The 57,671-nt window shown below is 69.1% G+C and carries 50 protein-coding genes and 2 tRNA genes (2 of these 52 only partly in view); 23 read left to right on the top strand and 29 right to left on the bottom strand.

Annotated elements, in window-relative coordinates:
* Positions 1-1,857: the 5' portion of a tetratricopeptide repeat protein gene (locus AB5J73_RS06315; RefSeq protein WP_370968765.1), read on the bottom strand. Its footprint begins 459 nt before the window's first position; the window shows 1,857 of its 2,316 coding nt (coding positions 1-1,857); it begins with the start codon at positions 1,855-1,857; the stop codon falls past the left edge of the window.
* 183 nt (positions 1,858-2,040) lie between these two features.
* On the opposite strand from AB5J73_RS06315, the gene AB5J73_RS06320 reads away from it, so the two are divergent.
* Complete coding sequence (locus tag AB5J73_RS06320; RefSeq protein WP_370968766.1) at positions 2,041-3,732, top strand: hypothetical protein; 1,692 nt, start codon at positions 2,041-2,043, stop codon at positions 3,730-3,732.
* Between the two features lie 86 nt (positions 3,733-3,818).
* Positions 3,819-4,736, top strand: a complete 918-nt coding sequence (locus AB5J73_RS06325) for a DMT family transporter (protein ID WP_370968767.1) — start codon at positions 3,819-3,821, stop codon at positions 4,734-4,736.
* Here the strand turns inward: AB5J73_RS06325 and AB5J73_RS06330 are convergent.
* Together AB5J73_RS06330 and AB5J73_RS06335 are read right to left on the bottom strand one after the other, a co-directional pair.
* Positions 4,679-6,796, bottom strand: a complete 2,118-nt coding sequence (locus AB5J73_RS06330) for a putative bifunctional diguanylate cyclase/phosphodiesterase (protein WP_370968768.1) — start codon at positions 6,794-6,796, stop codon at positions 4,679-4,681. The two genes, AB5J73_RS06325 and AB5J73_RS06330, sit on opposite strands and share 58 nt — an antisense overlap.
* A 19-nt stretch (positions 6,797-6,815) precedes the next feature.
* The gene (locus tag AB5J73_RS06335) at positions 6,816-7,634 is read right to left on the bottom strand and encodes an SAM-dependent methyltransferase (RefSeq protein ID WP_370972964.1); all 819 of its coding nucleotides are present in this window, start codon (positions 7,632-7,634) and stop codon (positions 6,816-6,818) included.
* 179 nt (positions 7,635-7,813) lie between these two features.
* Here AB5J73_RS06335 and AB5J73_RS06340 point away from each other — a divergent pair, with 179 nt between their 5' ends.
* Entirely contained in the window at positions 7,814-9,115 is a 1,302-nt protein-coding gene (locus tag AB5J73_RS06340) for a cytochrome P450 (protein WP_370968769.1), read from the top strand.
* A 62-nt stretch (positions 9,116-9,177) separates the two neighbouring features.
* A complete protein-coding gene (locus AB5J73_RS06345; RefSeq protein ID WP_370968770.1) occupies positions 9,178-10,110 on the top strand; it encodes an alpha/beta hydrolase in 933 nt (310 codons plus the stop codon).
* Positions 10,111-10,197: 87 nt separating this feature from the next.
* Here the strand turns inward: AB5J73_RS06345 and AB5J73_RS06350 are convergent, their stop codons facing one another.
* Positions 10,198-10,545, bottom strand: a complete 348-nt coding sequence (locus tag AB5J73_RS06350) for a hypothetical protein (protein ID WP_370968771.1) — start codon at positions 10,543-10,545, stop codon at positions 10,198-10,200.
* A 133-nt stretch (positions 10,546-10,678) separates the two neighbouring features.
* Here AB5J73_RS06350 and AB5J73_RS06355 point away from each other — a divergent pair, with 133 nt between their 5' ends.
* The 4 genes from AB5J73_RS06355 to AB5J73_RS06370 all read left to right on the top strand — a co-directional run bounded on the left by AB5J73_RS06355 (position 10,679) and on the right by AB5J73_RS06370 (position 14,598).
* Positions 10,679-11,662 (top strand): LuxR C-terminal-related transcriptional regulator, encoded by a 984-nt coding sequence (locus AB5J73_RS06355; RefSeq protein ID WP_370968772.1) that lies wholly within the window; start codon positions 10,679-10,681, stop codon positions 11,660-11,662.
* A gap of 109 nt (positions 11,663-11,771) precedes the next feature.
* On the top strand, positions 11,772-12,716 hold the full coding sequence (locus AB5J73_RS06360; RefSeq protein WP_370968773.1) for a ParA family protein: 945 nt from the start codon (positions 11,772-11,774) through the stop codon (positions 12,714-12,716).
* On the top strand, positions 12,713-13,267 hold the full coding sequence (locus AB5J73_RS06365; RefSeq protein WP_370968774.1) for a hypothetical protein: 555 nt from the start codon (positions 12,713-12,715) through the stop codon (positions 13,265-13,267). The genes AB5J73_RS06360 and AB5J73_RS06365 overlap by 4 nt, the downstream gene beginning before the upstream one ends.
* Positions 13,261-14,598, top strand: a complete 1,338-nt coding sequence (locus AB5J73_RS06370; RefSeq protein ID WP_370968775.1) for a hypothetical protein — start codon at positions 13,261-13,263, stop codon at positions 14,596-14,598. The genes AB5J73_RS06365 and AB5J73_RS06370 overlap by 7 nt, the downstream gene beginning before the upstream one ends.
* A gap of 51 nt (positions 14,599-14,649) precedes the next feature.
* On the opposite strand, the gene AB5J73_RS06375 is transcribed toward AB5J73_RS06370, so the two are convergent.
* From AB5J73_RS06375 to AB5J73_RS06395, 5 genes are all read right to left on the bottom strand, one after another.
* Positions 14,650-14,722: transfer RNA gene (locus AB5J73_RS06375), tRNA-Ala, on the bottom strand.
* Between the two features lie 54 nt (positions 14,723-14,776).
* Entirely contained in the window at positions 14,777-15,610 is an 834-nt protein-coding gene (gene glpR, locus AB5J73_RS06380; RefSeq protein ID WP_370968776.1) for a gephyrin-like molybdotransferase receptor GlpR, read from the bottom strand.
* A gap of 162 nt (positions 15,611-15,772) precedes the next feature.
* Positions 15,773-16,441 carry a GNAT family N-acetyltransferase gene (locus tag AB5J73_RS06385; protein WP_370968777.1) on the bottom strand — a complete coding sequence of 223 codons (669 nt, stop codon included), beginning with the start codon at positions 16,439-16,441 and terminating at the stop codon, positions 15,773-15,775.
* The gene (gene glp / locus AB5J73_RS06390) at positions 16,441-17,718 is read right to left on the bottom strand and encodes a gephyrin-like molybdotransferase Glp (protein WP_370968778.1); all 1,278 of its coding nucleotides are present in this window, start codon (positions 17,716-17,718) and stop codon (positions 16,441-16,443) included. The genes AB5J73_RS06385 and glp overlap by 1 nt, the downstream gene beginning before the upstream one ends.
* The gene (locus AB5J73_RS06395) at positions 17,715-18,620 is read right to left on the bottom strand and encodes a UTP--glucose-1-phosphate uridylyltransferase (RefSeq protein ID WP_370968779.1); all 906 of its coding nucleotides are present in this window, start codon (positions 18,618-18,620) and stop codon (positions 17,715-17,717) included. Before AB5J73_RS06395 ends, glp begins: the two co-directional genes overlap by 4 nt.
* Positions 18,621-18,644: 24 nt before the next feature.
* Between AB5J73_RS06395 and AB5J73_RS06400 the strand changes: the two genes are divergently transcribed.
* From AB5J73_RS06400 to mscL, 4 genes are all read left to right on the top strand, one after another.
* Positions 18,645-19,235 carry a 5-formyltetrahydrofolate cyclo-ligase gene (locus AB5J73_RS06400; protein ID WP_370968780.1) on the top strand — a complete coding sequence of 197 codons (591 nt, stop codon included), beginning with the start codon at positions 18,645-18,647 and terminating at the stop codon, positions 19,233-19,235.
* A gap of 86 nt (positions 19,236-19,321) precedes the next feature.
* Positions 19,322-19,621, top strand: a complete 300-nt coding sequence (locus tag AB5J73_RS06405) for an FmdB family zinc ribbon protein (RefSeq protein ID WP_370968781.1) — start codon at positions 19,322-19,324, stop codon at positions 19,619-19,621.
* Between the two features lie 130 nt (positions 19,622-19,751).
* Positions 19,752-20,378, top strand: coding sequence for an SAF domain-containing protein (locus AB5J73_RS06410; protein ID WP_370968782.1), 627 nt, complete (start codon positions 19,752-19,754; stop codon positions 20,376-20,378).
* Positions 20,379-20,408: 30 nt separating this feature from the next.
* Positions 20,409-20,822 carry a large-conductance mechanosensitive channel protein MscL gene (mscL, locus tag AB5J73_RS06415; RefSeq protein WP_086678717.1) on the top strand — a complete coding sequence of 138 codons (414 nt, stop codon included), beginning with the start codon at positions 20,409-20,411 and terminating at the stop codon, positions 20,820-20,822.
* Positions 20,823-20,828: 6 nt separating this feature from the next.
* Here mscL and AB5J73_RS06420 read toward each other — a convergent pair whose 3' ends face one another.
* A complete protein-coding gene (locus AB5J73_RS06420; RefSeq protein ID WP_086861556.1) occupies positions 20,829-21,002 on the bottom strand; it encodes a hypothetical protein in 174 nt (57 codons plus the stop codon).
* Positions 21,003-21,063: 61 nt separating this feature from the next.
* Positions 21,064-21,564, bottom strand: a complete 501-nt coding sequence (locus AB5J73_RS06425) for a molybdenum cofactor biosynthesis protein B (RefSeq protein ID WP_072476233.1) — start codon at positions 21,562-21,564, stop codon at positions 21,064-21,066.
* Positions 21,565-21,686: 122 nt separating this feature from the next.
* On the opposite strand from AB5J73_RS06425, the gene AB5J73_RS06430 reads away from it, so the two are divergent.
* Positions 21,687-22,787: an NAD-dependent epimerase/dehydratase family protein gene (locus tag AB5J73_RS06430; protein WP_370968783.1), complete on the top strand. Its 1,101-nt coding sequence runs from the start codon at positions 21,687-21,689 to the stop codon at positions 22,785-22,787.
* On the opposite strand, the gene AB5J73_RS06435 is transcribed toward AB5J73_RS06430, so the two are convergent.
* Positions 22,745-23,233, bottom strand: coding sequence for a nuclear transport factor 2 family protein (locus AB5J73_RS06435; protein WP_370968784.1), 489 nt, complete (start codon positions 23,231-23,233; stop codon positions 22,745-22,747). The two genes, AB5J73_RS06430 and AB5J73_RS06435, sit on opposite strands and share 43 nt — an antisense overlap.
* 187 nt (positions 23,234-23,420) lie before the next feature.
* Here AB5J73_RS06435 and AB5J73_RS06440 point away from each other — a divergent pair, with 187 nt between their 5' ends.
* On the top strand, positions 23,421-24,380 hold the full coding sequence (locus AB5J73_RS06440; RefSeq protein WP_370968785.1) for a helix-turn-helix transcriptional regulator: 960 nt from the start codon (positions 23,421-23,423) through the stop codon (positions 24,378-24,380).
* Here the strand turns inward: AB5J73_RS06440 and AB5J73_RS06445 are convergent.
* Genes AB5J73_RS06445 through AB5J73_RS06455 form a run of 3 tightly spaced genes read right to left on the bottom strand, consistent with a single transcriptional unit; the run spans position 24,377 to position 27,529 of the window.
* A complete protein-coding gene (locus tag AB5J73_RS06445) occupies positions 24,377-25,426 on the bottom strand; it encodes a sensor histidine kinase (protein ID WP_370968786.1) in 1,050 nt (349 codons plus the stop codon). The genes AB5J73_RS06440 and AB5J73_RS06445 overlap by 4 nt on opposite strands.
* Positions 25,423-26,124, bottom strand: a complete 702-nt coding sequence (locus AB5J73_RS06450) for a response regulator transcription factor (protein WP_370968787.1) — start codon at positions 26,122-26,124, stop codon at positions 25,423-25,425. Before AB5J73_RS06450 ends, AB5J73_RS06445 begins: the two co-directional genes overlap by 4 nt.
* A 10-nt stretch (positions 26,125-26,134) precedes the next feature.
* On the bottom strand, positions 26,135-27,529 hold the full coding sequence (locus AB5J73_RS06455; protein ID WP_370968788.1) for a hypothetical protein: 1,395 nt from the start codon (positions 27,527-27,529) through the stop codon (positions 26,135-26,137).
* A 160-nt stretch (positions 27,530-27,689) separates the two neighbouring features.
* On the opposite strand from AB5J73_RS06455, the gene AB5J73_RS06460 reads away from it, so the two are divergent.
* Genes AB5J73_RS06460 through AB5J73_RS06480 form a run of 5 tightly spaced genes read left to right on the top strand, consistent with a single transcriptional unit; the run spans position 27,690 to position 31,324 of the window.
* A complete protein-coding gene (locus AB5J73_RS06460) occupies positions 27,690-28,334 on the top strand; it encodes a glycosyltransferase family 2 protein (protein ID WP_370972967.1) in 645 nt (214 codons plus the stop codon).
* A complete protein-coding gene (locus AB5J73_RS06465; protein WP_370968789.1) occupies positions 28,331-29,014 on the top strand; it encodes a DUF2064 domain-containing protein in 684 nt (227 codons plus the stop codon). Before AB5J73_RS06460 ends, AB5J73_RS06465 begins: the two co-directional genes overlap by 4 nt.
* Complete coding sequence (locus tag AB5J73_RS06470; RefSeq protein ID WP_370968790.1) at positions 29,014-29,640, top strand: SAM-dependent methyltransferase; 627 nt, start codon at positions 29,014-29,016, stop codon at positions 29,638-29,640. Before AB5J73_RS06465 ends, AB5J73_RS06470 begins: the two co-directional genes overlap by 1 nt.
* A complete protein-coding gene (locus tag AB5J73_RS06475) occupies positions 29,637-30,752 on the top strand; it encodes a molybdopterin-dependent oxidoreductase (protein WP_370968791.1) in 1,116 nt (371 codons plus the stop codon). Before AB5J73_RS06470 ends, AB5J73_RS06475 begins: the two co-directional genes overlap by 4 nt.
* Positions 30,749-31,324 (top strand): hypothetical protein, encoded by a 576-nt coding sequence (locus tag AB5J73_RS06480; RefSeq protein WP_370968792.1) that lies wholly within the window; start codon positions 30,749-30,751, stop codon positions 31,322-31,324. The genes AB5J73_RS06475 and AB5J73_RS06480 overlap by 4 nt, the downstream gene beginning before the upstream one ends.
* Positions 31,325-31,480: 156 nt before the next feature.
* Here the strand turns inward: AB5J73_RS06480 and AB5J73_RS06485 are convergent, their stop codons facing one another.
* The 9 genes from AB5J73_RS06485 to AB5J73_RS06525 form a co-directional block, all read right to left on the bottom strand.
* Positions 31,481-32,899, bottom strand: a complete 1,419-nt coding sequence (locus AB5J73_RS06485) for a trypsin-like peptidase domain-containing protein (RefSeq protein WP_370968793.1) — start codon at positions 32,897-32,899, stop codon at positions 31,481-31,483.
* Between the two features lie 72 nt (positions 32,900-32,971).
* Positions 32,972-34,054 carry a galactose-1-phosphate uridylyltransferase gene (gene galT, locus AB5J73_RS06490; RefSeq protein WP_370968794.1) on the bottom strand — a complete coding sequence of 361 codons (1,083 nt, stop codon included), beginning with the start codon at positions 34,052-34,054 and terminating at the stop codon, positions 32,972-32,974.
* Complete coding sequence (locus tag AB5J73_RS06495; protein WP_370968795.1) at positions 34,051-34,851, bottom strand: DeoR/GlpR family DNA-binding transcription regulator; 801 nt, start codon at positions 34,849-34,851, stop codon at positions 34,051-34,053. The genes galT and AB5J73_RS06495 overlap by 4 nt, the downstream gene beginning before the upstream one ends.
* 98 nt (positions 34,852-34,949) lie before the next feature.
* Positions 34,950-36,359: an ATP-binding protein gene (locus tag AB5J73_RS06500; protein WP_370968796.1), complete on the bottom strand. Its 1,410-nt coding sequence runs from the start codon at positions 36,357-36,359 to the stop codon at positions 34,950-34,952.
* Positions 36,356-37,048, bottom strand: coding sequence for a response regulator transcription factor (locus tag AB5J73_RS06505; RefSeq protein ID WP_370968797.1), 693 nt, complete (start codon positions 37,046-37,048; stop codon positions 36,356-36,358). The genes AB5J73_RS06500 and AB5J73_RS06505 overlap by 4 nt, the downstream gene beginning before the upstream one ends.
* Before the next feature lie 68 nt (positions 37,049-37,116).
* Entirely contained in the window at positions 37,117-37,725 is a 609-nt protein-coding gene (locus AB5J73_RS06510) for a trimeric intracellular cation channel family protein (protein ID WP_086857059.1), read from the bottom strand.
* Positions 37,726-38,379 carry a response regulator transcription factor gene (locus tag AB5J73_RS06515; protein WP_003087851.1) on the bottom strand — a complete coding sequence of 218 codons (654 nt, stop codon included), beginning with the start codon at positions 38,377-38,379 and terminating at the stop codon, positions 37,726-37,728.
* A 220-nt stretch (positions 38,380-38,599) separates the two neighbouring features.
* Positions 38,600-38,899, bottom strand: a complete 300-nt coding sequence (locus AB5J73_RS06520) for a hypothetical protein (protein ID WP_370968798.1) — start codon at positions 38,897-38,899, stop codon at positions 38,600-38,602.
* Positions 38,900-39,014: 115 nt separating this feature from the next.
* A complete protein-coding gene (locus AB5J73_RS06525; protein WP_370968799.1) occupies positions 39,015-41,033 on the bottom strand; it encodes a hypothetical protein in 2,019 nt (672 codons plus the stop codon).
* 169 nt (positions 41,034-41,202) lie between these two features.
* Between AB5J73_RS06525 and AB5J73_RS06530 the strand changes: the two genes are divergently transcribed.
* Positions 41,203-41,275, top strand: a tRNA-Arg gene (locus AB5J73_RS06530).
* A 97-nt stretch (positions 41,276-41,372) separates the two neighbouring features.
* Here AB5J73_RS06530 and drmB read toward each other — a convergent pair.
* The 4 genes from drmB to AB5J73_RS06550 are packed head-to-tail and all read right to left on the bottom strand — an operon-like array spanning position 41,373 to position 53,227.
* Positions 41,373-43,205 (bottom strand): DrmB family protein, encoded by a 1,833-nt coding sequence (drmB, locus tag AB5J73_RS06535; RefSeq protein ID WP_370968800.1) that lies wholly within the window; start codon positions 43,203-43,205, stop codon positions 41,373-41,375.
* A gap of 10 nt (positions 43,206-43,215) precedes the next feature.
* Entirely contained in the window at positions 43,216-46,443 is a 3,228-nt protein-coding gene (locus tag AB5J73_RS06540; protein ID WP_370968801.1) for a helicase-related protein, read from the bottom strand.
* Complete coding sequence (locus tag AB5J73_RS06545) at positions 46,440-48,326, bottom strand: UvrD-helicase domain-containing protein (RefSeq protein WP_370968802.1); 1,887 nt, start codon at positions 48,324-48,326, stop codon at positions 46,440-46,442. Before AB5J73_RS06545 ends, AB5J73_RS06540 begins: the two co-directional genes overlap by 4 nt.
* Complete coding sequence (locus AB5J73_RS06550) at positions 48,326-53,227, bottom strand: DEAD/DEAH box helicase (protein ID WP_370968803.1); 4,902 nt, start codon at positions 53,225-53,227, stop codon at positions 48,326-48,328. The genes AB5J73_RS06545 and AB5J73_RS06550 overlap by 1 nt, the downstream gene beginning before the upstream one ends.
* A gap of 327 nt (positions 53,228-53,554) precedes the next feature.
* On the opposite strand from AB5J73_RS06550, the gene AB5J73_RS06555 reads away from it, so the two are divergent.
* The 3 genes from AB5J73_RS06555 to AB5J73_RS06565 are packed head-to-tail and all read left to right on the top strand — an operon-like array spanning position 53,555 to position 57,509.
* The gene (locus tag AB5J73_RS06555) at positions 53,555-55,654 is read left to right on the top strand and encodes a helix-turn-helix domain-containing protein (protein WP_370968804.1); all 2,100 of its coding nucleotides are present in this window, start codon (positions 53,555-53,557) and stop codon (positions 55,652-55,654) included.
* Entirely contained in the window at positions 55,651-56,631 is a 981-nt protein-coding gene (locus tag AB5J73_RS06560) for a hypothetical protein (RefSeq protein ID WP_370968805.1), read from the top strand. The genes AB5J73_RS06555 and AB5J73_RS06560 overlap by 4 nt, the downstream gene beginning before the upstream one ends.
* Positions 56,628-57,509: a DUF6339 family protein gene (locus tag AB5J73_RS06565; RefSeq protein ID WP_370968806.1), complete on the top strand. Its 882-nt coding sequence runs from the start codon at positions 56,628-56,630 to the stop codon at positions 57,507-57,509. Before AB5J73_RS06560 ends, AB5J73_RS06565 begins: the two co-directional genes overlap by 4 nt.
* Here the strand turns inward: AB5J73_RS06565 and AB5J73_RS06570 are convergent.
* A protein-coding gene (locus AB5J73_RS06570) for a DNA cytosine methyltransferase (protein ID WP_370968807.1) crosses the window boundary here: on the bottom strand, positions 57,506-57,671 show its 3' end. 953 nt of this gene lie beyond the right edge of the window; the window shows 166 of its 1,119 coding nt (coding positions 954-1,119); its start codon lies beyond the right edge, outside the window; its stop codon occupies positions 57,506-57,508. The two genes, AB5J73_RS06565 and AB5J73_RS06570, sit on opposite strands and share 4 nt — an antisense overlap.

Below are 57,671 nucleotides of genomic sequence, written 5' to 3' on the forward strand. Positions count from 1 at the left end.
CCGTTCAGCCTCGGCCAGTTCACCGGATTCGCTCAGCAGCTTGCCCAGATTACCGGCGGCCGAGGTGATTCCTGCCTCGAAGGCTCGCTCGTACCAGTCCTTCGCGCTGGCGTGGTCTCCGGCCTGCAAGCGCAAAGTTCCGAGGTTGAAGGCCGCATCAGCGGATCCGCGCTCCGACGCCTTGCGGTACCACTCCTCCGCAGCCTCGCGCCGGCCGGCCTCGTGGTGGAACAGCCCGATGTTGTAGGTTGCGAACGGGTCACCCTCTTCTTCGGCCTTGTGGAACCAGGGAAGCGCCTCTTGAACCCGCCCGGTGCTGCTCAACAGCTTCCCCAAGTTGGTGGCGGATCGATGCTCGTCCAACTCGGCCCCACGCCGATACCACTGCTCGGCCTCGTCCAGCTTCCCCTGCTCTTCGAGGTCGAACCCGACGAGGAAGAAAGCCGGCGGATAGTTCGCATCGGCCGCGCGCATCCGCCACTTCCGGGATTTTTCCGGCTTGTCCTCTCGGGAGTAGATCACGGCCAGGTTGAACGCCGCCCTCGGCTCACCGGCTTTCGCAGCTCGTGCAAAGTACGACTTCGACTCCTTGACCCGGCCGTTCTCGCTGCAGAGGACCCCGAGGTTGTAGCACGCCATCGCGCTTCCGACCTCGGCCTCGAGCAGGAACAGCCAGATCGACTCGGCCACGTCAACCGATACCGGGGTGCCCGCCTCCGCTGCTCGAAGCGCGACCTCTAAGAGATCACCACCGGAAGAATTGTGCTTCGCGGCGAGCCAGACCGCGTCCGGCACCGGTTGGGGCGGCAGCATTCGCTCGAGCTGGTCGACCAGGTAGTCGAACACGCGCCATTTGCCACTGGTGGCTTCGAGCAGCGGGCTGGTCACTCCGTGGAATTGCCGGCTTGCCCAAGCCCATGCCTCGTCCAGCGGCTCCGGCCGCAGCAGCAGGCCGCCCTGCCTTTCGAGATACTGTTCGTGCAGCTCGACGATGAGCTCTTCTTCGTATGGTCCGGCCAAGCCCGCCCGCGCCAGGTCGATCGCCGCCTCGACGAGCGCAGCTCCACGAGGCCGACCGTCGACATCCCTGGCAAGTCGCCAGGCGGACCAAATGGCGGGCCCAGCCGCCAAATATTCGGCGACGCCGTGGTGGCGATGGTGTGCGACAGCATCGGCGATCCGGTCGTCGTCGCACTGAACCGCACGTGCAAGCTCATCTTCGCTCCAGATTCGCTGAACCTCCAGAAGGTCGGCCGACTCGAGCACCCGAGCGCCTATCTGCGCGGTCTGCAGGACGACGGCATCCACACCAGCAGGGAGCACATCCTGGAACATCGGGTGGAAGGTCTTGTACTTCCGCATCCGAATGGTCCCCAGCAGCGGTACTTTCCGCTCCCGGAACGCAGCCAACATGGCCACATCCAACGCACCCGGACCGAGGAACAGCTCCAAGTTGTCGAGCCAGACCACGCACTCCACCGACGACTCGACGATCGTCGTGAGCACCTCCGCCAGCTCACTGCCCCGGGACGGTGCCGCTACCCGGCGATCCGGCATGACAGCGCGCATCGCCTCGTAGGCCAGGCGAGTCTTGCCCGCCGCGGAGTGACCGAGCAGGAGAACCAGACCACCCGTCTCCGACGCGGCGCCCAGCCGGTGCCGAAGGTCCGCATCGATGTCACGTTCGACGTACGGCGGTACGCCCTGGTCACCAGCCTGCTGACGCGCGCGGTGCACGCCGGCGGAGACAGGATCCCAGGACGCAACAACCGGCCAATACTGCGTATCCCGCAGGTGCAGTGGCGCGGTTCGGCTGCCCCCCACCTGAGCCGATCCGAAAAGGTTCCCGATCTGCACGACAGGACCATGGAACACACCGCCGGCAACTTCGTTCCGGACAGCATCACGCGGCTCATCGCCACCGCTCGAGTCAGCCACGACCGAACTACCTAAACGCAGATCCGAATGAGAACACGAGAGCTACCATAGCGCCGAAAGGCTCGACTGATCCAGTTCATCCGGCAGGAGGTACCGTCTCCGATGGGCAAGGCAAGCCGTGCAAGGCAAAAACGCCGTAGCACCGGCCAACCCAAGTCCGGCCCGCGGGAGTCCGACTCGATTCCGGAGACGCCACGAGATACGGAAAGCGGCGCCGAAGCGGCGCTGCTGCGGTTGGTCGCCGGCAACCACGGCCCCAGGCATAGCGTGGCTTCGGCCTACGCCTGGGGGGTCGCGGCCCTCCACTGGGCGCAGCAGGACCGGTATCCAGAGTGGCACGACCAGTTGGACCCGCTCGATCTCATCCTCCTCGGCCTCGTCCACCCGAAGAAGTTCGCCGACAGCTTCGAGTTCGGCAACGCGCGGACAGCCTGGCTCCGTGAGTTGCGAACCACCCCGCATTGGCAGTCCGTCAGCAGGTTCGTATCCGAGGCAGTCAGCCTGAGCAACGAAACCGGATATGCAGTTGACGATTCTCGCGTGCTCTTGGAGCTCAATGCACGGCTGGAGAGCGCCGGCCTGGCCCACAGACGGCTTCCGAAGGCCCTCCACCCCGGCATTCTGCTGGCGAATGCCAGGTTCGTCGAAGGACTCAACACGGACAGTCCCGTGCCACCGGCGACGAACGACTCCCGCCGGCGAGCCGAAGACCTCCTGTCGAACCTGGAACCCGGCTTCCCCCAGGACGACTCCTGTGCCGAAATGCTCCGCGATGGCTTGTGTTTGCTGTCACGAGCAGGAATGCCACCCGACTTCGACAGCAATCTACTGACGATCGCACTTTACGTCGCACTCACGGATTCAAACGACGCGCCGATGGACGAGATCCCTGAACGAGCTCATGCCTGGGCGCTCGGACTGGGCGAAAAGTCGAGCTTGATCCCCGTCGTCGACACGATCTCCGCATGCGCAGCTCAGGACCTACCCACTGTTACGACGCTGAGTCACCTGTTCGTGCTTCCGGAGTTCACGCAGCGGGTCGACCAAGAAGATCGACGATGGCACAGCGAACCCGGGACCGACCTCGTACCGCTGGCGTTGGAGTTGGGCCACGACCGGGTGAGCACCCGCGCGAGCCGGGCATTCCGATTGTCTCCCAGCAGCTCGGCGATCCTGGGAAGCGTCCTCAAGGACGATTCACCGGAGGCATCGAACGCCAGCGAGATGCCCGGAGATGAAGTTGTTTTCGACGGGTTCGCGACGATCTTCGACCTGATCGGCTTGCATCCGGCTTGGGCCAAGGCTTTCCTCGATGAGAACGCCCCGCTGCCGCGTCTCGACGGCACTTTCAACGACAAGGCGGGAGAGCGGGATTGGCATGCCGCGATCGAACGCTACCTTCGCGAACATCCGGACGCAGCAGCTCCGGACGTGAGCCAAGAGCTTGACAAGCTTCGTCGGTACGACGGCATCATGGTCATCAAGCAGGCGTTGGCGGATGTCACCTTCGCCAGGCAGCTTGTCGACTTGATCACCCACGACCCGATGGGCGAAGACGACGGGCTGATCGGCGTTCGCGCACTCGTCGAGGGCATTGAGCGGCCGGCAGCGGACTTGCTGAACGAAGATTCCGACTTCGAAGAGCGAACTCTGCAGCTTGCCCTCGACTGGGGCGGGACGGCCTTGCGTGACCGAGTGGTCGGCTACGGTGCAGACGACGAGGAAGACGAGGCGGTCCTCCTGGTCTTGGCCGGGGCTTACCTGCAGCAAGTCAACTCGGAAGCGCGCGATTGATCACAACCACCGCTCGCAATGCTGTAGCTCTGCTTAACGGTGGGTCCAGGACTTTTCACTTGTCCTGACGGGTCCGCTTAGGCACCGTGGACCACGTGACTGGTTGGGTGCGCATCGCGGTACTGGCTCTCCTGTGGGGCTCGGGGTTCCTCTGGATCAAGCTGGCCTTGACGGGGCTGAGCCCCGTCCACCTCACGCTGATCCGCTGCGCGCTCGGCGCGCTTACGTTGCTGGTGCTGGCCTTCGCGGCCCGCCAGCGGCTCCCGCGCGACCGCGGCACGTGGGGGCGGCTGGTCGTCGCCGCGTTCTTCTGCAACGCGCTGCCGTTCGCGCTGTTCGGCATCGGCGAGCGCACGGTGGACTCCGGTGTCGCCGGGGTCATGAACGCCACGACCCCGTTGTGGTCGCTCCTGATCGGGGTCGCGCTCGGCACCGAACGCCGCCTCAACCCGGCACGCCTGCTCGGGCTGGCCCTCGGGTTCGCCGGCATCGTGGTGATCTTCGCGCCGTGGGAACAGGAAGGCCTGCTGAGCACGGGCGCCCTCGCGCTGCTCGCGGCCGGACTCAGCTACGCGATCGCGTTCGCTTACATGGCACGGAAACTTCCCCCGAACGGCGCCCCGCTCGCGCTGTCGGCCGCCCAGCTGACGACCGCGACCGCGTTGACGGCGCTCGCCCTGCCGGTGGCCGGGACCGCACCGCAGGTGAACCTCACCGCGCTCGTCGCGGTGACCGTCCTCGGCGTGTTCGGCACCGGGATCACGTTCTACCTCAACTACCGCGTGATCGCGGACGAAGGCCCGACCGCCGCCGCCACGGTCGGCTACCTCCTGCCGGTGGTGTCGGTCGGCCTCGGCACCCTCTTCCTCGGCGAGCCGCTGAGCCCGCGGGTCGTGGGCGGCATGGTGATCGTCCTCTTCGCCGTCGCCCTCACCCGGTTGCGGCCTCAGGTGCCGGCGAACTGCCCGGCGAGCTCGGCGGCCGGTTCGGCGATCCCGAAGTAGTCGCCGGTGGCCAGCTCGGCGCCCGCCGTGCGCCACCAGCTCGCCTGGTCCTCGGTGTGGATGCCGTCGACCACGAGCGTCGCGCCGACCTGCCGCACCAGCGGCACCAGTGCGCCGAGGAACGTCGAGTCCGACCACGACTGCCATTCGGCGAGCCGCCGGTCGACGCGCACGATGTCGACCGGCAGGTCCTGGACGGCCCGCAGGTCGTCCGGCCCCAGCCCGAACTCGTCGAGCATCACGTGGACGCCGAGGTCGGCCAGCGCGGTGACGTTCTCGATGACCCCGGACACCGGCAGCGCGCCGACCGGCACGCCGAGCAGCAGCTGTTCCGGCGGCAGGCCGGTGTCCGCGAGCAGCCGCGTCACGCGCGTGCCCAGCGCGTCGTCCGACACCTGGTGCCCGGTCAGGCCCGCGACCATCGGGAGGCCGAACCCGGCGCGCTGCCGCCACCACTCGCCTTGCCGGCCCGCCGCGCGCAGCATCCAGTCGCCGAGCGGCAGCACCAGCCCGGTCGACTCGGCGAGTTCCGCGCACTGTTCGTGCGCCGGCGCGGGTTCGTCCGGCCGGGCCCAGTGCAGGCGCGCTTCGACGCCGGCCACCCCGCCGTCGGCCAGCCGCGCCATCGGCCGGTAGCGGACGCTGATCTCGCCGTGCTCCCACGCCCCGGCCATGCCGACGGCGAGCGCCTGCGTCCGCCGGTCGTCGGCGTCGGCCTCGCGGTCGAACATCTTCCACTGGCCGCGCCGCCGCTCCTTGGCCCGCCGCAGCGTCTGGTCGGCCGCGCGCAGCAGCTCCACCGGGTCGATGCCCCTCGACGGCCGGTGCACCACGCCCGCGCTGGCCGAGAGCGCCAGCCCGTGCCCCTCGACGAAGAACGGCTCGGCGAGCTCGTCGTTGATGGCGCGCACGATGGTGCCGATGTCGGGCGTCGTCGCCGTGTTCTCGACCAGGATGCCGAACTCGTCGCTGTGGAACCGCGCGATCATCGCCTTCTCCCCGGCCATCACCGCCTTCAGCCGCTGCGCGAAGTGCATCAGCAGCTGCTCGCCGATCCGGCGGCCGAGGCTGTTGCAGACCATCCCGAAGGCGTCGAGGTCGACGTGGAACAGCGTCACGCCGTACACCGGGTCGGCGCGCCGCAGCGCCGTCTCCAGGTGGGTGCCGAAGTACTGCCGGTTCGGCAGCCCGGTGAGGACGTCGTGGAGGGCCTGGCGGCTCAGTTCCCCTTGCAGCAGCATCAGTTCGGTGCCGTCTTCGACCACGACGACGAAGTGCCCAGGCCGGTCTTCGGCGTCGCGCAGCAGGGACGCGGTGAGCGAGATGCGCGCGACGTCGCCGTCCTTGCGCAGCAGCCGTTGCGACTGCCGGACCCGCTCCTTGCCGCCGTCGAGCAGTGCCGTCATCGCCTCGCGCAGGACACCGACGGTCTCGGGGTGGACGACGTCGTACAGCACGGACCCGGTCAGCCCGCCGGGCTGGTGCCCGAGCATCTCGGCCAGCGCCGCGTTGGCCCGCACGATCCGGCCGTCGAGGGCGACCAGCGCGATGCCGCTCGCCGACGACGTCACCACCTCTTCGAAGCGCGCTTCGCTTTCCTTGAGGTGCCACTGGGCGTCCCGCACCGCCTTCAGCAGCGAGAGGTGCATGATCTCCTGCTGGTCGAGGACGCTCCGCTCGTGCGCGAGCAGGAACCCGCACGAGAGCGCTCCCAGCGTTTGCGCGACGCGTTCCGCCAAGCGGTCCACCGCCTCGAGTTCGGGCAGGGTGGGCAGGCCCTTCGCGAGGACGTCGAGCGTGCACCGCAGGCCCGGCTCGCCGACGTAGCCGAGCGCCACCAGCCGCGCGCCGATCCGCTCGGCGGGCGCGGTGTCCGCGGACGTGCCGCGCAGGCAAGCGCACAACGTGCCGAGCACGCCGCGCAGCTCGACGTCGAGTTCTTCGCGGCTCAGCGAAACGACGGTCACGCCGCTGAGCAGGTAAGCCCACTTCCGGGCGAGCAGGTTCCGCGCGCGTTCCGGGTCGGGGACCGCGGTCCGGTCCGGTCGGGGGTCGGGCATCGACATCCGGGGCGTCCGATCAGTTCTTCCGGCCGATTCCGGCGTAGACCAGCATGTTCATCGCGGCGGCGGCGGAGATGTCCGCCGGCCCGGCCGGCCGCCATTCCCCGCAGCCGACCAATCCGGGTTCGACGATTTCGAAACCGGTGAAGAGCTCGGACACCTGGGCGTGCGTCCGCAGGTTCACTTGATCGGGGCTCCGGCTTTCCTTGATCGCCTCGGTCGCCTCGCCGAGGTTTTCGCCTTGGTGGTCGCCGGTGACGTGGGTGATCGCGAGAAAACTGCCGGGCGCGAGCGCCGCGCCGTAGCGCCCGACGAGTTCGAGCGGACCGGATTCGTCGGGAACCCAGTGCAGCATCAAGAGCATCAGCAACCCGATCGGTTTTTCGAAATCGAGCAAAGCGCGCACCTGTGGTGCATCGAAAATCTTCTCCGGATCTCGCATATCGGCGTGCACTATCGCTGCACGATCGTTGCCGTCGAGCATCAATTCGCTGTGCGCGACCGCCACCGGGTCGCGGTCGACGTACACCACGCGGCAGTCCGGGTCCTGCGCCTGGGCGACTTCGTGCACGTTCGCCACCGTCGGGATGCCCGAGCCGATGTCGAGGAACTGCCGGATCCCCTGCGCCGTCATGAACCGCACCGCGCGCCCGAGGAACGCGCGGTTCACGCGCGCGGCGTCGCGCAGGCCGGGCATCGCGCGTTCGATCTGCTCGCCCACCGCGCGATCGACGGCGAAGTGGTGCCCGCCGCCCAGCATGTAGTCGTAAGTTCGCGCCATGCTCGGTACGGAGATATCGACACCCGGCGGTACCCATTCCGGTGATCGCGTCACGAAGAACACCTTCTCAGTCTGTCGGACCGGAAAGAGCTTAGCGATTTCTCCGGATTCGTCCACTGCGCCATATGCGTGAGCCCACACCACCCGATCGGGCACTGTCCCACTCGCCCGGACGCGCCTACCGTAGGCCGTCTCCTTGGGAAATCCACACAATGGCGCAACGAGGAGTCCACATGACCGCCCCGGTCGCCCCGGGCCGGTGGCCTTTTCTCGGGCACACTCCGGCACTGCTGAAGCAACGCTCCGCATTCACCAGTTCATTGCACGAGCACGGCGAGATCGTGAAACTCTACCTCGGCCCGACACCCACCTACTTCGTCACCAGCCCGCGGCTGGCACACGAAGTGCTGGTCACGGCGGGTCCGAAGTTCCGCAAGGGCGCCATGTTCGACAAGTTCCGGCCGTTCGTCGGAAATGGCTTGGTGCTTTCGAACGGTGACTTCCACCGGCAGCAACGACGGCTGATGCAACCGGCGTTCCACCGCGACCGCTTGATCGCCTACGCGGAGATCATGCGGCGCGCGGCAGCCGACCTCGGCGATTCCTGGCAGGCCGGCGAGGTGCGGCCGCTCGACGAGGACATGCAGCGCCTCGCGGTGACGATCGTCGGCGAGGCGCTGTTCTCCACGGAACTGGGAAAAGAGGCGATCGCCGAAGCGCGGAGATCCATTTACCTGATCATCCAGCAGGGAATGATTCGCGCGTTGTCGCCGAAGTTCGTCGAAAAGCTGCCGATCCCCGGAAACCGGCGGTTCGACGAAGCGATCACGCGGATGCAGGCGATCGTGCTGGCGGTGATCCGGGAGTGGCGGACCGCGGGCACCGACCACGGCGACCTGCTGTCGACGTTGCTGCTGGCCGGCATGACCGACGAGCAGGCGCGGGACGAGGTGCTCACGCTGCTGACCGCGGGCATCGAAACGACCGCGCTGGCGCTGTCCTGGACGTTCCACGAGCTCGGCAGGCACCGCGACGTGGAGGCGCGGGTGCACGCCGAGGTCGACGAGGTGCTGGGCGGCCGCCCGGTCACGGCCGAGAACCTCGGGCAGCTGACCTACGTCCGCCAGGTGGTCGACGAAGTGCTGCGCCGGTACCCGCTGTGGATGTTGATGCGCCGCACCCTCGAGGAGGTCGACCTCGGCGGCGTCCGGCTCCCGGAAGGCGCCGAGGTGATCGTCAGCCCCCACGCACTGCACCACGACCCGGCGTCGTTCCCCGACCCGGCCCGGTTCGATCCCGGCCGCTGGGCCCCGGAACGCGCCGCGGAGACGCCGAAGGGCGCGTTCATCCCGTTCGGCGCGGGCAACCGGCAGTGCATCGGAAACCGCTTCGCCCAGAACGAAATCGTCATCACGGTGGCCACGGTGGCCGCACGCTGGCGGCTGGTCCCGCTCCTGGACCACCCGGTACGCGTGAAGTTCACCTCGGCCGCCTACCCGGACAGCCTGCCGATGACGGCTGTCCCCCGGTCCTAGCTGGAGGTCGTTCCCCCGTGCTCCGCCTACGTGTTTGTGCTGCGGTTTTCCTGTTGCTGACCATGCTCCCGACCCCCGCCCACGCGGCCACGGCGACGTGCGAGGACCTGAACGTCCCGGTGACGGTGGCCCTGCTCCCCCAGACGATGCACGGCCGCCTGTGCACCCCACCGGAAGCGCGCACGGTGGTGGTCCTGATCCCCGGCGGCACGTACAACGCGTCCTATTGGGACATCGGCTACACCCCGCAGACCCGCTCGTTCCGCCTGGCGATGAACAACGCGGGCATCGCCACCCTGGCCTTGGACCGCTTGGGAACAGGAGCGAGCTCGAAGCCGTTGAGCACCCTCCTGAGCGCCTCGGTCCAGGCAACGGCGACCCACCAGGTGATCCAGTCGGTCCGGTCCCGCTTCCCCGAGGTGATCGTCGGCGGCCACTCGATCGGCGCGGCCATGGCCATGATCGAAGCCGGCCGCTACCACGACGTCGACGGCGTGCTGGTGACGGGAATGACCCACCGGATGAACCTGATCACGGTGATCCCGGTCCTGGCCAACATGATCCCGGCCCCATTGGATCCTGCGGTCCCCGGCCGCGACGCGGGCTACCTGACCACGAGCCCGGGCACCCGCTACACGGCGTTCCACACCCCGGGCCCGCTCGACGAAGCGGCGATCGCGTACGACGAGTCCACAAAGGACGTCTTCGCGACGACGGAAGCGGTGGACAGCCTGACGTTGACGACGGTGGTCACCCCGGCGTCCCAGCAGATCACCGTCCCGGTCCTGCTGGTACTGGGCAACGACCCGCACTTCTGCGGAACCCTGGGCAGCGACTGCTCTTCCCCGGAAGCCTTGCGCGTGTCGGAAACCCCGTTCTTCGGCGGCCCCCTGCAGACGTACATCCTCGACGGCTACGGCCACGCGATCAACTACGCCCCCAACGCCCCGACGTACTTCGGCGTGGTGACCAACTGGCTGAAGTCGCTGCAATAACTCATGGGTCACCGGGGAGGCGACATCGACGAGCGTGCCGGGCAGCCCGTTTCTCCACCGGGCTGCCCGGCGACGCCGTGGCGCCGTTCAGCGGGAGCACCGCCAGGAGTAGGGATCGGCGGCGTTCAGCAGGGTCGCGTAGGCACCCCCGCCGTACTGGTCGGCACAGGCGGCGTTGACGTTGATTCCGACCTGGTAACCCCAGGGCGCCCGGCAGCGCCAGCTGTAGGCGTTGTGCGCGTCGGTGACCACCGCGGCCAGGCCCATCCCCGGGTTCTGGACGGTGCAGGCGCGCTGCATGTCCACTCCGCCGATGATGGCCGCGTCGGCCGGCGCCGCGGTCAGGACGGCCACAGCGGCCATGACCGCCAGGCTGAACGCCGTCACGGCCGCACGAGGTGTTTTCCGCACCTCGCTCGACAAATGGGTCTCCATGGGAACTCCTCCCGCTCCTCGCGGCTCCCCGCCGCACCCCGAGCCTCCCAACCCGACCGGCGCGGCTCCATCGCTCGCGGAGTGACGAAGCGAGCCCAGCACCTCATCGCCCAGGCCGCCGGAGGACACCCGGATGCCCCGTGAACTTCCGGCCAGACTGCGGGTCGACGCCGAAACGACCCTCATCCTGCGCGAGGCGTTCCACAAGATCGACGCCAACTACCGCACCGACCACTACGGGCTCTACGACTACGCGCGGGCGGTGATGAGCAAGATCGTTCCCCTGGACCACTTCTACATCGGCTTCTTCCACGGCGCGAACCGCGTTCGCTACCCCTACGGCTACGACGGCGGCATGTACACCGACCCGGCGTCCCACATCTACGGTCCGCACGGTCAGGCCGCCTGGCTCCTGAAGCACCGCCAGACGTACCGCATGCAGTACGACAACGGCGCCGCCCTCAACGCCGGCGTGGCTTCGGGCGACACCAGCCGCGCGTCGGCCGACGCGGTCACCACGCCGCTGTTCCGCCGCGGCCGCGACGGCGAACCGGCGGTGTTCGGCATGATGTCCATGCAGAGCTACGAACCGGACACCTTCGACGACAATTCGGTGCGCGCCTTCGAGTGGCTCGCCGATCTCGTCGCCCGCGTCCTGACCAAGGAGGCGGAGGACCTCGACGCGCTCCGCCGCCTCCCCGCCGACGTCGACGACGCACCCCAGCTGGTCACGGCCGACCACATCGTCGAGTTCCTGTCCTCCCGGGTGGCGGACGTGCGCCAGCGCGCCCAGGATGCGTTGCCGGCGCAGGACATCGATGCGCTGCGCGATGCGCTGCAGCGCATCGTCACGGACTGCCAGCAGCTCCAGTCCGACCTGGTCGAGCTGACGCTCGACATCGACAACGGCCCCGAAGATCGCTTCCGGTCCCTGACCGCGGCCGAACAAGGCGTGGCGGTGCTCCTCGGCAGCAACATGCCGAACGACGAAATCGCCCGTGAACTGGGCGTCAGCCCTCACACGGTGAAGACCCACGTCCGCAACATCCTGGCCAAGTACGCGATGCCCGGCCGCGCGGCGGTGGCGGAAGACGTCCGCAAGCACCTGGCCCGCTGACTGTTGCCACATCCTGGACAGTTACGGGACAGTTCGTCCGCCGTCCTCGTCGGTGCGGCCGCGCGTGTACTACAAACGGCCCTCAGGACGAGACCACCGGGGAGTGCGCATGCGGGTCGTGGCGGTCATGAACTACAAGGGCGGAGTGGGAAAGACGACGCTCACCGCGAACCTCGGCGCGGTAGCCGCCAGCCGCGGTCTGCGCGTCCTCCTCCTCGACCTCGACCCGCAGACCAACCTGACGTTCTCGTTCTACTCGATCGACGACTGGCACCACCAGCTCAAGGACAACAACCGCACGATCAAGCAGTGGTACGAGGACGAAGTGCCGGGCCGGGACACGCCGCTGGCCGGCCTCGTCGTCACCCCGGAGCGGGTCAACAAGGTCCTCGACGGCACCGGCGGGCGCGTCGACCTGATCTCGTCGCACCTCGGTCTCATCGACATCGACCTGGAACTCGCGGCCCGGCTGGGCGGGGCGACCACCATCGAGACGTCGAAGCGGAAGTTCCTCGACCTGCACGGCTGCCTGCGCCACGCGCTGCGCGACGACCACTTCGCCGACTACGACCTGGTCCTCATCGACTGCGCCCCCAACTTCGGCATCGTCACCAAGACCGCGATCGTCGCCAGCGAACAGGTTCTCGTGCCCGCCAAGGCGGACTACCTGTCCACGCTGGGCCTCGACTACCTGGTGGGCAACTGCGCCGAGCTGGTCACGCAGTTCAACGACTTCGTCAACCACCGGGGCGGCACCCAGGGCCACCGCCCGATCGACCCCGGCATCCTCGGCGTGGTCTTCACGATGGTGCAGATCTACTCGCAGCAGGTGACGCTGGCCCAGCACGCCTACATCGAGGAAGTGCGGCTGAATTCCCGGGTTCCGGTGCTGAACAGCAAGATCCGCAACAGCCCCCGTCACTTCGGCGACGCCGGCGAAAGCGGCGTACCGGCGATGCTGCGCGTGGCCGGCCGGGACGAAGTCGTCCGCGAATTCGACCACCTGGCCGACGAAGTCCTCAGCGCGCTTTCCCTCCCGGGCGGCCGCCGGTGAACGACCTGAAGCGGCTGGCCGCCTTGCAGGCGCGCGTGTTCGAGTTCCTGGCCCAGCAGGACGAGGCCACACTGGAGGCGATCGCCGCCGGCGAAGCGCGGCTGGAAATCGCCGGCGCGCAACCGCCACCGGTACAGGAAGAGCAGGCCCCGCTGAGCAACCTGAGCGTGGCACAACTCAAGGCCCTGGCCAAGAACCGCCGGTTGCGCGGGTACAGCAAGCTCACGCGCGACAAGCTCGTGGCCCTCCTGGGCGGCCCCGTCGTGAGCGAACCGGTGGAAGAAACCCGCCGCGAGGCACCACCCGCCGTGGCCGCTAGCCCGGACGTCGAGGCGGCCGCCATCGCTTCGCACCTACGGGAAACGGAAACCGAGGAAGAAGGCGCCGCGTACCTCCAGGCGCAGCACCTCGACCGCGACGGGTTGCTGGCCGTCGCGACCGAGCTGCAGCTCACGCGCGTGGACCGCCTGCACCCGAAGGAGCTCGAGAAGAGAGTCCTCAAGCAAGCCATCGGCGCCCGGCGCAAGTTCGCCGGCCTGCGGAAGTGGTGACGGCCGACGGCCGCTCGATGCACTTGATCGGCGGCCGCCGCGTGACGGTCTCGGACCTGCTGGAAGCGGGCCTGGTCCAGGCCGGGGCGAAGCTCAGGTTCAGCCGCAAGCGCATCGGCGCCACGTTCGAGGCGACGGTGACGGACCAGGGCCGCATCCGCCTGGAGTCCACCGGCGAGGAATTCCGGTCCCCCTCGCGAGCGGCCATGGTGGCGGCCGGCATGCGCGCGGTCGACGGCTGGCGCGCGTGGGTGCTGGTCGAGGAAGACCGCCTGCTGGACTCGGTGCGCCAGGAGTTCCTCGACCGCGCGATTTCCACGGCGACGACGGTGGCCCGGCGTTCCGAGGACACGACCCGCCACGAGCGGCTGAGGCAAGCGCGCACCCGCGCCGACGAACGCGACCCCGAACGCATCTCCGTCCGCGACCTCCTGGCCCTCTGGGGCGCGAAGGACCGCGGCGACCAGGTCAGCCGGATCGAAGCGGACCTCGCCAACCACGGCCTGGTGACGTCCCCGAGCTTCCGCGCGGTCACGCTCAACACGGTGGTGTCGCTGACCACGCCACCCGACGAGGTCGAGGACACCCCGATCACGGAGGACGACGAAGGCGGCGACGACCTCAACGTCCGCCTGACGGTCGGGAACCTGACGCCACTCGAAGGTGTGGCGTCCGTCGGCCCCAACAGCGAGCTGGCCGAAGCGATCACGAAGATGCTCCTCAACGACTTCTCCCAGCTGGCGGTCCTCAGCGGCCCCCGCAACCCCCGCGGCGCGGTCACCTGGCGCTCGATAGCCCAAGCCATGCACCAGAAACCGGCGGCAACGGTCGCCGACGCGATCGTCGCCGCCGAGTCGGTCGCCTACGACCGCGACCTCTTCGAAGTCCTCCCGGCGTTGCAGCAGCACGAGTTCGTGTTCGTGCTGAACGAGAGCAAGGAGGTCAAGGGCATCGTCACGACCGCGGACGTCGCCCACCGATACGGCGAAATGGCCACGCCGTACTTCCTGCTGGGCGAACTGGACCAGACGTTGCGCTGGATCCTGAGCCGCTGCCTGGACCTCCCCGCCGTCCAGCCGCACTGCAGCAGACCGATCAAGACCTTCGACGACCTCGCGTTCGGCGACTACCAGCGAATCCTGGAGAACAAGGAGATCTGGCAGAAGCTGGCCTGGCCCTTGGACCGTCAGACCTTCACGTCCCGTTTGGAGAAGATCCGCCTGATCCGCAACAAGGTGATGCACTTCCACCCGGATCCGGTCTCCGAGGACGCGATCAAGAAGCTCCGCAACTTCGCGAAGCTGCTGCACCAGTACCGCGACCCCGCCTGAAGTCCCATGCGAAAAGGCCCGCACCCTCGCGGGTACGGGCCTTTCTAAATGTGGAGCTGAGGGGAATCGAACCCCTGACCTTCTCGATGCGAACGAGACGCGCTACCAACTGCGCTACAGCCCCTTGGTTGTGCTCGTAGAGCTTAGCAGTGCCCCACGAGCACCCCACGCAGGGGGGTCACTCTCCCACCGCACGCCGATAAGGCCCGGTCCCGGGCTCGTCCAGCTCCTCGAACGCCGGGTCCTCATCGTCCAGATCCACCACGACCGCACTACGCCGGATCCGAGAAGTCGGCGACGGACGACGCTCGACGACCTCCCGCCGAACCGGCTCGACCACCTCGACGTCTTCGACCGGAACCGGCTCCGGCTCCTCTTCCTCCACCGCCGGCGCACGCCGAGGCGCACGAGTGCTGTTGAAGCGAGCGAGCCGGCGCTGCCGGATCTCCTCCTCGATGCGCACCTGCCGGCGCAGGTACACGAGGTACCCGACCAGCACGACGTCGACGATCGCGTGGCCCCACCAGACCAGCGGGACGAGGAAGCCGGCGACCGCGGCCGTCGCGACCGCGATCACGAGCAGGATGACGACGACCCGCTGCCGGAAGCTGTACTTCGCGCGCGCAGCGATCTCCGCCGCTTCGGGGTCGAAGCCGCCTCGGCCCGGGCGGTACCCCGGTCGGTCGCGTTCGGCTCGCGACGCGCGCGACTCGCGCTTGGGCTGCGGGAGCGGTTCGGGGTCGGGTTCCGGATCCTCGAAGTCGTCCTCGAGCTCGAGGTCCGCTTCCAGCTCCGCGAGGTCGTCCTCGACCGAAGGCCGGGTCTTCTCGGGACCGTCGGACATGGCGAATTCCTCCCGGTCTTCGTTGCGTCCACCACCACTGCGCACGACCCTGGCCGCCAACGCGGAGTCGGTCGTCCTCGCGACCTGCTGCCGCTTGCGCGCGACCATGGGCACGAGAACGACGAGCCATGCCGCGGCGAGCGCGACGATGATCACGGAGCTGGGCATCTCCCGTCACCTCCCCCGATCCTTCACCTGAAATCACGCTAGTCACAGGAGTAACAGATCGGGCGGAGGCTCGCCGGGTTCGATCACGGAAATGCCTCACCGGATTAGGTGAATCTCACAGCATGTGGTAACGCGGCTACCGACCCAGGTGGGTAATCACGGTCAGGCGTAGTCGGCGCGGCCCGCCGCGACCAGCCTGGACACCAGCCCCGGCCCGGTTTCCTCGCGCGTGACGGCGAAGCAGTAGTGGTCCCGCCAGGCACCGGCGACGTCGAGGTAGCGCTCGAACAGCCCCTCCTGCCGGTAGCCCGCCTTGGTGAGAACCCGCAGGCTGGCGGCGTTTTCCGGCCGCACGGTGGCCTCCAGCCGGTGCAGGCCGGCCGGGCCGAAGGCGTGGTCGGTGACGAGGGCGACGGCGGCCGTCGCGACCCCGCCGCGGACCACGTCGGACGACACCCAGTAGCCGATCCAGGCGGACCGCAGCGACGCCCGGATGACGTTACCCACAGTGATCTGGCCGACGAGCCGCCCGTCGAGGGTGATCGTGAAGGGCAGGCACTGACCACGCCGTGCGAGCGAACGCAGGGCCGCCCACTGCGAAGGCCATGACCAGAAGGCGTTGCGTTCCGGCCACGGACCGACGCCGGTGGGCTCCCACATCTCGAGGTGCGCCCGGTCGCGGAGCCGGATCCGGCTCCACTCGCCCGCGTCGCGCAGCCGGACCGGCCGGATCGCGACGACGCCGGCGGGCACCCGCAGCGGGCCGAGCCGCGCCGGCCAGCCCGGGTGCCTGCTCTCGACCGGGTAGGACACGCCGGACACGGAGTTCATCAGGCCCGTTGCGCCAGGAAGGTGACCTGGACCTGCTCGCCGGCGGCGACCTCCGTCAGGTCTTCCGGCACGTTGATCAGGCAGTTCGCCTCGGCCAGCGACGCGAGCAGGTGCGCCCCGGACTGGCCGAGCGGCTGGACCAGGTACTCCCCGTTGGCCTCGTCGCGCAGCAGCTGACCGCGCAGGAAACCGCGCCGGCCCTCGGTCGACGTGATCGGCGACAACAGCCGCGCGCCGACGATCCGCCGGTGCGGGTTGCGGGTCCCGCGCGCCGCCCGGATCAGCGGCCGCACGAGCACCTCGAACACCACCAGCGCGCTCATCGGGTTGCCCGGCAGCAGGAACGTCGGCACCGAATCGGGGCCGAGCCTGCCGAAGCCCTGCACCGAGCCGGGGTGCATCGCGACGCGGGTCAGGTCGATCCGGCCCAGGTCGGACAGCGCGGCGTGGACCTCGTCGCCGGTGGTGCCCCCGGCACCGCCCGCGACCACCACGATCTCCGACATCAGGAGCCGTCCCTCGACGATCTCCCGCAACCGCTTCGGCTCGCTCGGCACGATGCCGACCCGGCTGACCTCGGCGCCCGCGTCCCGCGCGGCCGCGGCCAGCGCGTAGGAGTTGACGTCGTAGACCTGCCCGACCGACGGCGTCCGGTCGATGTCGACCAGCTCGTCGCCGACCGACACGATCGAGACGCGCGGCCGCGGGTAGACCAGCACCTTCGCGCGGCCGACCGCGGCGAGCAGCCCGACCTGCGCCGAACCGATGGTGTCACCGTTGCGCACCGCGACGTCGCCGATCTGGACGTCTTCGCCGGCCCGCCGCACGTACCCGGCCGATGGCACCGAGCGGTGCACCGTGACCTTGGCCTGGTGGCCGTCGGTGTAGGCGAGCGGGACGACGGCGTCGGCGAGCGTCGGCAGCGGCGCGCCGGTGTCGACGCGCACGGCCTGGCCGGGCTGGAGCCGCCGCGGCTGGCGCGAGCCCGCCGCGATCTCCCCGACGACCGGCAGCTGCACCGGCTCCTGCCCGGCGGTGCGCACGTCGACGCTGCGCACCGCGTACCCGTCGATCGCGGCCTGGTCGAACCCGGGCAGCGCGTGCTCGGCGACGACCTCCTCGGCGCAGAGCAGGCCCTGGGCCTCGGAGATCGCCACCCGCACCGGCCGGGGCCGGACGGCGGCGTCCAGCGTCATGGAGATCTGCGCGTCGACCGAGCGGAACTCGGCCTCCTCCTCGGCCACTTCGGGCCGTGCCGCGTCGAGGGATTCCGTCATGGGCGATCTGTCCCGATCCGTTCCGTCAGCCACGCCCGTAAAGATGGACCGTACTCGGGCGTTTCAAGCGCGAAATCGACCGCGGCGCGCAGGAAACCACCCGGATTCCCCAGGTCGTGGCGTCCGCCGCGGTGGACGACGACGTGCACCGGGTGCCCCTCGGTGATCAGCAGCGCGACCGCGTCGGTCAGCTGCAGCTCGCCGCCGCTGCCCGGCGTGATCCGCTTCAGCGCGTCGAAGATCGCCCGGTCGAGCAGGTAGCGCCCGGCCGCGGCGTACGTCGACGGCGCGTCCTCCGGCTTCGGCTTCTCGACCATCCCGTGCACGCGCTTGACGTCGTCATCGTCGGTGTCGCTGACGTCGAACACGCCGTACGGCGAGATCTCGGCCTTGGGGATGTCGAACGCGCAGAGCACGCTGCCCCCGTGTTCGGCGCGGACCGCGCTCATCCGCTCGAGCACGCCGGTCGGCAGCACGAGGTCGTCCGGCAGCAGCACGGCGACGGCCTCGTCGTCGGGCGTCAGGTTCGGCTCGGCCTGCGCGACGGCGTGGCCGAGGCCGAGGGCCTGCTCCTGGACGGCGGTCTCGACGGCGAGCAGCGCGGGTCCGCGGCGGACCTTCTCGAGCAGCTCGTCCTTGCCCTTGGCCTTGAGGTTCTCCTCCAGCTCGGGCTGCGTCTCGAAGTACTTGACGACGGCTTCCTTGCCCGGCGAAGTGACGATGACCAGGCGTTCCGCTCCGGCGGCGGCGGCTTCGGCCGCGACCAGCTCGATGCCCGGCGTGTCCACCACGGGCAGCAGTTCCTTGGGCACGGCCTTCGTCGCCGGGAGGAACCGTGTCCCCAGGCCGGCGGCAGGCACGATGGCGGTTCTGAACGTCTGGGTGGTTGCGGCGCCCGTCATGGGCGCAAAGCCTAACGTGAGGTCATGCACGCGCTGGGCAATGAGCACCTGAGCAAGGCGGAGTGGCGTGACCGGTTGAAGCGCGCACGCGCGGACCAGACTGCCGAATCGCACGCCGCCGAGGCATCGGCCCTGGTCAACGCGGTGTCGAAGGTCACATCCGGCACGGTGTGCGCGTACCTCCCGTTCGGCACCGAACCGGGCACGGTGGCGCTCGCCGACGCGCTGGCGGCCGGCGGCGCGCGGGTGCTGCTGCCGGTCATCCAGCCGGAACCGGGACCGCTCGAGTGGGCCGAGTACACCGGCGAGGCCGATCTCGTGCCCAGCCGGTTCCGCGGGATCCGCGAGCCGGGCGGGAAACGCCTGGGTGCCGAGGCCGTGCGGGCGGCCGAGCTGATCTTGGTGCCCGCGCTGGCCGTGGATCGCCGGGGCGTCCGGCTCGGCCGCGGCGCGGGTCACTACGATCGTTCGCTGGTGTTCGCCGAGGCCGGCGCCACGCTGCTGGCGGTCGTCCGGGACGGGGAACTGGTCGACCGGCTGCCCGGGGAACCCCACGACGTGCGAATGACCGGGGCCTTGACCCCGGGTCGAGGCGTGGTCGGGCTGCCGATGTGAGCAAGCTGGAATTGCTTTCGGGGAATGTTTTCAAGCACAATCGGGTTAGCACTCTGGTCGGATGAGTGCCAGCAAAGGAGCCGTCAGTGCCTACGTACCAGTACGCCTGCAAAGAATGCGACCACCGGTTCGAAGCCGTGCAGTCGTTCTCGGACCCGAGCCTGACCGTCTGCCCGCAGTGCTCCGGCACGCTGCGCAAGGTCTTCAGCTCGGTCGGCGTCGTCTTCAAGGGCAGCGGGTTCTACCGCACCGACTCGCGCGACTCGAAGAAGTCGAGCACCGCCGCGACACCCCCGAAGTCCGAGACCAAGACGGAGTCGAAGTCGGACACGAGCTCGACATCCTCCTCCTCGGGTACGACGAAAACCACCGCCGCGGCCTCCTGAGCCCGGAGTTATCCACAACACCCCAGTTGTCCACAGGTGCCGGACGAGGCCCTTCCGGCGGCCCGTCCGGCTTCCCTAACGTCGATCTTGTGCGGCAGGCCGTCGCACCCGATCCGACCGAGGGGGCACCGTGGACGTACTGGCGAGGTTCCACCCACCCGACTTGTCCCGGCTGCGAGGCCGGCGGACGCGGCTGACCCGCCGCTGGCTCGCCGCCTGCCTGCTGCTGGCCGGCGCGCTGCTGTTCGCCCACCCCGGTTCCGCGCGGGGCGCGCCGACGAATCCGACCGTCGTCGCGGCGCACGATCTCCCCGCCGGCGCGGCCTTGCGTGCCGCCGACGTCCGGCTGGCCGACTTCCCCGACGACGCTCGCCCTTCGGGCGTGCTGAGCTCCCTCGACCTCGTCGACGGGCGCTCGCTGGCCGGTGCCGTCCGCGCCGGTGAGCCGTTGACCGACGTCCGGCTGGCGACAATCCCCGCACCGGGTGATCCCGGAACGTCGACCGTGCCCGTCCGGCTGGCCGACGCGGCCGTCGCCGAACTCCTGACACCGGGCAGCCGCGTGGACGTCGTCGCGGCACCGGAGGCCGGCGCACCCGCTTCCGTGCTGGCCGGCGGGGCCACGGTCGTGACGGTCGGGCACCAAGAACAGTCCGCGGCGAAGGGACCCTTGGTCCTGCTCCGGCTGCCGGAGGCAATCGCGGCGAGGGTGGCGGCGATTTCACTGGAGCGTCCGGTAACGGTTACTCTCCGCTAGCCCCCACCCGACCGTTCTCGAGGAGAGCAAGTGTTCAAAGGCTTCAAAGACTTCCTGATGCGCGGCAACGTCGTCGACCTCGCCGTCGCGGTGGTCATCGGCTCGGCGTTCACCGCGATCGTCACGGCGTTCACCAACGGCCTCATCAAGCCGCTGATCAGCACGATCGGTGGGACGGACGCCGCCAAGGGCCTCGGGTACCAGATCTTCGACAACAACGAAGCCACGTTCCTGGACTTCGGCGGCGTGATCAACGCGGCGATCAACTTCGTGCTGGTCGCGGCGGTCGTCTACTTCGTGATCGTGCTGCCGGTGAAGCACGTGCAGGAGCGACGCAAGCGCGGCCAGGAGCCGGGCCCGTCCGAGCCCACCGACGTCGAGCTGCTCATCGAGATCCGCGACCTGCTGCGCGCCCAGGCCCAGCGCGACAACGGCCGCGACTGATCCCGCTCAGCGATCGTGGTGCGGTGGCCGGTTCTCCCGGTACCAATCGTCCGGGAGACCGGTGCGCCGCTCGGGGTCGCGTTCGTCGGAGGTCGTCTCGGGCAGGACGTCCCCGAAGATCTCGTCGACCCGGCGGCGCCGCTCGCTGCTGGTCTGGGGTTTCCGCTGTTCGCCCGGCATGCCCCCAGTGTCCCACGCCCGTTCTTTGACAACTCCAGAGCGAACCGCGACTCGAAGAGGCTCAGACCTCTTCGAGCCCCGAAAGCTCGTCGATCACGTGCGGCACGAGCGAGGTCAGCGTCGCCATCCCGTCGCGAACCGCGGACCGCGACCCGGCGAGGTTGACCACCAGCGTGCTGCCGGACACCCCCGCGAGCCCCCGCGAGATCCCCGCGTCCACGGCGCCGGCCGCCAAGCCGGACGCGCGGATCGCCTCGCTGATGCCCGGGATCGGGCGGTCGAGCACACCGGCGGTGGCGTCGGGCGTCCGGTCACGCGGCAGCACACCGGTGCCGCCGACGGTGATCACCAGGTCGGCACCGCCGATCACGGCCGTGTTGAGCGCGTTGCGGATACCCGCGGTCTCGGCCTCGACGACCACGACACCGTCGACGATGAAGCCCGCTTCTTCGAGCAGCTCCGTGACCAGCGGGCCACTGGTGTCCTCGTGCTCGCCGTGCGCCACGCGATCGTCCACGATGACCACGAGGGCCCGGCCCAGCCGTTGTGCACTCCGTTCCATGGCGCCCACCGTAGTCGGTTTCGGCCGTCCGGCGGCGGGAGGTGCCGGGTGAGTTCTGACGATCCGGTGACGTGGCCGCGCGGCCCTCGGCAAGCGCCCGTGCGGCCGCCTAGCGTGGCGGTGTGCGCGTACTGGTCACCGGCGGAGCCGGGTTCATCGGGTCACACATCGCCGACCTGCTCGCCGACGGCGGTGACGACGTCGTGGTGCTCGACAACCTGCTCCCGACGGCCCACGGCTCGCGCACCCCGCCGCCGTACACCGGACGGCACCGGTTCCTGCGCGGCGACGTCACCGACACCGAGATCGTCGCGGAGCTGCTGGACGGCGCCGACGCGGTGTGCCACCAGGCGGCGGTGGTCGGCCACGGCGTCGACCCGTCGGACGCGCCTTCGTACGCCCTGCACAACGACTACGGCACGGCGGTGCTGCTGGCCGCGATGCACGCGGCGGGCGTGCGGAAGCTGGTGCTGGCGTCGTCGATGGTCGTCTACGGCGAAGGCCGGTACGCCTGCCCGGACCACGGCGTGGTGCCGCCGTCCCCGCGGCGCGCGTCCGATGTGGACGCCGGACGCTTCGAGCCGCGCTGCCCGTCCTGCGGGGCCGAGCTGGCGTGGCAGCTGGTGCCCGAGGACACGCCGCTGAACCCGCGCAGCACGTACGCGGCGACGAAGCTCGCGCAGGAACACCTGGCCGGCGCGTGGGCGCGGCAAACGGGCGGCAGCGTGTGGGCGATGCGGTACCACAACGTCTACGGCCCGCGGATGCCCCAGAACACCCCGTACGCCGGGGTGGCTTCGCTGTTCCGCTCGTCGCTGGTGCGCGGCGAAGCCCCGCGTGTCCTGGAGGACGGCCGCCAGCAGCGCGACTTCGTCCACGTCCACGACGTCGCCAGGGCGAACGTCCTGGCACTCAGGACAGCCGGTCCGGCGGGCGATCTCACCCCGGTGAACGTCTGCTCCGGTACCCCGCACACGGTGGGCGAGCTGGCGGTCGAGCTGGCCCGCGCGTGCGGCGGCCCGGCGCCCCAGGTGGTCGGAGGCGCCCGCGCGGCCGACGTCCGCCACGTGGTGGCCGACCCCGCCCGTGCCCGCGAACTACTGGGCTTCACGGCGGAAATCGGCTTCGAGAAGGGCATGGCGGACTTCGCGACGGCGGAGCTGCGCGCCCCGGTCCGGGCTCAGCCGGCGAGCGCCTCCGCGACGGAAAGGCTGTCCTCGTAGACGTGGTACCGGGTGATCACGCCACTGTCGACGGTGAGGTGGAGCGCGCAGCGAGCCGAATAAGCGCGGCCGGTGGCTCGTACCGTCTGGCGGATTTCGCCGAGCACCACGGCGTCCCGGCCGTCGACCAGGGTCCGCGGCTTCGGCCCGCCCGGCTCGCCGGGGTGGTGGAAGTCGTTCAGCTCGCGGAAGTGGCAGGCGACGTCGGCGCGCGTCGACCGCTCCCGGATCCACGGCACCGCGGGGTGGCCCGCCTCGGGCCAGTCGAGCCGCCAGTCGACGGTGTCCGCGAACAGCCCGGCGATCCGGTCCGGGTCGCCCTCGGCCAGCCGGGCCAGGAACTCGGCGACGACCGCCCGGGTGTCCGCTTCGGCGCCGGTGAACTGGTAGTCGCGCCGGATCCGGCCGTCCTGGTCGAGGAAGAGGAACACGGTGCCGCTCCACACCGGAGCGCCACCCGCGCTCGGTGTACTCGGCTCCGGCTTCGGTCCACAGCTCGGTGATGGCGCGGCGGCGCGCGGCGGGATCCGGTTCGTTCCACACCGCCGCGTAGCGGTCGATCAAAGTCATGGCGGGACGCTAACGCCGGTTCCCTGACACCTCCTGTCAGTGGATCCGGGCAGACTCGCGGACATGCGCGCGACCCGCCTGGTCTCCCTGCTGTTGCTGCTGCAGTCCCGGAACCGGATGACCGCTCAGGAGCTGGCGGTCGCCTTGGAGGTTTCCGTCCGGACCGTCTACCGGGACGTCGAGTCGCTCGGCGCCGCGGGCGTGCCGGTGTACGGGGAGCCGGGGCACGACGGCGGCTACCGGCTGCTCGACGGCTACCGGACCCGGCTCACCGGCCTGACCGCGGACGAGGCCGAGGCGCTCTTCCTGACCGGCCTGCCGACCGCGGCCGCCCAGCTGGGCCTGGCTTCCGCGACCGCCACCGCGCAGCTGAAGCTCATGGCCGCGTTGCCCGCGCAGCTGCGCGACCGCGCGGGCCGGATCGCCGACCGGTTCCACCTCGACCTCCCGCCGTGGTACCTCGGCACCGAGCCGATCCCCCACCTGGCACCGATCGCGGCGGCGACGTGGAACCAGCGCGGCCTGCGGATCCGCTACCTGCGCTGGGCGGAGCCGCACGAGATCACCCGGACCGTGGAGCCGCACGGGCTCGTCCTGAAGGCTGGGAACTGGTACCTCGTGGCCCGTGGAGAAGGCCGGTTCCGCACCTACCGGGTCTCCCGGGTCCTCGACGTCGACGTCCTCCCGCTGGGGTTCGAGCGTGCCGAGGGCTTCCACCTGGCGTCGCACTGGGAGAGCTACCTCGCCCACTTCGACCGGCGCCGGCACGGCGGCACCGCCGTCCTCCGCCTCTCCGGCCGGGGCCTGGAGCTGCTGGAGCCGGCCGTCACCGCGGCCCGGAAGACCACGGCCGGGCCGGACGCGGCGGGCTGGACCGAGGTCGAGATCCCGATCGAGTCGGTCGAGGCCGCCGTGCCCGAACTCCTCAAGCTCGGCGCCGAGGTCGAAGTGGTCGCGCCGGACGAACTCCGGACCGCGGTGGTCCGGACCCTGCGGGCGATGAACCGGACGTACGGCCGCTAGGGCATCGCCAGCGGCAGGCGCACCTCGAACCGGCACCCTGGCCCGTGGTTGTGGACGCCGATCTTCCCGCGGTGCGCCTCGACCAGCCCCTTGGTGATGGCCAGCCCGAGCCCGCCGCCGCTGGTCGTCCCGCCGCGCTCCGGCGTCCGCGCCTGCGTCCCCCGGAAAGCGACGTCGAAAACGCGGGTGATCTCGTCGTCCGGGATGCCGCCGCAGGAGTCGTCGACGGCGAGCAGGGCTTCGTCGCCGTCGACGCCGATCTGCACCGCGACCGTCCCGTCGGGCGGGGTGTGCCGGATCGCGTTGGAGACCAGGTTCCGCACGATCCTGGCCAGTTCCGGGTCGCTCCCGGTCACGACCGGCCAGGTCGACGCGTTGGCGAGCACCCGCACGCGTTTCCGCTCGGCGACCGGGGACTGGGCGGCGACGGCGTCGCTGACGACGTCCCGCAGCGGCACCGCGGACATGGTGAGCTCGAGGGCGCCGGCCGTGATCCGCGAAAGCTCGAACAGGTCGCCCACCATCGCGGACAGCCGGGTGGTCTCGCCGGTGATCCGCTGGGCGTAGTCGGCGACCTCGTCACGCTCGGACACCACGCCGTCGGCCAGCGCCTCGGCCATCGCCTGGATGCCGGCCAGCGGGCTGCGCAGGTCGTGGCTGATCCAGGCGACCAGCTCGCGGCGGGACGCCTCGGCCGCGCGCTCGCGTTCGCGCGCTTCCCGTTCCCACACGCTGCGGCGCGCGATCGCCCGGCCGAAGACGATCGCGGCGGGCACGGTCACCAGCGCGACGAGCAGGCAGACCAGCAGCATCGTGGTCAGCGCCGGGGTGAACATGAACCCGCTGATGCCCAGCACGCCGACCAGCGTGGCGAGGACCGGGATCAGCACCAGCACGGTGAGCGTGGTGGCCAGGGAGCCGCGGCGCAGCACGTAGAGGACCACTCCGCCCAGCACGGCCACCGGAAGCGCGAAGAGCAGCGCGAGCGGGAGGATGTGCCAGAGGTGGGCGACGATCTCGTCGAAGGACTCGCCGGGTTCGATCATGGCTGCTCCCGGTCGTAGCGGTAGCCGACACCCCACACGGTCGCCACCCGGACCGGCTTGGCCGGTTCGCGCTCGATCTTCTCGCGCAACCGTCGCACGTGGACGGTCACGGTGGACTGGTCGCCGAAGTCCCAGCCCCACACCTTCTCGAGCAGGTCCGCGCGCGAGAAGGCGACGCCGGGGTGGGCGAGGAAGAACGCCAGCAGGTCGAACTCCCGGGTGGTGAGCGGCAGTTCGCGGCCGCCGAGCGTCGCGGTGCGCGCGTTCATCTGCAGGCGGAGGTCGCCGTCCGCCAGTACCGCCGCGGCCGGTTCCGGGCGCGGCATCCGCGCCCGGCGGAGCACGGAGGCGACGCGGAGGGCGAGTTCCTTGGGGCTGAACGGTTTCGTCACGTAGTCGTCGGCACCGAGCTGGAGCCCGGCGATCCGGTTCTCCTCCTCGCCGAGCGCGGTCAGCATGACGATCGGCACCTGGCTGACCTGGCGCAGCCGCTTGCACACCTCGAGGCCGTTGATCCCCGGCATCATGACGTCGAGGACGACGAGATCGGGTTCGTGGGCGGCGAACTTGGCCAGCCCGTCCGCGCCGTCGCCGGCCTGGTCCACGGTGAACCCGGCGACCTCGAGGTAGCGGCGGACGACGTCGCGGACGGTCTCGTCGTCGTCGACCACGAGCACGCGCCCGGCCTGATCGTTCATCACGTCTCCCTCACCAGCCGGTCAGCAGCAGGTGGTTGACCGCCAAGGCCGTCGCCGCCTGCGCGGCCAGCCACCACCGGCGTCCGGGCCGCGGCAGCAACGCCGTCAGCGGCAGCAACCACACCCCGAACGGTAGCCAGATCCGTTCGGTCTCGGCCTTCGACAGGCCCGAGACGTCCGCGAAGACGATGGTGACCAGCGCGGCGACGCCGAGGAGCAGCACCGGGTCGGTAAGCAGGCCACGACCCGTTCCGGCGAGGCCGCGGCGGAGGGCGGCCACCACCGCGGGGCCGAGGGCGACGGCCACCGCCGCCAGGTCCGCCCACACCCAGTACGAATAGGGCCGGACCAGCGCGACGCCCTGGTAGTAGCGCTCGACGACCAGGTGGTAGCCGTCGAGCCACCAGAAGCCCGCCCAGGCAAAAACTCCGACGACCGCCAGTGCCGCGACGATGGCCAGGGCCGCTGCCCGCCACTGCCTGCCGAGGATCGCGACGGCCACCGCGAGCAGGCCGAGCAGCACCAGGCCGTACGAAAGGAAGACGCCGAAGCCGAGCAGGAGCCCGGCGGCGACGCCGGCCGGGGCGGCGTACCGGCGGCCGTCGGTGAACCCGCGCGCGGACAACGCGAGCAGCGCAAGCCCGGTGGCGGTCACCCCGGCGAACAAGCCGTCCGCGGACACCCCGATCCACACCGCTCCGGGCGTGAGGACGGCGAACGGCAGCGCCGCGCGGGCGGCCTCGGTCCGGCCGAGCAGGGCGAGCGTGGCGGGCACGGCGACCGCGACCAGGCTGCCGACGAGCACGACGGCCGTCGCGGCCCACGCGCCGCCGTGCAGGCCGATCCGGTCCAGCCAGACGAAGACGAGCGTCGCGCCCGGTGGGTGCCCGGAGACGTGCGTCGTCCACGAGTCCGGCTGGAAGTCGAGGATGCGGGACGAGAACTCGCGCAGCATCCGCGGGATGTCGGTGATCCCCGGTACCTCGTGGAGGTACTCCTGCGGAATGGTGAGGCGTCCGGCGAACCCGCGCGTCCAGCCGTCGACCATGGCCAGCGAGAAGATCCAGGCCAGCGAGGCCAGGTAGCCGGCGCCGAGCGCGCGGCGCCACGGCAGGCGGGCGGCCAGAGCCGGGCCGTGCAGCACCACCGCGACGGCGACGAGCACCGCGAACACCGAACCCGGGCCGACGTGCGGCAGCCAGTCGGCGAACAACGGCGGCGAGGAAACGAAGATGACCACACCGGAATCCGGCCGGTTGTAGTACCAGCCGACCGTGGTGGCCGCGGCGACGAGCACCACTGCCGCCGCGACGGCGAGGACGTCAGCGCGGCGGCCGGTGACCGGGGCTTCGGGTTCGCGGGCAGGCGGCTCGGCGAGCCGGGCTGCCGGGTTCGGCTCGCTCATCGCCGTCCACCATAAGGGCGCCGACGGCGATCCGCGTCCCCGCGGCGGCGACCGTAACGAGGCGGTAAGAACCTCTTCACCCGTCATGATTCAGTAAGGCCCGCAAGGGTTTTCGGCCATCCACCGTGGACTTACGGTCGGCGCCGTGACTGACTCAGCAGTGGACGTCGTCCTCCCTTGCCTCGACGAAGCCGGCGCGCTGCCCGGTGTACTGGCGGGCCTGCCGCCGGGCTACCGCGCGATCGTGGTCGACAACGGCTCCGCGGACGGCTCACCCGAAGTGGCGGCTTCGCTCGGCGCGAAGGTCGTCCACGAACCGCGTCGCGGTTACGGCGCGGCCGTGCATGCCGGCCTGGAAGCCGCCACCGCGGACATCGTGTGCTTCGCCGACGCCGACGGGTCCCTCGACCTCGGCGATCTGCCGCGGCTGGTGACCGCGGTCGAGGACGGCGCCGACCTCGCCGTCGGGCGCCGGGTCCCGACCGGTCCCGGCGTGTGGCCGTGGCACGCGAGAGCGGGCAACGTCGTGCTGGCGCTGCTGCTGCGCACCCGTGGGCTGCCGGTGCGGGACATCGCACCCCTGCGTGCCGCGGACCGGCGGGCCCTGCTCCGCCTCGACGTCACCGACCGGGCGTTCGGCTACCCGCTCGAGCTGCTGATCAAGGCCCGGCGGGCCGGCTGGCGGGTCCGCGAGTTCGACGTCCGGTACGGCGAGCGCGCCAAGGGCACGAAGTCGAAGGTGTCCGGTTCGGTGCGGGGCACGCTGCGCGCGGTCCGCGACTTCGGGCGGGTGCTGGCCCGATGACGTCGTCGTTCGTCCTGCTGGTCGTGGCCAAGGCGCCGGTGCCGGGCCTGGCCAAGACCCGGCTCTGCCCACCGGCGACGCCGGCCCAGTCGGCGGAGATCGCCGCGGCGGCGCTGCTCGACACGCTCGACGCCGTCTGCGCGGTCCCCGGCGCCGCGCCCGTCGTCGCGATGACCGGAGACCTCCGCGCCGCCGCCAGGGCCACCGAAATCGGCCGGGCGCTGCGGCGCGCCACCGTAATACCGCAGCGGGGCCGGGACTTCGGCACCCGGCTGGCCAACGCCCACGCCGACGCCGCCGCGGTGCACGCGGGCCTGCCGGTACTGCAGATCGGCATGGACACCCCGCAGGTCACGCCGGAGTCCCTCGCCGCGGCCATCGCGCCGGTGCGGTTCCACGGGCACGACTCGGTGCTCGGCCCGGCCGCGGACGGCGGCTGGTGGGCGCTGGGCCTGGCCGAACCGCGGCACGCGCAGGTCCTCGCCGACGTTCCGATGTCCCGCGACGACACCGGCGAACGCACCCTGCGCGCGCTCGGCGGGTGCGGGCTGCGACCGGCAACGACCGCCCGACTGTCCGATGTGGACACAATGGCCGACGCCCGTGAGGTCGCGGCGGTGTGCCCGCACGGCCGGTTCGCCCGCGCCGTCGCGGCCGTCGGCGGACGGGCGGTCGCGTGATGACGGCCCTGGCCGGCCACGAGTTCGACCTCGGCCTGCTCGGCCACCGCTGCTGGCTCGAACTGGCGACCGGCGAACGGATCGAGCTGCCGGTCGAACGCTGGACCGAGCCGTCCGACGGCGACGACGTCCTGCTGGACGCCTGCTCCGGCCCGACCATCGACATCGGCTGCGGTCCCGGCCGGCTCACCGCGGCGCTGACCGGCCGCGGAGTCGTCGCGCTGGGCGTGGACAGCTCGCGGACGGCGGTCGTCCTGACCCGCCACCGCGGCGGAAGCGCGTTGCACCGCAACGTGTTCGACCGGCTCCCGGGCGAGGGCCGGTGGCAGCACGCCCTGCTCGCCGACGGCAACATCGGCATCGGCGGCGACCCGGCGGCACTCCTGCGGCGCACGGCCGGGCTGATCGCACCCTACGGCGACGTCCTCGTCGAACTGGAGCCGCCCGGCCACGGCCTGCGCCACGAGCGCGTCCGGCTGCGCCCGGGCCACGCCGACGTCGCGTGGTTCACCTGGGCCTGGGTCGGCGTGGACGCGATCGCCGACGTCGCCGTGCGCGCCGGCCTGCGCGTCGACTGGACCGCTCGCCACGGCCACCGCTGGTTCGCGCGATTGGAGCGCCGGTGAAACTGCCGATCCCGAAGGAAGAACAGTTCCGGGCGCCGGCCCACGACGAGCGCGTGACGTCGAAGATCGGCCTGGCGCTGGCGGTCACGTTCACGACGTGCTTCGTGACCGGCCTGCTCAGCCACCTGATCCAGCACCCGCCGGGCTGGTTCTGGTGGCCCAGCCGCCCGGTCGGCCTCTACCGCGTCACCCAAGGCCTGCACGTGATCTCCGGCGTGGCGTCGATCCCGTTGCTGCTGGCGAAATTGTGGAGCGTCTACCCGAAGCTGTTCGGCAGGCCGCTCGTCCGCTCGCTGCCGCACGCGCTGGAGCGCTTGTCGATCCTGGTGCTCTCGGGGGCGGCGTTCTTCGAGCTGAGCACCGGGCTGCTGAACGTGGCGCAGAACTACCCGTGGGGCTTCTACTTCCCGCAGGTGCACTACGCGGTCGCGTGGCTGGCGATCGGTTCGATCCTGGTGCACGTCGCGGTGAAGCTGCCGGTCATCCGCCGCGCGCTGAGCCGCACCGCGACCGAAGAACCGCCACCGACCGGCCTCTCCCGGCGCGGTTTCCTCCTCACCACCGGCCTGGCGACCGGCACCGCGGTCGTCGCCACCGCGGGCGCGACGGTCCCGTTCCTGCGCGGGGTTTCCGGCCTGTCCTGGAAGACGGGCAAGGGCACCCAAAACCTCCCGGTGAACCGCACCGCGGCGGCCGCGGGCATCACGTGGTCCCCCTCCTGGCGTCTCTCGGTGGTGACCCCGCGCGGCACGACCAGGTTCTCCCTCGACGAGCTGCGCGCGCTGCCGCAGACGACAGCGGAACTCCCGATCGCGTGCGTGGAGGGCTGGAGCCAATCGGCCACCTGGCGCGGCATCTCCCTGCCGACCCTTCTGAAGGCCACCGGCGCCCCACCCGGCACCGCGATCCGGGTGTCCTCAATGGAGCGTTCCGGGCTCTACGGCGTCAGCACGCTCCCCGGCGAACACACGGCCGACGAGCTGACCCTGCTGGCCCTGGAGCTGAACGGCGAGGTCCTCGACCCCGACCACGGCTTCCCGTGCCGGATCATCGCCCCGAACCGCCCGGGCGTGCTGCAGACGAAGTGGGTCACGAAGCTGGAGGCGCTGTGAAGACCGCCCGTGCGTTCCTCGCCCTACCGGGCCTCGCGGCGTTGGCGTGGGGCGTGGTGCTGTTCGCCGAGTACGCGCTCCCGGTGCGTCCGGACGCGATCGCGACGGCCGCCTGGATAGTCGGCGGCCCGATCGTCAACGACGGCGTGATCGCACCCCTGACGGCAGTGCTCGGCATCGTGCTGAGCCGGCTGGTGCCGAGCCCGTGGAAAGCCCCGGTGGTAGCGGGCACGGTGATCACCGGCGTACTGGCGATCGTGGCGTTCCCGCTGCTCTGGCGCCCATACGGAACCCCACCCATGCCGGGTCTCCACGACGGCAACCCGACCCTGGGCCTGACCCTCACGGTGGCAGCGGTCTGGCTCGCGGTGATCGCGACCGGCTTGACGATCCGCATCGCCCGCACGAGATCACGTGCCGCGCTTCCCGCCACGGTCACCGCCGCGCCGGAACCACCTCCAAGCCCGGCGGCTCCTCCCCGCGCGCCGGCCGACCATCCCGGCACGCCGCCCGCCAGTCCCAGCACCCCGGAGGACCATCCCGGCACCCCACCGGCCCCTCCCGGCAAGTGACCGCCTCCCGCGCCTGAACCCCCGCACGAACGCGGCCACGCGCGACCGGCATCGGATGCCTGGGTCGCGCGTGGCCTTGTGGGTCCGGCCCCGGATTCGGGGGTCGAGCCGAAGTTGGTCTCGGCCGCGCCGAGGCGGCCGAGCGTCTGGAACGGATCAGTTGGGCTGGACGGGCTGCCCGCCGAGCGTCACCTCGACCGTGCGGCCGTCGGCGAGGGTGAAGGTCGCCTTCTCGTCCGGGGCGCGGGTGCGCACCGCCGCGACCAGCGTGTCGGCCGAGTCGATGGTGCGGTCGTCGATCTTCGTGACGACGTCGCCCTCCTTGAGGCCCGCCTTCTCCGCCGGGCTGCCCGCCTTGATCGCGCCGAGCTGGGCGCCGCCCTGCGGGGCGTCACGGACCTCGGCGCCGATGTACGTCTGCACCGCCTGGCCGGTCTTGATGATCGTGTCCGCGGTGCGGCGGGCCTGGTCGATCGGGATGGCGAAGCCGATGCCGACGTTGCCGCCCTCGGACGCGCCCTGGCCCTGGCCGCCCGAAGCGGACTGCGGGCTGTAGATCGCGGAGTTGATCCCGATGACCTGGCCGGCCATGTTCGCCAGCGGGCCGCCCGAGTTGCCGGGGTTGATCGCCGCGTCGGTCTGGACGGCGTCCATCACCGTCGTCTGGTCGCCGCTGCTGCCGCCCGCGCGCACCGGCCGGTGCAGCGAGCTGACGATGCCCGAGGTGACCGTGCCGGCCAGCTCGAACGGCGAGCCGATGGCGACGACCGACTGGCCGACCCGCAGGTCGTCGGAGCGGCCGAGCTCCACCGGGGTCAGGTTGTTCACGCCGGTGACCTTGACGACCGCGATGTCGGTCGTCGGGTCGCGGCCGACGACCTTGGCGGCGGCCTTCCGGCCGTCCTGGAACACGGCCTGGATCTGCCCGCCGTTCGCGGCGACCTCGACGACGTGGTTGTTGGTCAGGATGTAGCCGTCGGTGCTGATGACGAACCCGGAGCCTTCGCCGGCCCCCTGCTGCCCGCTCACCTGCAGCTCGACGACGCTCGGCGACAGCTTCTGCGCCACGGCCTCGACCGAGCCGGCGGGCGCGTTGCCCGTCTGCTGGGCCGGCTTCGGCGCGTCGAGCGCGTTGCTGCCGGGGCTGGACGAGCCGCCGGTGAAGTACCCGACCGCGCCGCCCGCGATGCCGCCGACCAGCAGCGCGACCAGCGCGACCCCGGCGAGCAGCTTCCCGCCGGACCGCTTCGGCTGCGGCGGGGCGGGTGTGGTGTAGGCGGCGGTGCCGGGCGGCCCGTACGGGTTCGCCGGCGGGTAAACGCTCTGCTGGGTCTGGCCGGACGGCAGCTGCGCGCCCTGGGCGGACCAGGGGTTCGTGTTCTGCGCTCCGTACGACGGATCGGCCCCGGTCACCGCGTGGTAGGACGGCTCGGAGTACTGCGGCGCACCGCCGGACTCGGGCTTGGCCTGCTCACCGTACGGGCTCCCCGCCCAACCGCCTTGAGCGGCCTGCTGGCCGGTCTCGGGCTGCCGCGGCGCCGCGGGGTCGTGCGTGCTGGGGTCGTTCTCGGTCATGTCCTCACCTTGCGCGATGGTCCTGAGAGGTTCCTGAGCCGAACCTGTGCATCGGAGATGAGTATGGCCCGATCAGCCCGCCGCGCGGAGCCGTTCCGCGATCTGCTCCGGCGTAGCGTCGTTGATCCAGACCGCCATGCCCGATTCGGACCCCGCCAGGTACTTCAGTTTGTCCTTCGCGCGCAGCACGGAGAACAGTTCCAGGTGGAGCCAGCCGAGCTCGCGGTCCTGGCGCACCGGCGCCTGGTGCCACGCCGCGATGTACGGCAGCGGCCGGTCGTACAGCGCGTCGCAGCGGCGCAGCACGTCCAGGTAGACGTCGGCGAAGTCGTCGCGCTCGGCGTCGGTCAGCGCGGGGATGTCCGCGACCTGCCGGTGCGGCACCACGTGCACCTCGACCGGCCAGCGCGCCGCCGGCGGCACGTACGCCGTCCAGTGTTCGCCGGAGGCCACCACGCGCGCACCGGACTTCTGTTCGGCGGCCAGCACGTCGCCGAGCACCGGGCGGCCGTGCTCGGCCTGGTAGGCACGGGCGACGTCGATCATGCGCGCGGTTTTCGGCGTGACGAACGGGTAGCCGTAGATCTGCCCGTGCGGGTGCGACAGCGTGACGCCGATTTCCTCGCCGCGGTTCTCGAACGGGAAGACCTGTTCCACACCGGGCACTTCGGACAGCGCGGCCGTGCGGTCGGCCCAGGCGTCCACCACGGCCCGCACCTGCTTCGCGCTCAGCTGCGCGAAAGAACCGTCGTGGTCACTGGTGAAGCAGACGACCTCGCAGCGCCCGCGGCCGGGCGCCACCGGCACCAGCCCGAAACCATCCACAGTGGACGGCTCGCCGATGACGTCCTCGGCGAACGACGGGAAGCGGTTCTCGAAGACGACGACGTCGTAGTCGCTTTCGGGGATCTCACTCGGTTTGCCGGGCTTGCTCGGGCACAGCGGGCACAGGTCCGCCGGCGGCTTGTACGTCCGCGTCTGCCGGTGCGCGGCCATCGCGACCCACTCACCGGTCAGCGGGTCACGCCGGATCTCCGACGCGGCCGAAACCGGCGGCAGGTCGCGGGTGTCCTCGGCGACGCGGTCGGGTGCGCCGGGCTGGTCGAAGTAGATGATCTCCCGGCCGTCGGCCAGGTGTCGTACGGTGCGCTTCACGCTTCTTGGGCCTCGTCCGTCTCCGCCGTCTCGGCGATCATGAGTTCTCCCGCCCGTTCGGCGAGCGTTTCCTTGGCGTCGTCCGGGATCCCGTCGTCGGTGACGACGACGTCGGCCTCGTCCAGGTCGGCGATCGTGGAGATCCCGACGGTGCCCCACTTGGTGTGGTCGGCGAGCACGACCAGCTTGCGCCCGGCTTCGACCAGCGCGCGGTCGGTCTCGCTCTCGGTGAGGTTCGGCGTCGTGAACCCCGGCCCGTCCGCCATCCCGTGCACGCCGAGGAAGACGACGTCGAGGTGCAGCGACCGCAGGCTGTGCACGGCGACCGGGCCGACCAGCGCGTCCGACGGCGTCCGCACCCCGCCGGTGAGCACGACCGTGCGATCGGGCTGCGTCGAGCCGCGGAGCACGTCGGCGACCTGGATGGAGTTGGTCACGATGGTGAGGCCGGGGATGGCGTCGAGCGCCCGCGCCAGCGTCCACGTGGTGGTGCCGGCGGAGATGCCGATCGCGGTGCCGGGCCGGACGAGCGTCGCGGCGAGCTCGGCGATGGCTTCCTTCTGCGCGCGCTGGCGGACGGACTTGGCTTCGAACCCGGGTTCGTCGGTGCTCTTGCCGACGATCGAGGTGGCACCGCCGTAGACCTTCTCGACCAGCCCGCGCCCGGCGAGCACGTCGAGGTCGCGGCGCACCGTCATGTCGGACACGCCCAGCCTGGTCACGAGGTCGCTGACCCGGACCGCACCGGTCCGGCGTGCCTCTTCCAGGATCACCGCCTGTCGCTGACGCGCCAGCACCGTTCAACTCCGTCCCCGTCTAGCCCAACCACACAAAATCCTACACGATTCAACACAGGATCTGGTGGTGAGCCTCGGGTGAACTTCGGAACTGCTGGTCAGCCGGGCGCCCCCGGCAGCCGAATCGTCATCAACGCGCCGCCTTCCGGCGCCTGCGAGGCGTACACCGCACCGCCGTGCCGTTCCGCCGCGTGCTTCACGATCGCCAGCCCGAGCCCGGAGCCGGGCAGCGTCCGCGCCTCCGACGAGCGGTAGAAGCGGTCGAACACCTTGGGCAGGTCCTCCTCGGCGATGCCCGGCCCGGCGTCGGCCACCTCGACGACGGCCGTGCCGTCGCCGAGCGGGTACAGCCGCACCCAGACCGTCGACTCCGGCGGCGAGAACTTGACCGCGTTGTCGAGCAGGTTGAGCACCGCGCGCTCGATCGAGCTGTTGTCGCCGGTGAGCACCCACGGCTGCAGCGACACGTCGAAGTTGATTTCGCCCGCGCGCCGCCGTGCCCGGTCGAGCGCTCGCTCGACGACGTCCAGCAGCTCGACGCGTTCGAACCGCTCGCGCGGCTCGTCCTGGCGCGCGAGCTCGACGAGGTCGCCGATGAGCTGCGTCAGCTCGTCGAGCTGGCCGCTGATGTCCGCGACGATGTCGATCCGGTCCTCGTCCGGCAGCGGCGGCGCGCCCGGCTTGCTGGCGGAGAGCAGCAGCTCGAGGTTGGTGCGCAGCGACGTCAGCGGCGTCCGCAGCTCGTGGCCGGCGTCCGCGACCAGCTGGCGCTGGCGTTCCTGCGAGTCCGCGACCGTGCCGAGCATGGTGTTGAAGCTGGTGGTGAGGCGCGCGAGCTCGTCGTCGCCGCTGACCGGGATCGGCCGCAGGTCGCCGGTCTTGGCGACGCGCTCGGCGGCCGACGTCAGCCGCTCGACCGGGCGCAGGCCGGTCCGCGCGACCGCGGTGCCCGCCGCGGCGGCGACCAGGATGCCGGCGCCGCCGATGAGGAACAGCACCAGCGCGAGCTCGTTCAGCGTGCGCTTGGTCGGTCCCATCGACTGGGCGAGCACGATGGCCTCGCCGTGCCCGGTCGGCAGCGCGACCACGCGGCTGTCGGTGCGGAAGTCCGTCCGCATCGACTCGGCCGAGTCGCCGTTCGCGACGGCCAGTTCGCGCTGGTCGAAGGGCGGCGCCGAACTCGACAGCGGGTACGTCATCACGGCGTGCGCGACGTCGGGCGCGGCGCTGAGCTGCCCGATCTGCAGGTCGGCGCTGGCGAGGAACGCGCCCGGGACCTGCCGCAGCTCGGTCTGCACCTGCGGCGAGTCGGCGGCGGCCTGTGCACGCGCCATCAGGCTGTCGTCGAGCTGCTGGTAGAGGTTGCTGCGGACGACCATGTACGCGCCGATCGACACCAGCGCGACAGCACCGGCGACGCAGGCGGCGGCCAGCAGCGTCACCCGGCCACGCAGGGAGAACCGGCGCGTCCCCCAGCGCGTGCCCCGGGGATCGCCGGGCTCGGTCACGGCGGGGTTTCCCTCAGGACGTACCCCACCCCCCGCACCGTGTGGATCAGCCTCGGCTCCCCCTCGGCCTCCGTCTTGCGGCGCAAGTAGCCGACGTAGACCTCCAGCGCGTTGCCCGACGTCGGGAAGTCGTAACCCCATACTTCCTCCAGGATCCGGCCCCGCGTGAGGACGTGCTTCGGGTAGGAAAGGAACAGTTCCAGCAGTGCGAACTCGGTCCGGGTGAGACTGATCTCGCGGCCGCCGCGGCGGACCTCCCGGGTGCCCGGGTCGAGGGTCAGGTCCGCGAAGGACAGGACCTCCGAGGCCTGCCCGTTCTGGACCTCCGGCGAGGCACGGCGCAGCAGCGCACGCAGCCGGGCGAGCAGCTCTTCCAGCGCGAACGGCTTCGGCAGGTAGTCGTCGGCGCCGGCGTCCAAGCCGGACACCCGGTCGGAGACGGTGTCGCGCGCGGTCAGCACGAGGATGGGCAGGTCGTCACCGGTGCTGCGCAGGCGGCGGGCCACCTCGAGCCCGTCCAGCCGCGGCATCATGACGTCGAGGACCATGGCGTCCGGCCGGTCGGCGATGATCGCCTCCAGCGCCTGCGCACCGTCGCTCGCCAGCTGGACCTGGTAACCGTTGAACTCCAGGGACCGCCGAAGCGACTCACGGACGGCGCGGTCGTCGTCCACCACAAGGATGCGCATGGCGATAGTTTTACTCAGCGTGCTGAGACCCGCCTAAGAACACACACAGAACTAACAAAGAGATTCCCTCACTCCGGCGCTCGCGCGACCGGCGCGTTCCAGTGCCGCCAAAGCGCGATCATCCGCACGGCGACCACGGCAGCGGCCGAAACCACGGTGACCGGCCCGGCCGGCAGTCGCAGAGCGTGACCGACGGCGACGAGCACCGACCCGGCCAGCGCGGCCACGGCGTAGATCTCCTTCCGCAGGACGAGCGGTATTTCCCGGAGCAGCAGATCCCGCACGGCGCCCCCGCCGATCCCGGTGGTCATCCCGATCAGGCACGCGGCGTACACGGTCGCGCCGGCGTCGATCGCGATGGTCGTACCTGCGGTGGCGAAGACACCGAGCCCGAGCGCGTCGGCCAGGAGGACGCCCCGCCGCAACCGCGCGACCTGCGGGTGGAAGGCGAAGACGACGAGCGCGGTCCCGGCGCAGACGGCGAGGTAGGGCCAGTTCCGCAACGTCGTCGGCGGGTGGATGCCGAGCAGCACGTCCCGGATGACCCCACCCCCGAGCGCGGTGGTGAGCCCGACCACGACCACCCCGAAGACGTCGAGCCGCGCCCGCACGGCGGCGAGCGCCCCGGACGCGGCGAAGGCGACGAGCCCGACGAACTCCAGCGCCGTGAGCAGCATCTACTGGTCGAGCAGCCCACCGCGGTAGGCCAGCAGCGCGGCCTGCACCCGGTTCGCGGCACCGATCTTCGAGAGCACGGCGGAGACGTACCCCTTGACGGTGGCTTCGGAGAGGTGGAGCCGCCCCCCGATCTCGGCGTTGGAGAGCCCCTGACCGATCAGCGCGACGACCTCACGCTCCCGTTCGGACAGCGAGGCGAGCAGCTTCCTGGCGGGCTGAGCAGCACGTTGTTCGTCCCGATGCGACTGAACCATCCGCGCGGCAACCCCCGGATCGAGCACGGCCCCACCCCTGGCCAGGTCCCGGACGGCGCGGAGGAGAGCCGCCGGATCGATGTCCTTGAGGAGGAAGCCGTTGGCCCCGAGCCGCAGCGCGAGACTGACGTACTCGTCGATGTCGAAGGTGGTCAGCATGGCCACAGTGGGCGGATCGGGGAGCGCGAGGATGGCCCTGAGCGCGCGAATGCCGTCGTCCGGGGCTCGCATCTTGATGTCGAGCAGGGCCACGTCCGGGTGGTACCGCCGCGCGACCTCGACCGCGGATCTCCCGTCGGAGGCTTCCCCCACGATCTCGATGTCCTGGGCCCCGGACATCATCGCGCGCAACCCCGAGCGCACCAGTTCCTCGTCGTCGGCGAACATGAGCTTGATCAACGAAGCCCTCCGCAACAGCCAGTAGGAGGCGGCTCCCCGCGTCCCGTTAACGAAGGTTACCTACTGTTGTTCAGCAGTTCGAAACCAGACACGACCAGGTGACCGACTGGTCCGTCCAGGTCAGGTGCGGTGGACCGCCCGGCGGGGTGTACCGGCCTGTCCCGGACGCCAGGAGAACCACTCACCTGGGTGACGACGTAGGTCGGGCCGCCCGCCGGGATCACCGGCGACGTGCCTCGCCTCGTTGCCACCAATCTATGGCGACGCCCTCATCAGCCATGTGCTGAATGGTGTGCGCGGTGATCTCGGCGTGCGAACCGGACAGCTCGCAGAATGTCCACAGCTTTCGGGTGGCGCGGTGGTACTGGTGGATCACCTCGTCGACTTCGAAGGCATCCAGTTCGCCTGCCCGGTGTCGGTCAACAGCCTCGGCGACCTTCTCGACCAACTCGGCGAGCCGCTCCTCGTGGTAGGCGGCGACCTTCTCACGAGCTGCCCGCCGCTCGCTCTTCATGCCCATGTCGGCACGCTACCGGGTCGGTTGTGCCTCACCAGAAAGTCGAACGTAGGACCGCGATGCGCGCGCCACCGGCGCGAGCGGCCGACCGCGCCATCGGCTGGACAGTGAACCCGGCTCACCTTCGGCGTTTCTTGCTCTTTCCGTTAGTACCGCGGGACCGCGTCAAACCACCCAGCGGATGCACGTTGCGGACCGGCCGGACCTGCTCGAACACTTCGGCCAGTTCGGCGAGCCCCGAGTGATCCGAGTGGCCCGAACCGAGGATCGCTTTCGCCAGGTGGGCGCGTTCGTCGTCGGGCACCTCGGTCAGCGTCGCAGCCGTCGCTTCCGGTCCGGCCGTCTCCAGCAGGACGAGGAACTGCTCGGCCATACCGAGCAGGGCCTCGCGTTCATCGAGGTCTTCGAGAGCCAGCTCGCCGCGCTCCACCAGCAGTTGCGTCGCGATCGACCCCAAGGCCGGGTCGGTGCGCAGGTCGTGCAGTGCCGCGTCACCGTCCGGAAGGGAGCCGGTGAGAATCTTGAGCATGACGGACGCCCGCGTGCGGAACGGACACTCGCGGACTGCGTCAAGCAGCAACGGCAGTCCCGCGTCCCGGCCACCGTGCGCGGCAAGCCAGCCGGTGATCTCCGCCGCGGCCTCGTCTTCGCTGTAATGCTCCGCGACCACGCCAAGCATTGCCGCGGGAGTTGCGGCGGCGAGCTCACCCACCAGGGGCGCGAACCGGCCTTCCCGCAGCATCCGGGCCCGGACGGCCCGGGTGGCCAGTGGGGTGAGGGCGACCAGATCGACCGACGGGGCCTCGAGCGCGACCCGCAGGCGGCCCTGGACGTCCGGTGGGAGCTCGGGGTTCTCCGGCACCAGATCCATGCTGAACATCGGGTCGGGCGGTCCCACGGTCAGCTCGACAGCGCCGAACTCGGCCAGCTTCGTGAGCAGCCGGCGAAATTCACCCGCAAGCCCGTCCCGCCAGAGCGGCTCCATCGACGGTTCGAGATCGAGGTAGTAGCCCTCGGTACAGGCCAGCCACACAGTCTCGGCAAGCCGGACCACGGGAATCGGCTCCGGCATGCCGTAGATCGTGTTGAGCACGTCCGGCAGCACGATGTCGAGGTTCTCGTCGAGCAACAAGGCGTAGCCCGGTGCCCAACCGCTGTCCTTGACCAGCAGGCCCGGTTCGGGGACCGCGTCGAACGCGGCTGTCCACAAGGCGAGCCCGTCCTTGACCAGCGGCGCCGCCTTCGCCACGCGCACCAGCTTGCCCTTGACCACCCGCACGAGCCGCGCGCGTTTGGCCAGTTCGAACAGGATGGCGAGATTGGGCAGGTCGGCGCTGCTGCGCACGGTCTGGACCTCGCCGCCGAGGTCCCGTTCGAAGTCGTCGCCGGTGTCCAGCAGCGAGACCAGCTCACGGGCGTCGGCGAGCTTGAGAGCACCGGTCCCGGTCAGCGCCCGGCCGTCACCCACCCACTCGACGAACTTCCGGAGCTTGATCACCAGCGAGGAGCGCTCCGCCGCGGCTTTGAGCTCCGAGTCCGCCGGCAGCGAGACCGGCAGTTGGGGAAGAGCGCGTTCGGGCTGCTCGCTCGCATGCCGGGCGGCGATTTCCGCGAGGAGTTCGGCGTCGTAGGCGTGCTTCCCCTCGCGCACCTCGGCGAGGAAGGCGTTCAAGGCGTCCGACTCCTCAGCGTCGACACCGTTCCGAAGGGCGGTCATGACCCAGTACTTGCCGACACCGAAGTTGCGTTCATCGGCCATCGCGGCCGGGAACTCGGCGGCCGCCTTGGCAACCGCCCCCGCAAGACCCGCCGGCGGCTCGCTCATGGGATCTTCCAGCCCGGTCTCGTGCAGGTAGCGGAGGAAGAGCTGCAGCGTTTCGGGCACGAGAACGGCGTCGTCGGCGGTGGCCGAGAGCGTGCGCGGTACGTACGTCAGCAGGAAGTCCCTGACCAGCTCGCCGGTCCAGTAGGCAAGCCGCCCGTCGATCGAGGTGTGCCGGAACTGGAGCGCCGAGATCACGGAGTAGGGGTCGATCTCACGGCCCTGCGCTTCGGCCCAGACGGTGAAGCGCCGGACCAGGAGGTCCTGACCGGCTTCGTAGCCTTCGTAGTCGTCCTGGTCGTAGTAGGTTCGCACTCCGGATCCCATCTCGTCGCTTACCGACAAGGTAGTGACGGAAGCCATACCGGGAGCAGCGGGGCAGCGGCTCGACTGGCCAGGCGTCTCACGGCGGCCTGGCGTTCGCCCACCTGCGGGCCTTGCTGACCTCGTACCGCATGTCGGGTAGGCTGCCCGAGGTACGCAAGCCCTCGTAGCTCAGGGGATAGAGCACCGCTCTCCTAAAGCGGGTGTCGCAGGTTCGAATCCTGCCGGGGGCACACGCAGTCTCGATACAAGAGTCGAAAGCCGGGCCGTCGCGATGACCCGACATCGTCGACAGGAGCACACACCCGAGCATGCGCTCCTGTCGAGGACTCAGACCGTCTGGGCGAAGTAGGCCAGACCCTCTGCCGTGGAATCGCCGACCAGAAGAGCTCGGTCGAGAAAGCAGTTGTTGTTTTCGCAACTGGTCTCGGGCAACAGCACACACGCATGGCAGGCCGCGAGGTTGACCCCGTCGACGCCGCTACTCTTCGACTCCATGCACAGCGGGTCGTTGGAACACCAGGAGGCTCTCAGCAACGCACCCCCCAATGTCTGCGTAAGCCGCTCGGGCTCACCCTGCGCCACCACCCCGCCGAGGCTGCCCGCTGAATCACTGGTCGCCGTGTAGATCAGGACGCCGGACATCTCGGAACCGGCGTAGATCCTTTCCCGCAGCGCGGAAGCCGGGTAGCCGCCGTCCAAGCTCCATTCGTTGATCAGGGCGTGCGCGAGAGTGTGGAGCAGCACGCGCCGCGCCGAGACGGGCGAAGTCACTTGGTCGACTGACTTCAGCGGGTCGAGCGCAGCTCGCTCGCGAAGCAACTTGAGGTGGTTGTCCCGAATGGTCGAGACCCGATCACGGACAGCATCACGGGTTTCCCATCGACGGACCTCGTCCTCTTCCAAGCGGACGAAGACTCCCTCTCCGACCACTTCGATGGCGGGAAGCCACCTCAAGTCGGCTTTGCTCAACGAAGCCTGGCGTGCATCGTCGGAGTTCTCTTCGGACGGCGTCCCACGGGTGAAGGCCGCGAGCGCCCGCACCTCGCGGAGTCGTTTGACCAACATGACGCCGTCGACTTTGAACTCGCCGAGCGGATCGAGGCTTCCTTCCGGCGGCTCGCAGACGAACGACTGCAGACCGTCGTCGGGCCGCTCTCGACTACCGGCCACCAGACTCCGGTATTCCTGCACACGAAGCGATGCCGAAGAAACGATTTCCACCTCGCCGCCGTTCGCTTCGCGCTCCCGCGCTGCCTTGAGTTCGGCAACCACCCGGAGAACGTCGTCCGGAGTCGCATTCGCCTGCTGCAGCTTCGCGTGGTGGCTTTTGCAGAACCACAGCACGGCTTCGTCATGCGCGTCCGACAACTTTTCCCGCTCCACGAGCGCGTGAACACCCTCACTGAACGGCGGAATGGAGAGAGCGCTACTCATGACCGGGTTCCAGACCGAAGAGGAACCACGTTGCATCGTCCGCGGAGTTTGCTCGCACGGCGCAGGCTTGTCATCCTGCAACCACGGAGAACTTCCTGAGCAACGGATACCCAGCTCGCGCAACGCCTTGCGGCGGAAGGCACCTTCCATGGAAGCCCTCTCACCGCAACTGCACTCGATGACGATCGCCCTCAGCGAAGCCGACGCGCCTGCCGCCCTCAGTTCGAGCGAACCCTTGCAGAAACCCGAAGCCCCCTTGCCTCGGTGCACCCACTTCGAGTACGGGAAATCCTGGATGTGACCACCGTCGCAGGCGAGCACGAACCGCGACGGTACCAGCAACTCGTCGCAGTCCCCACAGTTCGCCTTTTCCCCGGCGGTGTTGAAGTCACGAAACTTCTGCAACGCATGGCAACTCGGACAAGAGTAGTACTCGGGGAACCTCCGGACGCGAACACCGTCCTTGGCATTTTCCTGGTCCGGCGCGGGCGGCAGCCGGAACGAATCGACGCCCAGAAGCTGGGCGAGCCGCCGCTCGTGGATTTCCGGCGCCTCGGAGATGTTCCAGGAATCGAGTCCGGACACGATGAAGGACTCGTTGTCGACCGCGATGAGAGAACCGACCCCGTAGGTCGTGACGAGCTGCGACCTCCGGACGGAGCTCAGTTTGCGAGCCGCTCGCGACTTTCCGACGCCGCCGCGGCGGGCAGAACTTGTGTAACCCATCCCGTCACTCCTACCGCTTGTTTTCGAGGAACAGCGTCGACTCGGCATCTACGTCCCGCAAGCTCCACAACGTGGGCTGACCGTCGCCAGGGCCGGCTTCGTCGGTGTCGAACCCGCTGAGCAAAGCCGGGGACTGAGAGCCCCGCTTCGCCTCGTACACGAGTTCCGGGTGGTCGTCCGCCATTTCCCGCCACCATTGCACGAATGCGTCTATCTGCTCCGCGACCGACTCCGCCTCCTGCCGTTCGACACCGGCCACGCGATCCAAGATCGCAGCGCGCACAGTCGCCTTCACCTCGCCGGCGAACTTGTCGATCCGACCGGCATCACCGTTCCCGGCGAGCCCGGGGACCAACAGCCTCGACAACGCGACGACCACCGCGTGCAGACCTCGATCCCGAGCCCTCGCGGAGAACGGCGTGACGCTCGTCGACTCGACTTCCCGGTAGAGCGCGGAGTGGAAGGTGGGAAAGCTCTCGTAGTGCGAGCGATCCCTGGAACGCATGGAGTTCAACATCACGGTGACCAGACCGGGATGACGACGCCCGACCCGGCTGGTGGCCTGGATGTACTCCGCAGTCGTCTGCGGCTGGCCCATCACGGACATCAGACCGAGGCGGTCGATGTCCACACCGACCGAAATCATGTTCGTCGAGAGCAGAACGTCGAGCACCCTGTCTTCCGGCAACGCTCGCTCGATCATCTTCAGCAGCGCCGGGATCTTGGTGGAGTCCGCACGGCTGCTGAGGTCCTCGACCGAAAGATCGCCTCGTTTGCCGGAACCGTCGCGATCGGCCAACGCCTCCAACCGGTCCTGAACGTCGTCGCGGACCTGGAGTTCAGCGGCCGAAAGCAGCCGGAGGCTGTTGAAGTAGCCGACGAGCGTCCAATAGGGATCGAGCACTTCGGGGCCCATCCCGCTTTCCCGAGCACGAACGACCTCGTGGAGCAGCGCCGCATAGGTGCGCACCAGCAGCGTGGTCTGGCTGGTGCTCGACGTCATCAACCCCACGTAGCGCCGAGAGGCCTTCTCCGACCGAGGCGTTTCGACCGCGAACCACGAGTCACGTGCATCCAAGCCCGCCGGGGGGAACTGGGACACACGACGGTCGAAGAGCGCGGCGACCTGGTCGGAAGCCCGCCTGATCGTTGCGGTGGACGCCACGATCTTCGGCCGATCGGCGAGTACGTCGATCGCCGTTTCGTACAAGCCGGTCAACGTTCCGAGCGGCCCGGAGATGAGGTGGAGTTCGTCCTGGACGATGAGCTCGGGTGGCTTCACCCCGTCACGATCACGGTTGAACAGCGCCGCGGTGACCGGTCGCCACGGCAGCGAGGCGAATTTGTCCACCGTGGCGATGACGAGTGTCGGATGCCACTCGTAGACGGCCTGATCGACGACGTGCACAGGAAGACCCGGCGCCGGGTAGAAGTCACAACGCGCATTGCGGCAGCGAACCGTCATGCGCACGTCAGCCTCCACGACTTCGTAGTCGTCCGCCGTGAGTACGTCCCCGCACCAGGGGCAAGCGCGAAGCTGGACCGGGTTCTGGGTGCTCAACTGCTTCCCGCGACTCGATCGCAGCTGCTTCAGCGACTCGTTCGCGCTCTTGAGATCATTGGGCGTCGCGGATCGGCCGACCCACATGCCGATCGATATCGATGTCGAGCCGAGACGAGTCGGATCGTCGTTGCGGACCACTTCCATCGCGCAGATCAGCGTGGCTGCGCGTTCGAACTGCTGAAGAGTGAGGAGACGAAGCGTGTACCGCATCAGGACGGTCACGCCGTCTCCTTGCTCGCCGTCACGGAGACGTCGAAGAAACACGGTGAACGCGATCAGTCCGAGGTACGCCTCGGTCTTGCCGCCCCCCGTCGGGAACCACAACAAGTCGGCGACCGACCGGTCGTCATGACCCGGGTCGACGATGCCGGCGAGACACTGGAGCACGAAGGCGACCTGGAACGGCCGCCAACGTCCGGCGGCGAGATCGGGCTCGCCCTTGCGCCCGTCCTTGATCCACTGGGTCCGCGCCCGCTGCTCGGCCATGGCCTTGTTCGCCAGCCGGAAAGCCTCGAGAACCTCCGGCCGTGACTCGTCCGTGAGCAAGTCCAAGCCCACTCGCATCCGGACGAGCGCGCTCCGGCAATACTCGATCTGCTTTCGCGCAGCGCTGACGTGATCCTTCTCGGTAAGACCGGCGATGTCGACCTCACGGGCGTCGACCCAACCGGCATAACCGTCGAGCACCGAACGGAGGCGACGTCCGATCTCCTCGGCCGAGGCCCCACCGAGTCCGACCATGTCGAGCGCTCCGTCGTCGATGTCGCGGTTCGAGTCGGTGAGCAGGACCTCATGAGTCGGAATGAATTCGGTGCGCACGCTCGCCACCGCAGCGCGAGGCATCGGCCTGTACAGCTCCGGTGCCTGCCAATCCCAAGCGACCGAGCAACCGTGTCCCGTTGCGAACGACGGCACATGACGATGCAAAAGCCGGCTGAGTGCTTGCTCTTCGTCCACGGCGCCGCGAAGTGCCGGACGTTCGACGAAGGGTACGCTCCCGGCAGGGCCGGTGACCTCCAGAGCCGCTTGGAAGAAGCAGAAGGCGTCCTGGAGGTCGTACTCACCGCAAGTCAGCGTGTTCACCAACGTCACAGTCACCGAAACCACGCCATCCGCAGGTACCCGCACCAGCGCGCGCAGCGCCAGCCCATCCGGAAGACCGTCGACTTCGACCATCCCCGGAACGGTCGCATCGAGTTCGACGGGGGCGCAGTCGAGCGGCACCCGCCGCCATCGTTCACGTTGACCGTCCGTGCTCCTGGGCTCGCTGCGCTCGGCTCGCACGACGTTTCCCTCGGCGTCCTCCGGAACGTACCGCGCTCCGGCGACGGCGACGCGAAGCTTCGAGCAGACCCCGGTGTCGACCGAGAACGTCAACCCCATCGACGAGGGCTTCCGCTGGTTCGACAGCGCAACACCGAGGTCGATTTCGTCCCGGTCGGCGCCTTTGGCACCGGAGAGTTCCGGCACCTGGTCCACGCCGTCCTCCTCAACCGGATCCGGAACTTCGGTCGGCTTGCGCTGAGGGAACAGAGCACCGATCGGGTAGGCCGTGATCGGGGCGTCGGTGGTGAGAACCTCACGATCGCCGCCGTACGGTCCGAGAAGGTCCGCGCGCAGCGCAGAGCGCAGCTCGGCGCGGAGACCGTAGTGTTCACCTCGTAGCGTCGTCACTTTTCGACCGTTCCTTCCCTGTTCTCGTCGCCTGCACGCCACACGATCCGACCGAGTCCGCCGACACGGGGCGCCAACCACACGTCACCGCCTTCCCAGCCGACTTGTTCACCGACTCCCACGGCACCGACGACGGTCTGGACCGCGTCGATCTGCAGGCCTTCGATGGAGATCGGCCAAATGGTGCGCCCCTTTCCACCGAGCAGCTTCCAGAGGTCGCGGCGGAACGCCTGCGAGGCGTCGCCGATGCGAAAACCCTTGTGGAACAAGCCGTATTCCGGTGCTTCGTCGCCCGACATCGGCAAATCATGCAACTTTCGGAACTCCGCCGGATCCCCCTCGCGCACCTCCACCCGAAGGTACCGTTGGATCGCAGACGGGGCCGCCCCATCGGAACAGGCCGGGCGAAGCTGCGCTACATCGAATTCGAGAACCTCGATCCCGGTGCGCTGGGGTTCTTTACGAGAAATGTACCAACGCTCGACGCGTGACGGCAGAAACGACTTCTTCCGATACAGCCACGTCTGGGGAGCTTCCAGCCGGTAAAGGTCCAGCCGCGGCCTGGTCATGGCAACGTACAAGAGCCTTGCCGCAGCCTGGACGTCCTCGCCCGCCTTCTTGCTCTTCGGCCCATCCGGTCGGACGATGACCACACGGTCGAACTCCAGTCCTTTCGCCCGGTGGATGGTCGAGATCGTCAAGCGGTGTTCCGGCGGCGCAGTAAGGTCGTCCGGGAGACGTTCCTCGGCGATGCGCCTCCGCAACTCCGACAGGTCAAGTCGGTTCCCTCGCGCACCTGCCACTCGACGCAGAGAGCGCCAAGCGCCGGACGGCGGACGAACCGCCAGGGGGTCGACCTCGTCGACGAACTCGGCGAACCGGCTTTCGGTGATTTCCCCGTCGGCGAACGTTTCGAAGAGTCCGGCGAGCCACGGCGGCGCAAAGCGCTCCCTCGCTCCTCTCTTGACACGATGGGGTATCGCATACTTGTCCAATTCACGGGACAACGCGAGCGCTTGCGCGTTGTCCTGGCAGAGGATTCCGGTGCTGCCCTCGACCTCACGCAGGGAAGCCTGGACGAAGCCGTCTTCGAGAGAACCGAAGGACGGGACCTGCGCCAAGAGATTCGTGAGTTCGCGTAGCAGGGACGCTGCTTCGTCGTCGGTTCGCATTCGTTGGAGTCGTGGACCGGCACCCAGTGCGATTCGCGCCTCTGGCGTACGAGCACGGAAGTTCTCGTCGAGCGTGCACTCGACCAAGTCGTCCAGGAAGCTGCTGCGAAGCCAGTCGAAAAACCGTCCGGTCTCGCCTGCCCGCTCCTGCGGGTCGGCGATCTGGAACCCGTAGATCGACTGCGCGACATCGCCCACCACAGTGAAGCCGGCCTCCCGAAACCGATCGAGGAGAGTCTCGACGAGATCGCGCCGAACACCTACCAGATCCTGGATCTCGTCCACGACGAGATGACGGGGCTCACCGCGTTCGGACTCCTCGAGCACTCCGCGCCCGATTGCCTCGACTGCCAGCGCAATCCGCCGGTCGAACCCGATCCCGCCGAGGTCGACGCGGTGCGGATCCTCCTGATGGAGAATCGACGTCGCCCAGCTGTCGAAAGTCTGGGCCCGTACCCGGCGGGCGGCCACGCCCGCCCGATCGAGTCTTTCGACGATTTCGCGCACCGCGGCTCGTGAGAAGCTCAGCACCAGGATGTCCGCAGCCTGCAACTCCTCCTCTCGGATCAAGTGCTCGAGCCGGTGGATGAGCATGGTCGTCTTGCCGGCGCCCGCCCCCGCTCCCACGAGAACCTTGGCATCCCACGGCAGCTCCACGACCTCCCGCTGAGACGGGGTGAGGACGAGACGACTTTCTTCGGTCGTGATCATCACTGGCGCTCCTGCCACAGGTGCTCGAAGTCGGTGAAGGCAAGCGCCTCGGAGAAGTTGGTGATGTTGTCCCGAACGTCGAGGATGAGGCACCCGTCCTTACCGCCGTTGAGACGACCACGGAGGCCGCGACCGATCATCTGCTGATAGCTGTTCGCGCTGTACACCGGACGCGCGATGACCACAGCTCGGGTAGCCGGCGCGTCGAATCCCTGGGACAGGACACCGTAGTTGGTTATGACCCGGACGCGCCGCTCGCGGAAGTCGTCGATCTTCTTCCGCCGTTCGGCCAAAGGTGTCGAAGAATCGATCGCGACGGCCCGGATCCCGCGATCTCCCAGCTTGGCGGCGAGAAATTTCGCGTGATGGACCGACGTGGCGAACACCAGGATCGGCCAGTCGTCGGGCAAGGAGGCGATCTCGTCCAGGAGGATCTTGTTCCGCACCTGGTCTTCGGACAGCCGCTGCTCGGCGGCCTTGGGCAGGAAGGCGGCCTGACCGTCGCCTTTGAGACCGACCAACTCGTCCGGCCTGAGCTGGAGGTCCGCGCCGCGAAGCTGCCGGTGCTCCACCGCTGACAGAACCCCTCGCCTCTGCAGCGCAGGAATGGCTTCGCCCTCGAAGACACCGTCGTCGAGACGCTCGTTGCCGAAGCGCGCCACGAGCCGTTCGGTCGTCGTCTCGTTGTTGCGGAAGGGGGTCGCGGTGAGCCCGATCAGATGCCTGGCCGTCTCACGATGGGTGAGGCCGAGCTTCTCGAAGATCGCCGTATAGCTCTTGGAGATGGCCACATGCGCCTCGTCGACGAGCACGAGCGACGCGTTCCTCAGCCAGCCATTTTGGTCCTCACCGAGAATCGAGCTGAGTTTCGCATCCGTGGCGACCACCAGGTGCGGGCGATCGGCGACCGGTGTCGCGGAGTTGTTGTGCCAGAGTCGGTCGATCACCAGCTCGGACTTGGGGCCGACCTTTTCCCAGACGAACTTCCAGGACTGGACGGCCTGTTCGCAGAGCTCGCCGGTCTGTGCGATCCACAGGATCGGTCCGGCCGGCGTACCGGAGTCACGGATCCACCTGATCACGCCTTCGGCGGCGACTCGGGTCTTGCCCGCTCCGGTGGGCAGGCTCAGCATGGCCCGCCGAGGAGTCGAAGAGCGCAACAGAGCCGACACCCGGGCGGCGATGATTTCCTGGTAGTCGTGCAGCCGAGGGAATTCCACCGGCCCCGCCGCGCGAACGCGAGCGGGCGGCGCCGGGATCCGTGCACCCGCGAAAGAGTCCGGCAGATCCAGGGACGCAACGAACCGGAGCGCGGCCTGTTCGCCGTCGAACCGCGCCGGCGCGGTCGGGATTCGCGCCTGCAGATCTTTCTGGTGCACCCTGAGGATCCCGTCGCCATGGGCGTTGTAGGCCATCTCGGCAACGCGCAGAGCATCGGGTTCGCGGCCCGACTCGGTCACTTCGCTCTCGAGCAATCCATTGGGGAGTCCGGAGCGCAGATCTTCCTCGGCGATGAGCGACGAGATCTTCTCGGCCACCGTCTTCGCCTGCCTGACGGCATCGAGCTTCGCGTTCAACTCGAGATCTTGCTGCTGTCGACGGTGCGCTTCGAGCAGGCTTCGGCAGCCGTCCGTGCCCAACTTCCAACCGAACTCCATGTCAGCCAGGGAAAGAGCGGTCTCGTGTGACGCGTTGTCGGTGACGAGCACCGTGGTCCGGTCATGCAGGGTACTTCGCAACGGCGTCGTGCGGGTACCGCTCGGGGTGTGCACCACTTCTTCGAGCTCGGCGCATCGTTGAAGGAAAAGACCGTTGACCCGGGATCCGAACCGCTGGCGCAGCGGCGGGTATTCGTCGACCACCGCGACCGGGGAGCCGGCAGGTACCGAGCGCACGCGCTTCGAAATCACGTCCGAAACCCGCCTCATGCCCCAATCGGCGATCATCGCTTCGGCGTCATCGCGGTCCTCGGCACGGTCGATGAGGAGAGCCGGGTGGTTTTCCTTCACCAATTCGTGCAGTTCCTCGCGGTTGAACGCAATCGCGATCTCGTCGTCCGCGCGCAGCTCCCACCGGTCACCGACTCGGCAACGTGTGCTGTCCTCGTCGCCCAGCAGGCCGCAACCGGCCCTGACCAGCAGTGCGTACGTGCGGCCGATGAACTCGTCGTCGTCGCTCTGCTTGACCTGCGCCAACAAATCGGCCCACTGCGCGTCCCGCACCTGGTCGACTGTCGACGGCAACTTCAGCCGGGCGGCCTTGCGCGGACTGATCTCCGCGACCGGCAGGACGTCGCGGTACGCAGCCAGCTCCGGGGAAACAGCTTCGGCGACGCGGACGACGCCCTTCGAGGTTTTCACGTGGCCGTACTTCTCGAGGAGCCAGCGAATCGGCGACTTCACCGCCACGCGGGTGGCAGCGGACTTCCCGATCTGCCGGGTCCAGCTTTCGGTCAGCCCCTCGTCGGGCATCGCACCCAGGAACGCGGCACGTCCCTCCGGGGACAGTTCGAGGAAGATGGTCATGGGACCCGCAATCGGGCCACCCTCGACCTTCACCGTCTTCAACGCCGGCCGGTGATCCGTGGGCTTGAGTTTGCTCACGAAAGCCTTGTAGACCGCCGCGTGGTAATCGTCGAACCACGGTTCGCTCTCGGGCCGGTGACCGCGTGCAGGCAGGTCGACCGCACCGAAGTCGAGCAAAACTCCACGGTCGTCGACGTGGAATCGCGGGTCGATCGCAACATCGGCGTCGCGCGATCCGTCGCCGGGTACGACCGCTCCGACCAGCAAGCATTGTCCGATCGGCCGCCAGCTGCCGGCGACGGTCCGCACCTTCAGCGTGCTCTCGACCGACGGCATCGCTTTCCGGATCGCCGGCACCTGCGACGTCCGGCCTGCCGCTCGCATGAGCTCCCAGAACCGTGTCCAGGACTCGGTCGTGTAGTCGTCGAAGCCTCCCTGGTCCAACACACTGCGAAAGCGTCCCTCGGCGTCGGCATCACGGATACCGAGTTGATCCAGGGCGCGCTGGAGCGATACGTCGTCGGCCAGTTCACGGTGGACGTAGACGAGATCATCCCGGAGCCCGTCCTCGACCGTTCGGCGGAACACGCTCCCGGCGACGGGCGCGACGGCCCCGCCGTGTTCGGTGAGAACGATCTTCGCCCTCCGCGCATCTTCCGCGGCGGCCCGATCGTGGAGGTATTCCCCCTGCAACAGTGCGGCCAGGACCCTGAGCGCGGCGGCCGAACCCGCCGGTGTCCCGTCCGCCACCAGCGCTTCCAGCCACTCGCGAGTGGATGCGACTTCATGGCCGGCCGCGTCGAGGATGTGGCTGACCTTTCCCCGCCGTTCCCGCGACGCCTCTACGGAATGGTGGATCCAGTCGCGGGGCCTCCCGGGATGGCTCCGCCACAACTCCAGTGTCTTGGGATCGAGCTTCTCCGGGTGGACCCGCAGGTCCACGGGGCGACGCAACACACCGTCCTGGTCCGGCAGCGACGGTCGGGTCGCCGCCTCCTGCCAGATCCGACCGGTCAGGTAAGCGCACGCCCAGTTGGGTGATTCCTTCGACCGGCCGGGCAGGAGCGGCAGGTAGGCGGCCGGATCCTCGTCCACCACCAGCTTGCCGAGTGAAGCGACGACGAGGTCCGCAGCCACGCGCAAAAGCTCGTTGTTGAAGGCGCTCTGCAGCAGGTTCTGACGGTCTTCGTTGGTCTTCCACGCCGCGTTCAGCACGCCGCTGAGAGTCGTGGGGTATGTGGTGGGAAAGTACGCCCAAAAGGCGCCCCGATCGTTGGGGACCGTGTGAAGTGTCTGCCCCTGGGCGTTCGTCGTGACCCGGTAGTCCGGCACCGCCCAGGAAACGTCGATCGTCACCCTGTCGTGCAGCTCACCGGCCCCACGCCGGACTTCGTCCTCGACAGTGTGCGAGCGCGAGAAGACCCTGTGCTGTTCGGTGACGGCCTTGGCGCCACCACGCACCTCCCGAATGGTGCGCCTTTCGCCCGATCGAGCGACCACTATCTCGCGGCGCACCAACGGCATTCGCCTTCGGTCCTCCAGCACGACGGTGCCGACGTGCGATGAGAAGACCTGGAATAGATGGGGGAACTCGCGGGACGGCTGGTCCGCCAGCCTGCTCCGCGGGGTTTGCTGGATGTCGTGTCCGAGTCCCTCTCCGGCCCCTCGGAGCAACGGCAGACGCACGACCGTCACCGCCCAGTCGAGCAGTTCGTGGAGCACCTGGTCGAGTCGACGTTCGACGGCGACGTCGAGGGGCTTCGCAAGTCTCAGCACCGGCGAGCTCTCGAGCGCGGACAGCGGCGGAAGGCCCTTTCCGACCCGCCCGTCGTTCACCGCATCGAGGATCCGCCCACGGGCCCAGTCGGCATCGAAACCGAAGGCCCCGGTCCTGCTGAAGAACTGCGGCGTCCGGGTGACCGACAAGACCGACTTGACGCCCACGCCGAACCGGCCGATCTGGCCGCCTCGCTTGCGTGAGACACCCATGCGCAAGATGGTCTCCGCGCCCTCCGGTGTGATAGGTCGACCTTCGTTCGCGCAGTACAGGTGGTCATCAGTGAGCACGACCTGGACGCGTCCTCCGGCGCTCTCGGGTTCACGCATTTCGTCGGCGGCGTTCTGCACCAGTTCGAAGATCTGCCGGTCGCTGTACCCACCTTGGTGGATTCGACGCTCGCCATTGGCGTCCTCCTCTACACGGCCTTCGCTGAGCGCATACGTACTCAGCGCGAGGTCGGTGAGCTCGGTGATCCTTCCGAGCACGGTTCCATCGAACGTGTCCACCACCCGATTCGCTCCCAACGACGGCTGTGCGGCATTCGGAGAACGATCGCCGCTGCAGACCGGACTCCGAAATTCTTCGTGATCGATCACCGATTCACCACCATCGCCTCGCCCCGACGGCGTGTCAACCGGCTGTTGCTTTCGAATCGGACGTGCTGTATTCGCGCCAGCGAAGCTTCCCGACTCCCGACGCACCCGCTTCGGCTGCTTCGGACCGGGATCCGACCTCACCGGAGTCGAGATCGACTTCCTACGATCGATGAGGTCGCCGACCGGCCTGCAAGTGTTACGACCATCGTCCCGGCGAGTCGTGCGACGACAACGTGTCAACTATAATTTGACATGGCTCATCACGTCAAATAGAATCTGATATGCTGTAGTCGCAGGCTCCCCAACAGCGGATACAGGAGAAAGCCGATGCCGGACGGACGCCCCGACAACGACTTCGGGCCCTGGCTCGCGCGCCAGTTGCGGCGTGCGGGGCTGAGTCAGGCCGAGCTTGCGGACCGACTGGACCTCACTCGGGCCGCCGTGTCGGCGTGGATCACCGGACGGGCCCAACCCCGCGAAGAAACGAAGCGGGCCATCGCCGAGGTCTTCGGCACCGACCCGGCCGTCGTCTACAACCGCACCGGCGACCTGGCGCCGATACTCCCCCGCGAGTGGTACCACCGGCCCGCCCACGCCGACGGCGGGCGTGAATACGGGAACGCTGCCGCTTTCGCCTTCGACGCCGACCTCTCGGTGCTGGCCAAAGAGGCCACCCAGAACTCCCTGGACGAAAGGCTCGACCGGGATCACGCCGTACGAGTCCGTTACATCCTGCACGAACTCACCGGAGAGCGACTGGACGCTTTTCTGCACAACATCCAGTGGGATCGACTGCAGCCGCATTACGAGCAGGCGGCGAGCGCCGATCAGAAGGTTTCGAAGAGCTTGCGCTCCGCGCTCGACGATCTGGCCACCACGAGCGCGCTGCGCCTGTTGCGAATCGACGACTACAACGCCTCGGGCCTGATCGGTCCCGAATACACAGACGGTCAGTTCGCGGCGGTGGTCCGACGCCAACTCGACAGCTTCAAGCAACAAGCGAGCCGGGCCGGCGGCTCCTACGGTCTCGGCAAGGCCACGTTGTGGGGGACGAGCCGGTTCGGGTTGGTGCTGATCAATTCGACCCTCTCCGAACCGTTCGAGGGGAGGACCGCTCGCAGGGTGGTAGGCAGGCTGGACCTACCGTGGCACACGATCGACGAACAGGCCTTCGCAGGTCCCGCGTGGTTCGGCGAGCTCGACACCGAACCCGCCCACCGCGGGACAGCCCGATCCTGGTGGGCGGATGACGAGACGGTTCGCGGTCTCCACCTCGATCGCCCCAATGAGGACCCGGGTACCTCATTCCTCATCGTCGGTGCCCACGATGCGTCGGGAACCGCGGATACGCTTGCCGAGATGCACGACAAGCTCGTGCGGTCGTTGGCCAAGGACTTCTGGGCCGCCATGGTGTCGGGCACCGGCCGAGAGCCCATGCTTGAGGCGAGCGTGACGGCGCTCCACAACGGACAGACGGTGATCCCGGAGAAGCGCATCGATCCCCACGAGCACCACCCGGCTCTCAGCCGGGCGCTCGAAGCGTACCTGGACGGGGAAACGGTCGAGGAACTCACGGAACGCGACCAGGTGGCACAGGCGTCGGTGCCGCTGACTGTGGTGGCCAGGAAGACGGACGCCCGACGCAGCGCCGCGAACGTCGAGCACGAGGCCGTCCTCCTCGTCACTCCCGCCGGCGAGACCGATCAACAACAATTGAACCAAGTCGTTCTCATGCGAGGGAATCGGATGGCCGTGCGCGACCACCGCCCCCGGGAGGTGCCGCTCGGAGCCATGGCGTTCCAGGCCGTCCTGCTCGCCGGTTACGCAACAGGACGCGAAGGCGAGGAAGTCGAACTGGCCGAGCAGTTCTTGAGGGCTTCTGAACCGCCCGAGCACAACCGCTGGGGCAAGACCGAAGAATTGACCGCGACGTACGCCAGGGGTGCGCTGAGCAGGTTGGCCGACTTCCACCGGGCCATCGACGAGGCGATCCGCAGCATGGTCGGGAAGAGGGAGAGCACGCATCAGGCCGGCCCCGCCCTGCTTCGAGAACTTTTGAAGTTCGACAGTCCGGCAACAGGAACTCGTCGGAACCAGCCCATTCCGACGGTACGCGCCGTCACTGCCACGATCGGTGACGACGGCGCGTGGAACGTCGGCGTTTCGCTCAAACTTCCCGCCGTCGAAGATCCGTGGTCCTTGACCCCGGTCGCGAAGTTCGACGTCCGCTCGGGCAGCAAACCGGACGTGCCCTGGCGGCTCGTCTCCGCGGAGAACTGCCGGATCGAGGGTGCGAACCTGATGATCGAGCCGGGGGTGCGGTCGGCGGCCTTCACCGCCGTCACGGATCCGACCCGACACCCGGTTCCCAGCTCGATGTCCCGTCTGGTCGTGGACGTCCAGAGGACGCGAGGAGGTGCAGCGTGATCACCGTCTTCCCCTATCGAACGGTGTTCGGCGACGTCGACATGGAGGTCTCGGCTGTCACGGTGGACGGCGCGTCGCTGCCCTACTCCCGGATATCGAAAACGGAACGGACCGTGGCGCTGCACCAATCGGGCAAGGAGCACTGGCACACGGCCACCTTGCGCCTCGACGCGAGATTGCCGGACGAGGAGATCGCCGCCGGGCCATGGGAGGACGTCCGGTGCATGGCGGTGGTGACCGAAAAGGCCACCAACACCAGGATCGTCACCCGCTTGGCGGAACAGGGCACCGGTCTCTACCACGGATCCGTCGAGCTGGCCCGGTCCGCTCACCTGAACCGAGCGACAGTCGGTCTCGCGGTCGTCGGCACGGTCGACGGGATAGCCGGTCGGCTCATCGGAAGTGCCGACCGGAACTGGTACGTCGATCTGCAGTCCGCCACCCCGGTCCGGCAACGTGAGATCGACATCGTCGAAGTCGACTTCCGCGACGGTCCCGAGGCATGGCTGCGTCCGTTCAAGGATGCGCCTTGGCTGGTCGACACGTCCGGCGAGATTCCGACAGTCCTGATCAACACCTCGGCCATCGAAGGGTTCACGGACATCCTCGGCGGCACCGGCGGAACGGCGGGAGAAAAGGCGCTGCGCGAGACGATGAGCAGCCAGATCGCCCAGGACGCTTGGACCGCGATGTTCCAAGCAGCCATCAGCGACCTGGAACTGGACGAGGACGGAACGCCTCAGCTTCCCGGCGGCTGGCGCGGATCTGTTCTCGCTTCGATGTTGCCCGACGTCTTCCCCACCCTCACGCCGACGGACGCGCTCTACGAGATCGACCAACGTCGGAAGCTGGGGTTCAGCTGGTCGGAGATGCAGACTCGCATGCAGTACGCGGCCGGGAAGCGCAGCCAGGTCACCAAGCGGCTGGCCACGGCCATTCGATCCGTCCGCCGCGCGACCGACATGGGAGAACGATGACCGGCCCCCTCGCGTTCGAAGCACCGCCGGCACTCGGCTTGCTGTCGAACTCCGCTGTCGCGGCCCACCTCGGCCGTGGTGTCCAGGCCGGCGACGAGGTGCCCCCACAGATCGCACTGAGCAAGGCAGTGACTGCTCTGCCCGAGAGTGCCCGGTGGCGGACAGAACCCCTTCGCGAGCTCTTCGACGAAGCGATGCAGCGCTTCCAACACCGGAAGACAGCAGCCGACGGGTGGTTGGCTCCTCGGCTGCACGCCACTCTGCGGATGAGCCGGTCCGAGGCCGCCCGAGGCGAACTGTGGAACTTCATCGCTCTTCTGGTGGCTCCGGACTATGTGGTTTGGCGCCACCGGGGCACGGAGATCGCACCGGCATCCCGCTTCAGCGGCTTGCACTACACCCAAGCGTTCGCACGACTGTGGTGGGTGGCCGAGCTCTTCCGCAACGGCGAAGACTACCGCCCGGTCGAGACGGCGTGCCGCGTCCAGGAAATCTTCAACAGCACGATGAGGCTGGACGTCGTTGACCACCGACCGACTGCGCTGACCGTGGTCCGCATCCTGCAAAACATGGTCGAGACCGGTGCACCACGCCCAGGCGATCATCTCCACGCGCTTTCGTCCGCGATCAACCTCGCGGGAAGTACGCTCGTCTTCGAGGCGCTGGCCTCCGACCCCGGACCTGATCCCGAAGGGACCCAGGCTTGGATCGAAGGGGCGGTAAGCGCGGCGCCGGTTCCCCTGGATCGCCTGCCCGACGGTCCGGACGACGGGTCCGTGGCCGAGTCCGGCATTCAGGCGCTGCTACCCCTGTTCGAGCAGCTCGGAAAGGACGCGAACATCCGCGTCCGAACGAAGCACGAGGAAGAAGCCCCCTAGTCGACGTCCCGTCCCGTGTCGGCTCCCTCGGTCGCCACCGGACGGGACTCGTCGAAGTCCTGCCAGGTGCCGCGAACCGCATCGTCGAGACGTCGGGGATCAATCACGAGGCCGAGCGCCGTCGCCAGGACGTGAGCCGCCAACCGCGGCGGAATGGCGTTA

Source organism: Amycolatopsis sp. cg9, from assembly GCF_041346945.1.
Classification (GTDB): domain Bacteria; phylum Actinomycetota; class Actinomycetes; order Mycobacteriales; family Pseudonocardiaceae; genus Amycolatopsis.

Excerpts from the sequence above, each read along its gene's own strand:
- AB5J73_RS06320 (WP_370968766.1), top strand. The coding sequence starts at position 2,041 with ATGGGCAAGGCAAGCCGTGCAAGGCAAAAACGCCGTAGCACCGGCCAA.
- AB5J73_RS06330 (WP_370968768.1), bottom strand. The coding sequence starts at position 6,796 with ATGCCCGACCCCCGACCGGACCGGACCGCGGTCCCCGACCCGGAACGC.
- AB5J73_RS06340 (WP_370968769.1), top strand. The coding sequence starts at position 7,814 with ATGACCGCCCCGGTCGCCCCGGGCCGGTGGCCTTTTCTCGGGCACACT.
- AB5J73_RS06345 (WP_370968770.1), top strand. The coding sequence starts at position 9,178 with ATGCTCCCGACCCCCGCCCACGCGGCCACGGCGACGTGCGAGGACCTG.
- AB5J73_RS06350 (WP_370968771.1), bottom strand. The coding sequence starts at position 10,545 with ATGGAGACCCATTTGTCGAGCGAGGTGCGGAAAACACCTCGTGCGGCC.
- AB5J73_RS06355 (WP_370968772.1), top strand. The coding sequence starts at position 10,679 with ATGCCCCGTGAACTTCCGGCCAGACTGCGGGTCGACGCCGAAACGACC.
- AB5J73_RS06360 (WP_370968773.1), top strand. The coding sequence starts at position 11,772 with ATGCGGGTCGTGGCGGTCATGAACTACAAGGGCGGAGTGGGAAAGACG.
- glpR (WP_370968776.1), bottom strand. The coding sequence starts at position 15,610 with ATGCCCAGCTCCGTGATCATCGTCGCGCTCGCCGCGGCATGGCTCGTC.
- AB5J73_RS06385 (WP_370968777.1), bottom strand. The coding sequence starts at position 16,441 with ATGAACTCCGTGTCCGGCGTGTCCTACCCGGTCGAGAGCAGGCACCCG.
- glp (WP_370968778.1), bottom strand. The coding sequence starts at position 17,718 with ATGACGGAATCCCTCGACGCGGCACGGCCCGAAGTGGCCGAGGAGGAG.
- AB5J73_RS06395 (WP_370968779.1), bottom strand. The coding sequence starts at position 18,620 with ATGACGGGCGCCGCAACCACCCAGACGTTCAGAACCGCCATCGTGCCT.
- AB5J73_RS06400 (WP_370968780.1), top strand. The coding sequence starts at position 18,645 with ATGCACGCGCTGGGCAATGAGCACCTGAGCAAGGCGGAGTGGCGTGAC.
- AB5J73_RS06420 (WP_086861556.1), bottom strand. The coding sequence starts at position 21,002 with ATGCCGGGCGAACAGCGGAAACCCCAGACCAGCAGCGAGCGGCGCCGC.
- AB5J73_RS06425 (WP_072476233.1), bottom strand. The coding sequence starts at position 21,564 with ATGGAACGGAGTGCACAACGGCTGGGCCGGGCCCTCGTGGTCATCGTG.
- AB5J73_RS06440 (WP_370968785.1), top strand. The coding sequence starts at position 23,421 with ATGCGCGCGACCCGCCTGGTCTCCCTGCTGTTGCTGCTGCAGTCCCGG.
- AB5J73_RS06445 (WP_370968786.1), bottom strand. The coding sequence starts at position 25,426 with ATGATCGAACCCGGCGAGTCCTTCGACGAGATCGTCGCCCACCTCTGG.
- AB5J73_RS06450 (WP_370968787.1), bottom strand. The coding sequence starts at position 26,124 with ATGAACGATCAGGCCGGGCGCGTGCTCGTGGTCGACGACGACGAGACC.
- AB5J73_RS06455 (WP_370968788.1), bottom strand. The coding sequence starts at position 27,529 with ATGAGCGAGCCGAACCCGGCAGCCCGGCTCGCCGAGCCGCCTGCCCGC.
- AB5J73_RS06465 (WP_370968789.1), top strand. The coding sequence starts at position 28,331 with ATGACGTCGTCGTTCGTCCTGCTGGTCGTGGCCAAGGCGCCGGTGCCG.
- AB5J73_RS06470 (WP_370968790.1), top strand. The coding sequence starts at position 29,014 with ATGACGGCCCTGGCCGGCCACGAGTTCGACCTCGGCCTGCTCGGCCAC.
- AB5J73_RS06485 (WP_370968793.1), bottom strand. The coding sequence starts at position 32,899 with ATGACCGAGAACGACCCCAGCACGCACGACCCCGCGGCGCCGCGGCAG.
- AB5J73_RS06505 (WP_370968797.1), bottom strand. The coding sequence starts at position 37,048 with ATGCGCATCCTTGTGGTGGACGACGACCGCGCCGTCCGTGAGTCGCTT.
- AB5J73_RS06510 (WP_086857059.1), bottom strand. The coding sequence starts at position 37,725 with ATGCTGCTCACGGCGCTGGAGTTCGTCGGGCTCGTCGCCTTCGCCGCG.
- AB5J73_RS06520 (WP_370968798.1), bottom strand. The coding sequence starts at position 38,899 with ATGGGCATGAAGAGCGAGCGGCGGGCAGCTCGTGAGAAGGTCGCCGCC.
- drmB (WP_370968800.1), bottom strand. The coding sequence starts at position 43,205 with ATGGGTTACACAAGTTCTGCCCGCCGCGGCGGCGTCGGAAAGTCGCGA.
- AB5J73_RS06545 (WP_370968802.1), bottom strand. The coding sequence starts at position 48,326 with ATGATCACGACCGAAGAAAGTCGTCTCGTCCTCACCCCGTCTCAGCGG.
- AB5J73_RS06555 (WP_370968804.1), top strand. The coding sequence starts at position 53,555 with ATGCCGGACGGACGCCCCGACAACGACTTCGGGCCCTGGCTCGCGCGC.
- AB5J73_RS06565 (WP_370968806.1), top strand. The coding sequence starts at position 56,628 with ATGACCGGCCCCCTCGCGTTCGAAGCACCGCCGGCACTCGGCTTGCTG.